Origin of the sequence: Variovorax humicola, from assembly GCF_037889915.1 — a bacterium.
GTDB lineage: Bacteria > Pseudomonadota > Gammaproteobacteria > Burkholderiales > Burkholderiaceae_C > Variovorax > Variovorax humicola.
Map to the genome: position 1 here is coordinate 114308 of NZ_JBBKZV010000010.1, position 57671 is coordinate 171978.

Here is a 57671-nt window from a genome sequence, read left to right on the forward strand (position 1 = left end):
GCGCGTGCGCCGGTGTCGGCCGTAGCGCGTCGGGCCTGCCATCGCCCGATACGAGCCCTTCGTGGGCCTTCCAGCGTTGCAGGGTGCGCACGTCGATGCCGGCAACCTCGCAGGCCAGGCAAAGCCGTGCGCCGGCCTGGTGAGCCGCTTCGATCTCTCGGGCCAGGTTCTGGCGATCTTCGAGGCCGATCATTCGTCCTCGCCCTTGTCCTTGTTGAAGATCGCCCCGAGTTTTTTTGACAGTACGAGCAGCGCTGCTGTCTCGGCCAGGGCCTTGTCCTTGCGCCGCAGCTCACGCTCGAGCTCCTTGATGCGCCTACGGTCGTGCTTGGTCTGCTGTGGGCTGGCGCGCGCCTCCTCGGGCTCGGCCAGCGCCTGCGTCGCGCTCTGGCGCCATTGCTGCAGTTGCTGCGGGTACACGCCGTGCTCACGGCACCACGCGCTGCGGGCGACCTCATCCATGGCCGCCATGGTGATCACGGCCTCCAGGCGAGCTGCCGCCGTCCAGTTCCGCTCGCGAGCGGGATTGGCCAGCGCCTCACCGCGCCAGCGCTCCAGCGTATCCGCGCTCACTCCGATCTCGCGCGCCACCACTTCCAGTGGTGCACTCTCAGGTGGCAGCAACCTTGCCACCGCTTTGTTCTTGAATGCTTGTCCGTATCGAGCCAACTTGTTCTCTCACCATCGCCCCCTTGCTTTGAAGTTGACGGCAGGGGGGCCGGCGCCTTCGGCGCCGGCCCAGGCTGTGCATTTGTGGACGATGCGCTTCGCGCACCGGCCGGCTTGCCGTGGACAACGCTCGCGTTGCCCACCGCGCCGGCCTTCGCCCACAACTACACAGCCTCCCACCACCATTTATGAGCTTGATCCTCTCAAAGATTCAAGCTCTATCGGGGCGACAACTATTCTGCCGCGGGGGGCCTGGTCGAGGCCGCTGGCAATGCGCTCGCAACGTTTATCAGCCCCCCAGCCGTACTGCCATATTGACCTGGCCGTCTCCCAGCCTTACGAGCACAATGGCAGCAGAGGCCGTTGCGGCTCGAGCGTCGAAACGGTCGAAACGGTCGAAACGGTCGAAACGGTCGAAACGGTTGAAACGGTTGAAACGGTTGAAACGGTTGAAACGGTGGACGCGGCCAGCTTCGGCGCGACCAGGGCGACGGTGTCTCGACATCCTCCGGGAGAGGCGCCCAGCGTGCCGAGCCAACCGTCGGCCAATGCGTGCATCGCCGCGGCTTGCTGCGACCCATGTAGCGGCTTTGGTCGATCTCTCGCGCGGAAGCCCGCCGGCGCATGGGCTTAGGGACGATTCGGTACCGGAGCATTTCGATTCTCCTCGGCTCATCACTGCCTCGTGGGACTTCATCAAGTCACCCCTTCAGCACGCAACAAGCCTAAAATCGAGGGCCCTTGCACTCAAGTGGCTCCAATATGCCGAAAGCGCCGTGCCTCCATTGCGGCGGAATTCCACTGGCTCCATTACGCCGAAAAGATGAACCGGGCTCCCTTCTATGCGCCGTAGGGTGACGGCACTATCGCGTCTATCGCGAAGGCCCGATGGGGTGCGCGAGCTCCGATTTGGATCGGTGAGGACATACACAGGCGCAGAAAGGTTGCGAAAATGACGCAATGGATGCACTGGATAAGCTGGATCGCCTGATATTGCGCACGCTGCAAGCAGACGGGCGGGCGACGTACGAGCAGCTTGCCGAACAGGTCGGCCTCTCGCCCAGCGCCGTCCTCCGCCGGGTCAAGCGTCTCGAAGAAGGCCGCGTCATTGACCGATACGTTGCTCTTGTCAAGCCCGAATCTGTGGGGTTGGGCCTCACTGCCTACATAAACGTCAGGCTCGAGAAACACACGGAGATCCACAAGCGCAATCCCATGGACGTCTTCCGCGCGAGCGTCCAGACTTGGCCGGAAGTCGTCGAATGCGCGGCGTTAACCGGTGATATGGACTACTTGATGCGCGTTGTTGTTGCCGATATGGCGCATTACAGCCGTTTCATCATGGAAACGCTGCTCAAGCACCCGAGTGTGGAAGACTGCAAGACAAGCTTTGTGCTCGACAGGGTCAAGACCACAACGGCAGTTCCCGTATAAAAACTGTTGGAACGGCGCGATTTTCTTGCCATCACCTCGAAAAACGTCACCGGGCCGGCACTTATCGGCATTGTCTGACTTGCTTGCTAGGTGAAAACCCTTATATTGGGAGCATGCTCAGTGCAAGTTCCCTTCTCACGGCGTCGCTCGGCGCTGGCCCTTTCTTCAAAGTGCCAGCGGCTGAACCGCGCTTGCCGGACGATCCAGGTCAGCCGGCGGTCCTCGTGCCGATACGTTCCATTGGTCCGGGCGAGCGCGAGCGAATCGCGCGCCACCTGCTCGATCTCGATCTTCACGACCGCTTCCTGCGTTTTGGCTATGCCGCTTCGGATGAGCAAGTGCGCCATTACGTCGACTCGCTCGATTTCGAACGTGACGAGATATTCGGCATTTACAACCGGCGTCTCGAAATCATCGCAATGGCCCACTTGGCGTTTCCGCCGGCAGATCAGCCAATCGATTGCGCGGAGTTCGGTGGGTCCGTGTCGAAGCAAGTCCGTGGTCGTGGCTATGGCGCGCGACTATTCGACCGCGTCATCGTCACCGCGCGAAATGAGGGCATCGGCATGCTTTTTATCCACGCACTCAGCGAAAACGCCGCAATGCTCAAGATCGCGCGCAAAGCTGGCGCCACGGTCGCCCGCACCGGCTCCGAAGCCGAGGCGCATCTGCAGCTGCCGAAGGCCGACTTCGACAGTCGCATGGCCGAAATTGCGCTCGATAACTTCGGCGAAATCGACTTCCAGCTGAAGGCCCGGGCCATGCAGTTCTGGGGCTTTCTTCACCGAATGCAGGCAATCCGCCGCGGCGCGCGGTCGACGACCGAACACACCGAGTCATAGGTAGCGGCAGGGGGTCGCGGTCGGGTTGGCAGGCGCCAACTTGCCGGGGAGGCGTTCACCTTTCCGGTATCCTTGCGCTTCCCCAACTACGCCCTCCAGCAGTGGCCGACCCTCACCCTGAGCGCACCCCCGTCGAACGGGAAGACAAACGAAGCTTTCTGCAGAAGCTGGCCGAATTCATCCACCCGGGACCGGATTCGCGCGATGAGCTGATCGAAACGCTGGCCGACGCGGAGGACAACGACGTGATCGGCGCCGAGTCGCGCGTGATGCTCGAAGGGGTGCTGCGCATGGCCGACATGACGGCGGGCGACGTGATGGTGGCGGCGCCGCGCATGGATCTGCTGGACATCGACGCTTCCCTTGATTCGCTCATTCATGTCGTGATCGATACGGCGCATTCGCGCTTTCCAGTCTACGAGGGCGAACGGGAAAACATCATCGGCATCCTGCTTGCGAAGGACTTGCTCAAGCTGCAGCGTGCGCCGGGGTTGAACGTGCGTGCCTTGTTGCGGCCGGCGACTTTTGTGCCGGAGAGCAAGGGACTTAATGACCTGCTGCGGGAGTTCCGCGGCAATCGCAACCACCTTGCGATCACGATCGATGAGTTCGGCCGCGTTGCCGGCCTCATCACCATCGAGGATGTGCTCGAGCAGATCGTCGGTGAGATCGAGGATGAGTTCGACATCGGCGAGGAAGAGGGCGACATCTTTGGCCTGGCCGATCACACCTACCGCGTCTCTGGCGATACGCCGATCGAGCGCGTGGCCGAGGCCTTCGGCATCTTGTTCGATGAAGACGCGCTGAGCGAAGACTTCGACACCATCGGCGGCTTGATTGCGCACGAGATGGGTCATGTGCCCAAGCGGGGCGAGCACCACGCGCTGGGCGGCTTCGACTTCGTGGTGCTTCACACCAAGGGCGGCGCTGTGCGCTGGTTCAAGGTCTCGCCCGCGCGCGGCGACGACGCTGCAGATTGAACACGACGCTGCTTCGCGCGTTCGGTTTCGCGCTAGCCGGCGGGGCGCAAGCGGCGTCGATTGCCTGGCCGTGGGGCGGTCGCCCGCTCTGGTGGCTTCAACTGCTGTCTTTGGCTGCATTGGTCCGGCTGCTTGACGGCTTGCGCCTCCATGCCGCGTCGAAGTCGTGGCGCAGGAGCTTCGGTCTTGGCTGGGCCTTTTCGATCGCGTGGCTTTGCGGCAACTTCTGGTGGCTCTTCATCTCGATGCACACCTACGGAGGCATGGCCTCCCCGCTGGCGGCGCTGGCAGTCTTTGCGCTGGCGGCGGCGCTGGGGCTTTACTATGCCGCCGCTTGCGCCGTGTATGTCGCGTGGAGGCCGGTCCGACCGCTTTGGCGCCCGATATTCTTCGCGGCGCTCTGGACATTGGCCGAATTGATTCGCGGCTATTGGTTCACGGGTTTCCCGTGGGGTGCCGGCGGCTATGCGCACGTCGACGGACCGCTCGCAATGTTCGCGCCCTTGATCGGCGTGTATGGCATCGGAGCGCTCGCTGCACTCGTCGCTGCGGCGATGGCCCAATGCATGCATCTCGACTATCGCCTCAAGCGATCGTGGCTGGCACCGACGGGTGTGCTGGTCGCGCTCGGCGGGCTGGCTTCATTGGGCGCGGCGGACGTTACTGCAATCGCAACGAAACCGCCGCCCCAGCTGCAAGTCGCGCTGCTCCAGGGCAATATTCCGCAGGACCAGAAGTTCATTCCCGGAGGGGGTATTGCCACGGCACTCGAATGGTACGGCGTGCAATTGCGAGATGCGACTGCTTCGCTCGTCGTCACGCCCGAAACCGCGCTGCCATTGCTGCCGAGCCAGTTGCCGCCGGGTTATCTCGATGCCGTGGCGGCGCGTTATGCAGGCGACGCCCAAGCGGCAATCGTTGGCTTGCCAATGGGCGACCGGGGGGGCTACACGAACACGGTGCTTGGATTCAAGTCGGGTCAGGCCACGACGTATCGCTACGACAAGCATCATCTTGTGCCGTTCGGCGAGTTCGTGCCGGGCATGTTCCGCTGGTTCACCGAGATGCTGAGCATCCCGCTGGGCGACTTCGGTCGTGGCGGGCTGCCGCAGCCGCCCTTTGAGTGGCGCGGCCAGCGCATCGCGCCGAACATCTGCTACGAGGACTTGTTTGGCGAGGAGATCGGCGCGAATTTTCGCGACGAGGCGACTGCGCCGACCATCCTGCTCAACGTCAGCAACATCGCGTGGTTCGGCGACTCGGTCGCGATCGACCAGCACCTGGCCATCTCGCGCATGCGCGCGCTCGAGTTCCAGCGGCCGATGGTGCGCGCCACCAACACCGGCGCCACGGTGGTGATCGACCACCATGGCGTCGTGACGCAGTCGTTACCGCGACTCACGCGCGCTGTGCTGGTGGCGATGGTGGAGGGGCGCAACGGACTCACGCCGTATGCGGGCTGGGTCTCGCGATTCGGGCTGGTGCCGATATGGATTGCGGCGATGCTCGTGATTGCAATCACGATCCTGTCCGGGGTGCTTCGGCGCCGCAGATAGGGCGGCCAGACCGTTCGGCGACGAACGGCGCCATAGCGGTGCTGCCCTCGAGGCGTGCAGATCTCTCGCCGAGGATGCTGGCCTTGCCTGATGAGCTCGCTCATCGCGCCCGTTCGGCCAGCGCCAGGTGTGCGATTTCCTTGCAGCCCGGAGAGCCAATGAATGAATGGATGGAAGCCAGCATCGAATCGGTGACCCCGGGGCCGGCGATGAGTTATGCGCCTTTCGCATCGACTGCCTTGGGCGCAGTGCGGGCCAGATTGCCGGGCGTGTGGCTGAAGGCGACGATGATGCCGCCGGGCATCGCGATGTCGGCCGTGTAGGGCCCAATGGCGGCGCCCCCGTAAAATCACCGGCTTTCGCGGACTCCGTCCGCGCTTGTGTGCTCTTTGTCCGGTCTACGCCGGCCAGTCTCATGTTGACCTTCCAGCAAATCATTCTCAAATTGCAGTCGTACTGGGCCGAGCAGGGCTGCGCATTGCTGCAGCCCTACGACATGGAAGTGGGTGCAGGCACCTCGCACACCGCGACATTTCTGCGTGCGCTGGGGCCGGAGCCGTGGAAGGCGGCCTATGTTCAACCGAGCCGCCGTCCCAAGGACGGTCGCTATGGCGAGAATCCGAACCGCATGCAGCATTACTACCAATACCAGGTCGTGCTGAAGCCCGCGCCGTCGAACATCCTCGAGTTGTACGTGGGCAGCCTCGAAGCACTCGGCTTCGATCTGAAGAAGAACGACATCCGCTTCGTCGAAGATGATTGGGAGAACCCGACTCTCGGTGCGTGGGGACTGGGTTGGGAGGTTTGGCTCAACGGCATGGAAGTCACGCAGTTCACTTACTTTCAGCAGGTCGGCGGCATCGACTGCAAGCCGATCACGGGTGAGATCACCTACGGTCTCGAACGCCTCGCGATGTATTTGCAAGGTGTGGACAACGTCTATAACCTGACGTGGACGGATGGCCTGACGTATGGCGATGTCTACAAGCAGAACGAAGTCGAACAGTCGACCTACAACTTCGAGCACAGCGACGCCGAGTTCCTGTTCACGGCCTTTTCCGCCCACGAGAAGCAGGCGAAGCACCTGATGGAACAACAGCTTGCATTGCCTGCGTACGAGCAGGTTCTGAAGGCCGCACACAGCTTCAACCTGCTGGATGCGCGCGGCGCCATCAGCGTGACCGAACGTGCTGCCTACATCGGCCGCATCCGCAACCTCGCGCGCAGCGTTGCGCAAAGCTATTACGAGAGCCGCGAGCGGCTCGGCTTCCCGCTCGCACCTCGCGAGTGGGTTGCGCAAATTCCGAAGAAGGCCGCCTGAGCGATGAGCATGAATCACAACAAGAACCTGCTGGTCGAACTGTTCGTTGAAGAATTGCCGCCGAAGGCATTGCGCAAGCTCGGCGACGCGTTTGCGGGTGTGCTGCGAGATCAACTCGTCGCGCAAGGCCTGGCTGGTGGCGGCTCGGTGCTGACGGCATTTGCATCGCCGCGCAGGCTGGCGGCGCACTTGACGGACGTCGCGCCGCACGCGGCAGACAAGGCTGTTTCGCAAAAGCTGATGCCGGTCTCCGTCGGGCTCGATGCCTCGGGCGGCGCGACGCCGGCTTTGCTGAAGAAATTGACTGCGCTCGGTGCCGATGCATCGGCAGTGGCCGGGCTCAAGCGCGCGCAGGATGGCAAGGCCGAGGCGCTGTTCTACGAGAGCACGGTGAAGGGCGCGACGCTTGCGGAAGGGTTGCAGAAGGCGCTGGCCGAAGCCATTGCGAAGCTACCGATTCCCAAGGTCATGAGCTATCAGCTCGAGGCCAATTGCGAGTTGCCGGGCTGGAGCAGCGTGAGCTTCGTGCGACCCGCGCATGGCCTCGTGGCGCTGCACGGCAGCGATGTGTTGCCGGTCGAAGCGCTTGGCCTCCAGTCGGGCCGAGACACGCACGGCCACCGCTTCGAAGCGAAGGTCGATCCGGTCGTGCTGCGCGATGCCGACAGCTATGCGCAGCAACTTGCCGACGAAGGCGCGGTGATCGCAAGCTTCGACGCGCGCCGCAGCGACATCGCGCGGCAGCTTGCCGCTGCGGCGGCGAAGGTGGGCGGCGGCGCAAAGCCGATCGAAGACGATGCGCTGCTCGACGAAGTGACGGCGCTGGTCGAGCGCCCCAACGTGCTCACTTGCGCGTTCGAAAAAGAGTTCCTTGCCGTGCCGCAAGAGTGCCTGATCCTCACCATGAAGGCCAACCAGAAGTACTTTCCGCTGGTCGATGCGCACGACAAGCTCACCAACAGGTTCCTCGTCGTCAGCAACATCAGCCCGGACGACGCGAGTGCAGTGATCCAGGGCAATGAACGTGTCGTGCGCCCGCGCCTGGCAGATGCGAAGTTCTTCTTCGACCAGGACCGCAAGAAGACGCTGGCTTCGCGCGTCGAGTCGCTGGGCAAGGTGGTCTATCACAACAAGCTGGGTACGCAGGGCGAGCGCGTTGAGCGCGTGACGCGCATTGCAGGTCGGATCGCTGAGAAATTGAAAGAGACGACTGGAGCGGATGACACGCTTTCGGCGCTGGCAATGATGGCTGCCCAACTGGCGAAAGCCGATCTCGTCACTGACATGGTCGGCGAGTTCCCCGAGCTGCAAGGCACGATGGGCCGCTACTACGCACTGCACGACGGGCTTCCAGGCGAAGTGGCCGACGCAATCGAGGACCACTACAAACCGCGCTTTGCGGGCGACACGTTGCCGCGCGGCGATGTCGGCGTGGTCGTCGCGCTGGCCGACAAGCTCGAAACGCTGGTGGGCATGTTCGGTATCGGCAACTTGCCGACCGGCGACCGCGATCCTTTTGCGTTGCGCCGGCATGCGTTGGGCATCGTGCGCATGCTGGTCGAACGAGCATTGCCCCTGCACTTCCACGAACTGACGCGGCTCGCGTACGAGGCGTTCGGCCCGCTGCTGGCCAAGGACCCGTCGGTGGAGCTCGACGAGTTCCTCATCGAGCGGCTCAAGGGCTACCTCAAGGACACCGGCTATTCGGCTCCGGAGGTCGATGCCGCCGTGTATGCGCGCAAGCTCACCGAATGGTCGAGCCTGCCGAAACGACTTGCCGCCGTTCGCTCGTTCGCCGTGCTGCCCGAGGCACCCGCACTGGCCGCTGCCAACAAGCGCATCGGCAATATCCTGAAGAAGTCGTCCGAATCGGCGGACGCCCAGGTGACCGATGCGCTGCTGCAAGAGCCCGCCGAGAAGGCGCTGCGTGCCGCGATGCAACAGGTCGTCCCCACCGCCGACGCGCAATTCGACGCCGGCGACTACACCGCATCGCTGCAATCCCTGGCCGCGTTGCGCGCGCCGGTCGATGCCTTCTTCGACGGCGTGATGGTCAATGCCGAACAGGCAGACTTGCGGCTGAACCGCCTGGGCCTGCTCAAGTCGCTGCACGAGTCGATGAACCGCGTGGCGCAACTGGAGCGGCTCGCAACCTGAGGCCATTGTCATGAAGCTCGTCATCCTCGACCGTAACGGCTCCATCAACGTGCACCGCGAAGACTTCGTCAAGAGCGAGATCGAGTGGACGCCGTTGCCCAGCGCGCTGGAAGCGATTGCGCGGCTCAACCATGCGGGTTGGCATGTGGTAATCGCGTCCAACCAGTCGGGGCTGGGTCGCGGGTTGTTCGACGTGGCGTCGCTCAACCAGATGCACGCGAAGATGCACAAGATGCTCGCGGCCGTGGGTGGCAAGGTCGATGCGGTGTTCTATTGTCCGCACAGCCCCGATGAGAACTGCGAATGCCGCAAGCCGAAGCCGGGTTTGTTCCTGCAGATCGGCGAGCGCTTCGGCGTCGATCTTTCCGGCGTGCCGACGGCGGGCGACAGCCTGCGCGATGTGCAGGCGGGCGCGGCGGCCGGGTGCGAGCCGCACCTGCTGCTGACCGGCATGGGCGAGGCGTGCCGCGGCATCATGCCATTGCCGCCCGAGTACCCGCCCGGAACGCAGGTGCATGACAACCTGGCGGCTTTCGTCGATTTCCTGCTGGCGCGCGAAGAGCGCGAAGACAAGGCGGCGCTGGCGGCGCCGCAAGACTGACATTGTTTCCATTGCACAAGAAGACCGACTCCATGGCATTGCTTCGTTCCATTCTTCACATGCTGTGGATGCTCGTCACCGTGATCCCGTGGGGCCTCATCATGGTGGTCGCCTCGATCTGGCGCCGGGGCGAGCCGCTGTGGTGGATGGCAGTGCGCTGGCTCAGCTGGGCGATTGGCGGCGCGCGCGTGATCCTCGGCATCGAGACGCGCGTGACCGGCATGGAGAACCTGCCGCAGGACAAGCGTGCCGGCGCAGTGCTGTTGGTCAAGCACCAGTCGACCTTCGAGACCTTCCTGATGCCGACGCTGATGTCGCATCCGCTGGCCTATGTGTTCAAGAAGGAGCTGATCTATGTGCCTTTCTTCGGCTGGGCGATGGCGCGGCTCGACATGATCCACATCGATCGCAGCCAACGTGCGCAGGCGTTCAACAAGGTGGTCAGCCAGGGCCGAGCGCTGCTGGCGCAAGGCATCTGGATCATCATGTTTCCCGAGGGCACCCGCATTCCGCGCGGGCAGAAGGGCACCTACAAGTCGGGCGGCACACGGCTTGCCTGCGAGACCGGCGCGCCGGTGGTGCCCATTGCCGTGACCTCGGCGAAGGTCTGGCCGCGCAAGGCCTTCATCAAGCGGCCGGGCATCGTGGATGTGTCGATCGGGCCCGCGATTCCGAGCGTTGGCCGCAAGCCCGACGAGTTGATGCGCGAAGTCGAAGCATGGATCGAAGCAGAGATGCGTCGGCTCGACCCCGAGGCGTATCCATGACGCACACTTCAAGGCCAAGGGGCTGACGCCATGCGCGGGCTGCTGCAATACACGCTGGACCTGTTCGACAGTCTGTCGGCGGACGCGCACGAGTTGGCGGTGCCGTCGACGAAGAAGCCCCCGCGCGCAGATCATGCTGCGCCGATGACCCCGGCCGCCCAGGCCGCTCCGGCCACCGCGGCCGTTCCCGGAGCTGATCCTGTCAAGAGCACATCGAAGCCCGAAATATCGCTGGCCGATTCGCTGACCCCCGCGCGTTTCGTGCATCCGCGCGCCACGCGCGAGGCCACGCTCGGCAATGCGCGGGTGGCCTACGAATTCACGCGCGGCCAGCGGCGGACGATCGGTTTCGTGGTCGGTGCAGAAGGGCTGTCGGTCAGGGCGCCGCGCTGGGTGGCGTTGCGCGATGTCGATGCGGCACTGCAGGAGAAGTCGGCGTGGATCCTTCGCAAGCTGGCCGAGGTCGACCAGCGCTATGCAAAGCTGGAAGCAACGCGCATCGAGTGGCGCGACGGCGTGAGCTTTCCGTTTCTCGGCGAACCCGTGGTGGTCCGGCTCGACCCGAAGCACGGGTTCAAGGGCGTTGGCGCGGTGCTCGAAGCCAGCGACCCGACGATGCCGAAGACATTGCGCATGGCGCTCGCGCACAACGCGACGCCTGAGCAGATTCGCGATGCTGCGCAAGCGTGGCTCTCGCGGCAGGCGCGGCGCATCTTCATCGAGCGGCTCGACCATTTCGCGCCGCGGCTCGGCGTGCAATGGACCAAGCTGTCGCTCTCGAATGCGTCCACGCGCTGGGGCAGTGCGAGCATCGACGGCGCGATTCGCCTGCACTGGCGACTCATTCACTTCCGGATGCCGGTGATCGACTACGTGGTCGCGCACGAACTGAGCCATCTGCGCGTGATGGACCATAGCCCGCGCTTCTGGGAAACGGTGGAGAGCGTGGTGCCGGACTACGGTGTGCTGCGCAAGCAACTCAAGGACGAGACGATCCCGCGCTGGTACTGATTGAACACCCCCGAAGCGCCTGCGGCGCCTCCCCCTCCAGGGGGCGCACCCAGCGGCCCGGCAAAGCCGGTTCCGCGGGTGCCCACGAACAGACTTCGCCGTGCTCGTCCTGGTTTCATGCGTCGCGAGTCACGCGATAGCGGGGTGGAAATAAAACACCCCCGAAGCGCCTGCGGCGCCTCCCCCTCCAGGGGGCGCACCCGGCGGCCCGGCAAAGCCGGTTCCGCGGGTGCCCACGAACAGACTACGGCGTGCTCGTGCGTCGCCGGTCCCGCGATAGCGTGGTGGCTGAAGTGAGGCGAAGCTCTCTGGAAAAAGCGCGTGCCTTATGGTCCATCCGGACTGGCAACTGGCAACTGGCAACTGGCAACTGGCGACTGGCGACTAGTGCTGGCAGACGCCATGATCGCGCCTCACGGGAGCCAGCCGGGAGGCTGGGATGTTCATGGCGGTGAACGCCGGTTGATCCGGACCAGCGCGAGTCAGCGCGCCCAGGCCATGCCGCCATCGACGACGAGCGTCGCGCCCATCACATAGTCGCCCGCGCGCGATGCCAGGTAGATCGCCGCGCCGGCCATGTCCTCCGGCGTGCCGATGCGGCCGGCAGGGATTTGTCCCCTGACCTCATCGGCATGGTCGCGCGCCTCCTTGTTCATGCTGGATGCGAACGCACCTGGCGCGATCGCGCTGACGGCGATGCGTTCCTGCGCCAGGCGCAGCGCCATGCGCTTGGTGAGGTGGATCAGGCCGGCCTTGCTGGCGGCGTACGAGTACGTCTCCTGCGGGTTGATCGACACGCCGTCTATCGATGCGATGTTGATCACCTTGGACAGGTGGTCGGTGGCGGCGGCCTTGAGCATCGGTGTGAGCGCCTTCGTCAGGAAGAAAGGCGTCTTGAGGTTCAGGTCGACCACCTTGTCCCAGCCGCTTTCGGGGAAGTCGCCGTACGGCGCACCCCATGCGGCACCAGCGTTGTTGACGAGGATGTCGAGCGTCTTTTCATGTCTCGAATAAGCCTCGACCAGGGCCTGTGCGCCTTCGAGGGTCGACACGTCGGCCGGCAGCGAAACGCATTGGCCGAAGGCCGACAGTTCCTTGGCGGTCTGGTCGCAGGCATCCGCCTTGCGCGCGGAGATATAGACGCGGGCGCCTTGTGCCAGATAGCCCTCGGCGATCATGCGGCCGATGCCGCGCGAGCCGCCGGTGATGAGGGCGGTGCGGCCATTGAGGGAGAAGAGTTGTGTGGTGTCCATGCGTTGCTCCTGAAGGAGCGCGCAGCTTAGTGCCGGTCGTTGCCTCTTTCGGTCGCCAATGCGCCAACCTGGCGCGCGCTCGACGCGGGCTTGGCCATTGCGGGGGCATTGCGGGGGGCGGGCGCAGTCGTCGAGATGACCCGGGGAGTTGGGATGGAGGTGCTGATCGCGCTGCGGTGCCCGGCCGCCACTTCTCGCGAGCATGTTTTGGTCGTGCTGTCAACGCCCCCAGTGATGGGGAAATGGCAGTGCCTCACTCGTATGCTTGGGCATGAATGCCAGTTCCGACAGGCCGATGACCACACCAAACTTTCAGACAGGGGAGGAGTTCGTCGACTCCTACCTGATCAGCCATTACCCGACCAGCCTGATCGACGTGCGCCAGTTCAAAGGCGATCGTCGCCTTACGCTGCGGCCCGTGATGCCACAGGACAACCAGTTGCTGGCGGACTTGATCAATCGCTTGTCGGAGCGCTCGCGCTCGCGTCGATTTCCCAACGCTCAATTGCCGGCGTCGGCTGACGAGTTGGCGAGCCTGGCCTGCGTCGACTACCGCCGTCACCTTGCCTTGGTCGTGGCAGTTCACGAATCTGGCCGGGAGCGGCTGGTGGCGGAAGCGCGCTACCTGATCGACCCCGACGGCCAAAGCGCGGAATTCATGCTGATGGTGGACGATCGCTGGCAACGCCAGGGCATTGCGACATGGGCTTTGCGTGCATTGAGCAACGCAGCCCATGCGGCCGGCGTCAGCTGGTTGCGTTGCGATGTGCTGGCCGACAACGAGCCGATGCTGGCACTGATGCGGCACGCCGGCTTTTGCTGCACGGTCGACCGCAGCGATGGCGACATCGTGCATGCGGAGACGCGGTCGCGTGCGTTAATTGCGCGCGCCTCGGCGCCGCGGGCCAAGCCGTTTGCGTCGGTATTGCGATGGCTGGAATGCCTCCTTGCCACGGACGCGCCGTTCAGCCGGTCGACGACGACAACGCAGCGTTGATTTCCGCAAAGCCGGGGCGGAGGGCAACAGGGTCCTCCAGGCACCGTAGCTGAAGCTCGCGCCAACGTGCGAGCGCCGTATCGTCGGCGTCGTGGCTGCGATCGAGCAACTCTTCCAGCAGGCAGCCGAAGGCGCGCACCTCGATGCGCTCGAGCGCCGGGGCCTGCGCACCGGTGCCGACGAACGATGCCGCGCCGAAGTCGCCGAGCATCGCCCGGCCTGCGCCATCATGGAGGATGTTGTGGCCGTAGAGATCGCCATGCAGGATGCCGCGCTCGTGCAGTTGCTGGGCGGCACAGGCTACCTGCCGCGCAACGGCAAGCGCCGTGGCCAGCGGCCAGCTTGCGTGCTCGTCATAGATGTCTCGCGTACACGAGTGGAAGCCGGGGGGACCGGCCAGGTTGCGAAAGTGAGGCGGCACCAGTTCGAGCACCAGCGCCTCGACGTCTTCGGGGTGGTTGGCGATGCGGCCGTGTACCGCGATCAGCCCGTCGTTCTCGCCGGCCGCCATGCAGGCTGCCATCTCGCTGTGCGGCCAGCCGTCGCTGGTTACGGCACCCTTGAACAGTTTCACCGCCACCGCTTCGCCCGCATCGGCCGTGCGCTGCCACGTGCCCCGGTGAATGAGGCCGGATGCACCTTCGCCGAGCCGTTGCTCGAGCGTGAGCTGTGACCAGTCGATGACGGGTACGGCTTGCCGCGACAACGCGGCAGCTTCATTGGCATCGCTGAAAGGATTGCCGGCGCAGGCCAGCCAGGCCAGCCGTGGCAGTTGCAGCAACCATTCCGGCAAGGTGTTGAAACGGTTGGCCGAGATGCGCAGCAGTTCGAGGCGGAGGCAACTCGCCATGTCCTCGGGCAGCGAACGCAGGCGATTGCCGGCCAGCATGAGCTTCTGCAATCGCGGAAAGCGATCCCAGCCCGCGGGCAATGATTCGATGGCGTTGTCGGTCAGGATCAGCCAGCGCAGTCGCTCGGGCAGGGCGCTCGCGGGCACGTCGCGGATCTGGCAGGACTTGAAGCCGATCATCTCCAGCGAGTGGCAGGCGCCGAGCGACGCGGGCAACGCAGTGAAGCGGTTTTCGGAACAGAAGAGGATGCGCAGGCGATGCAGCCGCGCCATGTCGTCGGGCAGGCTTTGCAGCGCATTGCGCGTGAGGTTCAGTACCTCGAGCGTGTCGGCAAGGTCGAATATTTCGCGTGGAAATTCGGTCAGTCCGCAGGAGAGGTCGAGCCAGTGGTGGCCAGCCAGTTCGCCGCTGCGAAGCTGCGCGAGCGTGTGCCCCTTCAACACGGGTCAGGGCGCGCCGAAGCGGTAGACACCCTGCGCATCGACGGTGCGCTTGAGTTGGCCCGCGAATCGCAGCAGATGCAGGTGCGCCACTGTTTCACCCATGGCAAAGGTCATCTGGTGCAGGTCGAGCGGGCGCTTGAACATGATCGGCAATGCTTCGGCCGCGGTGTGCGGCTGCTCCGTGCAGGCCGCGAGCATTTCAGCAAGCCGGTCGCGGTGGTGTTCCTGCAGTTGCCCGACGCGGCGATGAACGCCGGTGAAGGGCTTGCCGTGCGAGGGCAGGCCGAGCGTGTCTTCAGGCAGTTCGAGAAAGCGTTCGATGCTGTCGAGGAACAGGCGCAGCGGGTTTGCGTCCGGCTCGCCGGCATGCACGCTCACGTTGGTCGAGATGCGCGGCAGCATCATGTCGCCGCCGACGAGGGCATGCAGCTCATCGCAATACAGCGCGATGTGCTCGGGTGCGTGGCCGTAGCCGCTGATGCATTTCCAATCGCGACCGCCGATCTGTACCGTGTCGCCGTCGAGCATGCGTACGAAGGTGTCGGGCACGCCGGGCACCAGGTTGCGGTAGTAGTTGCTGCGTCCGCGGATCGTGGCGACGGCTCCAGGGTCCGTCAGGCCGTGTGCAGCGAAGAAGTCGGCTGCGGCGTCGCCGCCGGCCAGGGTGTCGCTGGCATCGGGACTGGTGAGCGTGCGGGCCACGTGGTAGTCGGTGGAACTGATCCACAGCGGCACTTTCCAGCGCGCGCACAGCCAGCCGGCCAGGCCGATGTGATCGGGGTGCATGTGCGTGACGATCACGCGCAGGATCGGCATGCCTTCGAGTTGTGTCGCGAAGATGTCTTCCCATTGCTTGCGCGACGCATCGTGCGCGATGCAGCAATCGATTACCGTCCAGCCTTCGACGCCGTCGATGGTGTCGCGCAGCAGCCAGAGGTTGATGTGGTCCAGCGCAAAGGGCAGCGCCATGCGAATCCAGCGCACGCCGGGCAGGACCTCGTGGGCAATGCCCGGAGTTGGCAAGAAGTCGCCCAGGGGGTAATGGAGTTCGCGTTCGAGCAAGTTCATGTACTATTGACGTTTACGTAAACGTCATGGGTGAATCGCCCATTGTAGGTACAGCGGCCCGATCGTGCTGTCGCACCCGCAACGGCCCTCACCCTCATCCGGATGGAATCGCAGACTTTTACCATCAGCGAGCTCGCCAGGGAATTCGACCTGACCACGCGCGCGATCCGTTTTTACGAGGACAGGGGCCTGCTCACGCCCATGCGCAGCGGCCCGGGCGGCCGGCAGCGCGTGTACACGGCGCGCGATCGCGCGCGGCTCTTGCTGACCCTGCGTGCCAAGCGGCTCGGCCTGAGCCTGACCGAGGCGAAGGAAATCCTCGACATGTACGACAGCCCGCGCGACACGGTGCCGCAATTGCAGCGCTTCCTGGGCGTCCTGGGTGCGCACCGGGCGCAGTTGGAGGGTCGGCAGGCCGAATTGCAAGCCAACCTGGACGAGGTGCGCGAGCAAGAGAAAAAGACGCGCATCACGCTGGCAAGGGCGCTCAAGGCCAAGGCCGGTTGAAATGAAACACCCTCGATGCGCCCGCGGCGCCTCCCCCTCAAGTCCCCTCGAGGGGGCGCACCCGGCGATCCGGCAAAGCCGGTTCCGCGGGCGCCCACGAACAGACGTCGCAGTGCTCGTCCCTGGTTCTTGTGTTCGCAGCTCACGCGATCGCGACGTTGAACTGAAATGATCAACCCAGTCTATTAACGCTCATTGGACAATACCTTTCATGTCAGACAATCTCCCGGACCTTTTCGCGCACAACCGTCACTGGGCCTCGCAGATGGAGCGAGATCGCCCCGGCTTCTTCACCGGCCTGGTGAAGCAGCAGACGCCCAAGTACATGTGGATCGGCTGCTCCGACAGCCGCGTGCCCGCCAACCAGATCACCGGCCTGGAGCCGGGCGAGGTGTTCGTGCACCGGAACGTGGCCAACATCGTGGTGCACTCCGACCTGAACGCTCTGTCGGCGATCCAGTTCGCGGTGGAGCGCCTGAAGGTGCAGCACATCATGGTGGTCGGCCACTACGGCTGCTCCGGCGTGCAGGCGGCCATGGAAGGCGCGCGCATCGGCATCGCCGACAACTGGATCCGTCACATCCAGGACGTGCGCGACCGGCATCGCGTGCTGCTCGAGACCGTTGCGCCGGAGTCGCGCGCCGATGCGCTGTGTGAACTCAACGTGACGGAGCAGGTGGTCAACGTGGCGGTCAGCACCGTGATGGTCGATGCCTGGAGCCGCGGCCAGAACGTGAGCATCCATGGCTGGGCCTTCGGCGTGCATGACGGCCTGCTGCAAGATCTTGGCCTGACGGCCGACAACAGCAAGCCGCTGGACAGCCTCTACAAGGCGGCCGTCCAGCGCATCCGCTACAAGTGGAGCGGGAACGGCAACGGGATGCACCACAATTCGGAGGTCGTCAAGGAGGCTTGAAAGAGCATGTTCCCGCAACGACTCGACTCCCCGCTCGCGTACGACATTGCCAAGGCGCTGATCGACGGTTTCAATCGCCATTACCGGCTGTTTCGTGCGGAATCCTCGCGTGCCAAGCATCGGTTCGAAACGGCCGACTGGCATGGTCAGCAGCGCGCCCAGCGCGAGCGCATCGAGTTCTATGACCTGCGCGTGAACGAGGCCGTGGCCCGGCTTGAGAAGGAGTTCAGGGCGGGCGAACAGCCGATGGACGTCTGGCACCAGACCAAGCTGCACTTCATCGGGCTGCTGGTGAACCACCACCAGCCCGAACTCGCCGAGACTTTCTTCAACTCGGTCACCACGAAGATCCTGCACCGCGCGTATTTCCAGAACGACTTCATCTTCGTGCGGCCGGCTATCAGCACCGAGTACATCGAGCCGCGCGGCGCACCGCATTTCCGCGCCTACTACCCCACGCACGACGGACTGGCCGACACCGTCGAGCGGGTGATCGACGACTACGCGCTGCTTGGCACCTTTGCCAACCGACGGCGCGATGCCGAGCGCGTGGCGGCTGCGATCCTCGGGCGCTTTCACCAGGTCAAGCTGCGGGCCAATTTCCAGTTGCAGGTGCTGTCGGGCCTGTTCTATCGGAACAAGGGCGCCTACCTGGTCGGCAAGATCATCAACGGTTTTGTCGAACTGCCGTTTGCGCTGCCCATCCTGCATGACAGCAAGGGTCACTTCTACGTCGATGCGACGTTGTTCGGCGAGGACGACCTGCAGATGCTGTTCAGCTTTGCGCGTGCCTACTTCATGGTCGACATGGAGGTGCCCTCGGCCTATGTGCAGTTCCTGCGGTCGCTGATGCCGCGCAAGCCGCGCGCCGAGATCTACAACGCGCTGGGGTTGGCGAAGCAGGGCAAGACCCTGTTCTACCGTGACTTCCTGTCGCACCTGAATTATTCGAGCGACAAGTTCCGCATTGCGCCCGGCATCAAGGGCATGGTGATGCTGGTCTTCGACCTGCCGTCGTTCCCGTACGTGTTCAAAGTCATCAAGGACTTCTACCCGCCGCAGAAAGAGACGACGCGCGAGCAGATCAAGGGCAAGTACATGCTGGTGAAGCATCACGACCGCGTGGGCCGCATGGCCGACACGCTGGAGTACAGCGACGTCGGCTTTCCACTGGATCGCTTCGAGCCCGACCTCATCGCCGAGATCGAGAAGTTCGCGCCGAGCCAACTGGAGATCGGGGATACCGACGGCAACGGCGAGATGGAAGTGGTGCTCAAGCACGTCTACATCGAGCGGCGCATGATCCCGCTCAACATCTACCTGCAGGAAGCGTTCGACCAGCTCGCCTCGCCTGACGGACCGGCCACGGCCAAGCGCGCCCGCGACCAGTTGGAGCATGCGGTGACCGAGTACGGCAATGCCATCAAGGACATGGTGGCGGCCAACATTTTTCCAGGTGACATGCTGTGGAAAAACTTCGGTGTCACGCTCAACGGCAAGGTCGTGTTCTACGACTACGACGAGATCGAATACATCACCGACTGCAATTTCCGCAAGGTGCCGGAGCCGCGCAACGAGGAAGACGAAATGAGCGGGGAGATCTGGTACAAGGTCGGCCCGAAGGACGTGTTTCCCGAGACTTTCGGCCCGTTCCTGCTGGGCAACGATTCAGTGCGCAAGGCTTTCATGGCGCACCATGCCGACTTGCTCGACGCGGCCTTCTGGCAAAGCCACAAGGAGCGCATCCAGGCCGGGCAGATGCTGGATGTATTCCCCTATGACGAGGCGCAGCGCTTTCAGCATGATGGGCACGCGCCGTATTTCTAGGCTCGCCCCCAGGCTGCGCGCACTTCGTGCGCTTCTCCCTCCCACTGCCGGGGGTAACACCGACGGCCCGGCAAGGCCGGCGGTGTTTCTTGAATGAAGATATTGCGGCCTTTTATTGTTGTGTTGTTGTTGAATTGAAGGAGTAGTTTTCATGGCTGAATCCATTGTTATCGTCGGCGCGGCGCGCACGCCCATGGGCGGTTTCCAGGGCGACTTTTCTTCTTTGGCAGCGCACGACCTTGGCGGCGCTGCGATCAAGGCTGCCGTGGAGCGAGCAGGTGTCGCGCCCGAGTCGGTGGGCGAGGTGCTGTTCGGCAATTGCCTGATGGCGGGCCAGGGTCAGGCGCCTGCGCGGCAGGCGGCCTACAAGGGCGGGTTGCCGGACAGCGCGGGCGCGGTCACGCTCAGCAAGATGTGCGGCTCGGCCATGAAGGCCGCGATGCTGGCGCACGACATGCTGCTGGCGGGCACGAATGACGTGATCGTCGCGGGCGGGATGGAGAGCATGACGAACGCGCCCTACCTCATGCTCAAGGGCCGCGGCGGCTACCGCATGGGCCATGACCGCATCTTCGACCACATGATGCTCGACGGCCTGGAGGACGCCTACCAGCCGGGCCGCTCGATGGGCACGTTCGGCGAAGACTGCGCGGCCAAGTACAGCTTCACGCGCGAGCAGCAGGATGCCTTTGCCATCGCCAGCGTCGAACGGGCCAAGAAGGCGACCGATACCGGCTTGTTCAAGGACGAGATCGCGCCCGTCACCGTCAAGGGCCGCGGCGGGGACACCGTCATCTCGATCGACGAAGGTCCGGGCAAGGTCAAGCTCGACAAGATCAAGACGCTCAAGCCGGCCTTCAAGAAGGACGGTGGCACCATCACGGCCGCATCGAGCTCGTCCATCAACGACGGCGCCGCGGCACTGGTCATGATGACCGAGTCGCATGCCAGGAAGATCGGTGCCAAGCCGCTCGCACGCCTGGTGGGCCACGCCACGCACGCGCAGCAACCCGAGTGGTTCTCGACCGCGCCGGTGGGGGCCGTCGGCAAGCTGTTCAAGAAGACCGGCTGGAGCGTGAAGGACGTCGACCTGTGGGAAGTCAATGAGGCCTTTGCGGTGGTGCCGATGGCGCTGATGCACGAGCTGAGCGTCTCGCACGACATCGTCAACGTGCACGGCGGCGCCTGCGCGCTGGGCCACCCGATCGGCGCCAGCGGCGCGCGCATCATGGTCACGCTGATCCATGCGCTGAAGTCGCGCGGGCTGAAGCGGGGCGTGGCCACGCTGTGCATCGGCGGCGGCGAGGGCACGGCGGTGGCGCTCGAACTGCTCTGAATTTCGATTTCCGACGGCCTGCGCGCGGCCCGGCTGGCAGCGCATTCCCAGCTTCGAAAAACAACCACCGAATCGAAGGATCTTCCGTGCACTCGCGCCTATCCCGTACCGTGCTGGCAACCCTGCTGGCATCGGCATTCCTGACGCCTGGCGTGCTGGCGCAACCCAAGCGCGACAACGCGCTGTTCGATGCCGCTACCGCCGAGCAACCGGCCGTGCTCAAGACGCTCGAAAAGCTGGTCAGCATCGAAACCGGCACCGGCGACGTGCAAGGCATCGCCAACGCGGGCAAGTTTCTCGAGGACGAGTTGAAGGCGCTGGGTTTCACCGTCATGCGCATCAAGGCCGCTGGCGGTGTGGTCGGCGACAACATCGTCGGCAAGCTCAAGGGCAAGGGCGGCAAGCACCTGCTGCTGATGTCTCACATGGACACCGTCTATCCCAAGGGAACCCTGGCCAAGGCGCCGTTCCGCGTCGAAGGCAACAAGGCCTACGGCCCCGGCATTGCCGACGACAAGGGTGGCAACGCGGTCATCCTGCACACGCTCAGGTTGCTGAAGGCCTACGGCGTGCGCGACTACGGCAGCATCACCGTGCTGTTCAACACCGATGAAGAAAAGGGTTCGTTCGGGTCGCGCGACCTGATCCAGGAAGAGGCGAAGCAGGCCGACTACGTGCTGTCGTTCGAACCCAGCCCGGCAGACGTCGAGCAGTTCCCGGTGGGCACTTCGGGCATTGCGTACGTGCAGGCCAACATCACGGGCAAGGCCTCGCATGCAGGCGCAGCGCCAGAGCTTGGCGTCAACGCGGTGGTCGAGGCAGCCGACCTGGTGTTGCGCACCATGGACATCGACGACAGGTCCAAGGGGCTGCGCTTCAACTGGACCATCATCAAGGGCGGTGGCCCGTCCAACAACATCATTCCCGACAGCGCCACGGTGAATGCGGACGTGCGCTACACGCGCAACGAGGAATTCGAAGCCGCGATGAAGACGCTGGAAGAGCGCGCGCAGAAGAAGAAGGTGCCTGGCGCCGAGGTCGCCATCGTCATCACGCGCGGACGCCCCGCCTTCTCCGGCGGCGAGGGCGGACGCAGGCTCATCGACAAGGCCGTGGGTTTCTACAAGGAAGCCGGCGGCGTCGTCGAGGTAGAGGAGCGGGTGGGTGGCGGCGGCACCGACGCGGCCTATGCGTCGCTCTCGGGCAAGCCCGTGATCGAAGGCATGGGCCTGCCGGGCTTCGGCTATCACACCGACAAGGCCGAATACGTGGTGGTCGACGCGATTCCGCGCCGGCTCTACATGGCCGCGCGCATGATCATGGACCTCGGACAAGGAAAGTAGACATGACCCCCTGGCTTTTCACTCGCTTCACTCGTGCAACTCCACCCCCCGAGAGGGCGGCGCGCCTCGCTTTGGGGCGGTCCGGCGGCGGGCGCTGATCATGTTGCTGACCGCCGACCAGGAAGCCATCCGCGACGCCGTTCGAGACTTTGCGCAAGCCGAACTGTGGCCGCACGCGCCGACGTGGGACCGGGAGCACAGCTTCCCGAAGGAAGTGCACCAAGGCCTTGCCGCGCTTGGCGCGTACGGCATCTGCGTGCCGGAGGAAGACGGCGGTGCCGGGCTCGACTACCTCACGCTTGCGCTGGTGCTCGAGGAGATCGCGGCCGGCGATGGCGGCACCAGCACGGCGATCAGCGTCACCAACTGCCCGGTCAACGCGATCCTCATGCGCTACGGCAACGCGCAGCAGAAGAAGAAGTGGCTGCATCCGCTGGCGCAGGGGCAGATGCTCGGCGCCTTCTGCCTGACCGAACCGCAGGCGGGCAGTGATGCGTCGTCCTTGCGCACCACGGCCAGGCGCGATGGCGACGGCTATGTGATCGACGGCGTCAAGCAGTTCATCACCAGCGGCAAGAACGGGCAGGTGGCCATCGTCATTGCCATGACCGACAAGGCCGCCGGCAAGAAGGGCATGAGCGCGTTCGTGGTGCCGACCGACGCGCCGGGCTACAACGTGGCGCGTCTGGAAGACAAGCTTGGCCAGCACAGCAGCGATACCGCGCAGATCAACTTCGACGGTTGCCGAATCGCGGCAGAAAACCTGATCGGCCAGGAGGGCGAGGGCTACAAGATTGCGCTGGGCGCGCTCGAAGGGGGGCGCATCGGTATTGCCGCGCAAAGCGTGGGCATGGCTCGCAGTGCGTTCGAGGTGGCGCTGGCCTACGCCAAGGAGCGGCAAGCCTTCGGCAGCGCCATCTTCGATCAGCAGGCCGTGGGCTTTCGGCTGGCCGAGTGCGCGACGCAACTCGAGGCCGCACGTCAATTGATCTGGCACGCCGCCAGCCTGCGCGACGCCGGTCGGCCCTGCCTGAAGGAAGCCGCCATGGCCAAGCTCTTCGCCAGCGAGATGGCCGAGAAAGTCTGCAGCGCCGCGATCCAGACGCTGGGCGGCTACGGCTACGTGAACGACTTTCCGCTGGAGCGCATCTACCGCGACGTGCGCGTGTGCCAGATCTACGAGGGCACTTCGGATATCCAGAAGTTGTTGATTCAGCGCTCGCTGGCCTGAGTCCGTTCTCATGGCCGAACTCCAGTGCCCCTGCGGCCGTAGCGACCAGCGTGCGCGGCCGTTGCCGTATGCGCAGTGCTGTGGCCGCTACGTCGACGACTTCGATGCCACGCCGGCGCCGGATGCCGAATCGCTGATGCGCTCGCGCTACACGGCTTTCGTGCGCGAGCGGGCCGACTATCTGCTGGCCACCTGGCATGCCAGCAAGCGGCCGTCGCGGGTGAGCTTCGACTCGGGCGTGCGGTGGCTCGGGCTGGAGGTGCGCGCGCGAAGCATGGTCGATGGCGAGCACGCCGAGGTCGAATTCGTGGCGCGCCAGCGCGATGCCACGGGCCGCGCCAGCCGGCTGGTCGAGCGCAGCCGCTTCGTGCGCGAAGGCGGGCGCTGGTATTACGTCGACGGCGGCCTGCGGTGACGTGCCTTGCGCCCGGGCGATAAAAGAACGAAAACGCGGGTGAGGCCCGCCCGGCTTGCGTAAGACGCTATCAATTCAGTAGCGGATCGGGCGATTGTGTCCATATTGGCGACAGACCGATTCCACTTGAAGTATTTATCTGGCGCGCGACAAGCGGCACACTGCAAGGCCATGTTGCGGGCGTACTGTGCGCCTGCGTGGGCCACCTTGCAGCAAGACTCGAAAGGCACATCCGATGTCCACAAGAGAAAAATACGCGCGTCCCGGAGTGCAGCAGCAGCGGCCGCCATGGCCGGCCCTTGCAGCGGCGTTGTGCCTCGCAGTGCCGGTGGCGCAGGCGCAGACTGAAGAATCGATCCGCGCGTTTTCGAGCGCGACAGGCGACCAGCCGCCCGCGCCCTGGCACTTCAGCGGGTTGCCGAACAAGGTGCCAACGAAATTCGAGGTCGTGCAGCAGGGTAACCAGCGTGTGCTCAGGGTGGAATCCGACAAGTCCTACGGAACGCTGGTCCACCGCACGCATATGCCCTTGCAGCGTGAGCCCACGCTGACCTGGCGCTGGCGTGTGGAGCAGTTCGTGCAGGGCGCCGACCTGCATGTAAAGGCCGGCGACGACGGCGCGGCCAAGCTCTGCGTGTTCTTCAACCTGCCGGCCAGCCAGCTCTCGGTCACGGAGCGCGCCCAGCTGAAATTGGCGCGCGCAGTGAGCGGTGAGGATGTGCCGACTGAAATCCTCTGCTACGTCTGGGATATCAAGGAGCCGAAGGGCAGCCAGTTCGTGAATGCGTTCACCAACCGCATGCAAATGCTGGTGCTCGAGTCCGGCCCCACATCCGCGGCTGGCGGCTGGGTGTCGGAAAAGCGCAATGTGCTCGAGGACTTCCGGCGCGCCTTCGGTCGCGAGGCGGGTACCACGGTGCCGGATGTGGCGGCAGTCGCGGTCGCGGCCGATTCGGACAACACGCAGAGTCGCGGGCTGTCCTTCTTCTCGGACATCGACCTGAAGGGCACCACGCCCGTGGAGATTGCCGGCACGAAGCCGGCGGAATAGCCTCGAACAACTTTCCATCCGCTCATGAACGATCTCGTCTCGCTCCTCGCCAGTCAGGGCCCCCTCGTAGTGTTTGTTGCCACGCTCGCGGCACGGCTGGGCGCGCCGGTGCCGGCGGTGCCGTTTCTCATCGTGGCGGGCGGGCTGTCGGTAGGCGGACAGATCTCGTTCACGGCGGTGGTGGCCGCGTCCGTGGTCGGCAACATCCTCGGCGATGGCGCATGGTTCCTGGCCGGGCGGCGCTGGGGCTATCGGGTGATGCGGCTGCTGTGCCGGATCTCCCTGTCGGCCGATTCGTGCGTGCAGCGCAGCGAATCGATTCTCGGCCGCTGGGGCGGTCTCTCGCTGATCGCGGCCAAGTTCGTGCCGGGTGTGTCGGTGGTGGCGCCGCCCATGGCCGGCGCACTGGGTATGTCGAACCTGCGCTTCCTGGCGTACGAAACGGCGGGTGCGTTGATCTGGGGGCTGGGCTTCCTGCTGGTCGGCTGCGTCTTTCATTCGGCCATCAAGGACGTGCTCGCCGTGCTGTCGCAGATCGGCATCACCGCTGCAGTGATCTGCGCCGCGCTGCTGCTGGTGTTCATCGGATGGCGCTACCGGGTGCGCCGGGCTGCGCAGGTGGCGAATGACATCGAGCACATTGCGGTCGACGTCCTGCGCGCGGCGCTGGCGAGCGGCAGCGCACCCACGGTGATCGATGTGCGCGGCGCAGCGGCGCGCGCGCTGGACACACGGGTCATTCCGGGCGCGGTCGGCATTGAACTCAAGCACTTGCCGAAGGGGCTGGGGCCGCTCGCGGATGGGCGCGAACTGGTGGTGTTCTGCGATTGTCCTGATGACGCGTCGGCGCTTGCCGGTGCGCGCCTGTTGATCGCCGCCGGCCTGCCGAGGGTGCGCGTGCTGCGAGGTGGCCTGGACGCGTGGGTCGCCGCCGAGGCGGCCGCGGCGTTGCCGCAAGCGGACGCGGTGCCGGCCTGAATCCGTGCTGCAGGGCGGGCGCCGTTGATAGGATCGGCGCATGCCCCAATTCCCATTTGACGCCGTGCTTTTCGACTGCGATGGCGTGCTGGTCGACTCCGAACCGATCACCAACGGCGTGCTGCGCGACATGCTCGAGGAACTGGGCTGGGCGCTCACGCTCGACGAATGCATGCGCACCTTCGTGGGCAAGGCGGTGAAGGACGAAGCCGCGCTCATTCAGCAGAAGACCGGCGTGGCAATCACGCCCGAATGGCTCAAGGGTTTCCAGGCGCGTCGCAACGAGGCGCTCGATCGCGACCTGCTCGAAGTGCCGGGTGCCCTTGCGGCGGTGCGCGCGCTGCATGCCACGCTGCAGGGCCGTATCGCCTGCGCGTCGGGGGCGGACCGTGGCAAGGTGCGGTTGCAACTCGACAAGGTTGGCCTGCTCGACGCATTCGACGGGCGTATCTTCAGCGGGCACGAGACGCCGCGCAGCAAGCCTTATCCCGACGTCTACCTTGCGGCTGCCGCGGCGCTCGGCGTTGTCCCGTCCCGCTGCGCGGTGATCGAGGACACCGTGACGGGCGCCGCCGCCGGTGTTGCCGCTGGCGCCACGGTGTTCGGCTATAGCCCCGGTGGCCTCAGCCACAGCAGCGCCGACGCGCTGCGCGCCACCGGTGCGTGCCAGGTGTTCGTCGACATGGCGCATTTGCCGGCACTGCTTGCAGGCTGGCGCTCCGGGCCGCAGCCGGGTTGAGCGGCCTGTCGCAGTTTTTCAGGCCAGCGCGCAGTACTGGGTGAGCTGTTCGACCAGGTGCGCGAAGGTGGCGCGAATGCGCCGCACCCGGCGCAAGTCTTCGTGCATGGTGACCCAGGTGTCGAGTCCCGCGGCGAGCGCGCCCGGCAGCACCTGCCTCAGCGCCGGGTTGCGCGCCGCCAGTGCCTTCTGGCAGATGCCGATGCCCAGGCCTGCGTGAATGGCGCCGAGCTGCGCCAGGTGGTTGTCGGTGCGGCAGACGGACATGCCGCGGCGCCAGTCGATCCCGCTACCGCGCAATGCGCGCAGGTCGTTCGTATTGCGGTCGGGGCCGATCATGGCGAAGCGGCTCAGGTCCTGAAGGCATTGCGGCGTTCCGTGCCGCTCGAGGAATTCGGCCGTCGCGAACATCCCGAGCTCGACCCGGCCGACGCGCGTGGCCACGATCGCCGCCTGCGTCGGCTGCACCATGCGGATCGCGATGTCGGCCTCGTGCCGCAGCAGGTCCTCCGTCTTGTCCGTCAGGCTCAGTTCGAACACCACGCCGGGATGTGCGTCGCGCAAGCCCGCCAGCATCTGGGGCAACACGAGCGCGCCGATCACGACGCTGGCGCTGATGCGCACCACGCCCGACATCGTATCGGCGCCCCCCGACGCAGCGCGCGAAAAGGCATCGGCGGCAGCCGCCATGGTTTCGGCATGCGCGGCCAGTTCGTGCGCTGCGTCGGTGGGCGAGAGGCCACCAGGCGAGCGCGTGAACAACGCCACGCCGACCGAGCGCTCCAGCGCGTCGAGACGGCGCCGCACGGTCGGCTGTGCAACACCGAGCGCGCGCGCGGCGGCGGAGAGGCTGCCTTCGCGCAGCACGGCAAGAAAGGCGCGCTGGTTCTCCCAGCCGGTGGTGTCGAGGCTCATACATTTCATACTAGCCGATCGACTGCTTTGGCCAATTGTGTCGATCCCCGCTTGCCACAAGAATCGAGCCTTCACACACAGGAGTTGGTCATGGCGAACAAGGGATTTGCATTGGTGCTCGGCGCAACCGGCGGTGTCGGCGGGGAGGTCGCGGCGACGCTGCTGCGGCGCGGCTGGCAGGTTCGCGGCCTGGCCCGCGATCCGGCGAAGGGGGCGGCGCAGTGGCGCGCGGACGGCGTGCCGCAACCGGAATGGCTGCGTGGAGACGCGATGGACGCGGGCAGCGTCGTCGCGGCGGCGCGTGGCGCGGCGCTGATCGTTCACGCGGTCAATCCGCCGGGCTATCGCAACTGGGAAACGCTGGTCCTGCCGATGCTCGAGAGCACCATCGCCGCGGCCCGCGCCTCGGGCGCCCGCATTCTCTTGCCGGGCACGGTCTACAACTACGGACCGGACGTGCTCTGTGCAGGGCACGATGTGGTCGAAAGCGCGCCGCAGCGGCCGACCACCCGCAAGGGCAAGATCCGCGTGCAGATGGAAGCACGGCTGCGCGAAGTCGCGCAGGAGGGCATCCGCTCGCTGGTGGTGCGGGCCGGCGATTTCTTCGGGCCGAACGCCGGCAACAACTGGTTTGCGCAAGGCCTGGTCAAGCCCGGGCAGGTTCCAGCCGCGATCAGCTATCCCGGCGACGCGGGCATCGGCCACCAGTGGGCCTATCTGCCCGATGTCGCGGAGACCATGGTGCGATTGGTCGAGCGATCGGAAGCACTGGGCGCCTTCGAGACCTTCCATATGGACGGCCATTGGGATGCCGACGGCACGAAGATGATCGACGCCATCCGGCGTGCGTTGGGCGACCGCGCGCCGGAGTCAAGGCGCTTCCCCTGGTGGCTCATTCGCTTGGCGCAGCCCTTCGTGCCGATGTTTCGCGAACTCATGGAGATGCGCTACCTGTGGCGCATGCCGTTGCGCCTGTCGAACGCGCGCCTCGTGGCGGTGCTGGGCAGCGAGCCGCACACGCCGCTCGACCGGGCGGTTGAGACGACGCTGGCCGGCCAGGGCTGCATGCCCGGCGACCGCTCGCGCGCCGCCGGCGTGGGCGCGGATGGTGTTCGGCGCGTGCTCACCTCCTGACACAAATCGGCGCAACGATTCTTTGCGCAGTCGACGCTGGTCGCGCCTAGAATCCGCCTCGCTCCGGGGTACACGCATGAGCGTGCTGAGATGGTTGTCAGGCAACCGAACCCGCGAACTTGAACCGGTTAGTACCGGCGGAAGAAGAGCTGCAGTTTGATTCGATCCAGAGGTCCGCCGCGGCCTCGGGTCTGTCGGGCGATTGCGGAGCACCCTCATCAACCCAGGAGTGCCCCCATGAATGCAGTCGACAAGTTTGCCTCGTTGCTCACACTGACGCGCGAGCCCTTCCCCGCTTCCACCAAGTCCGCCATCACCGGCAGCCGGCCCGACCTGCGCGTGCCCGTGCGTGACGTGGCCCTGACCAATGGCGAGGTGGTGTCGCTCTACGACACCTCGGGGCCGTACACCGATGCCACGGTCGACATCGATGTGCGGCATGGATTGCCCAGCGTGCGCGCCGCATGGGTTGCCGAGCGCGGCGATACCGAAAGCTACGACGGCCGCCTGCGCGCGGCGCTGGACGACGGCGTGAAGCATGAAGAACGCATGTCCGACAAGGAAGGCGAGCGCATAGCGCAACTGCGCGCGGAAGCCTCGGCATTGCAACGCACGCCGCGCCGTGCCAGGAGCGGCGCGAACATCACCCAGATGCACTACGCGCGCCGCGGCATCGTCACGCCCGAGATGGAATACGTGGCGCTGCGCGAGAACGGAAAACGCGAGTGGATGGCCGAGTACCTCGACAACGACGAGCGCGCGCGACGCGTCGCCGGCAACCCGATGGGCGCACGCATTCCGCAGATCATCACGCCCGAGTTCGTGCGCGACGAGGTGGCGCGCGGCCGCGCGATCATCCCGGCCAACATCAATCATCCCGAGGTCGAGCCGATGGCGATCGGGCGCAACTTCAGGGTGAAGATCAACGCCAACATCGGCAACTCGGCGGTCACCTCGAGCATCGAGGAAGAAGTCGAGAAGCTCGTGTGGGCGATCCGCTGGGGCGCGGACAACGTGATGGACCTTTCCACCGGCAAGAACATCCACACGACGCGCGACTGGATCGTGCGCAACTCGCCGGTGCCGATCGGCACGGTGCCGATCTACCAGGCACTGGAGAAAGTGGGCGGCGTGGCGGAAGACCTCACCTGGGAGATCTATCGCGACACGCTGATCGAGCAGGCGGAGCAGGGGGTCGACTACTTCACCATCCATGCGGGGCTGCGCCTGCCCTTCATCCATCTCACCGCGAACCGCATGACCGGCATCGTCTCGCGGGGCGGCTCGATCATGGCCAAGTGGTGCATCGCGCATCACAAGGAGAGCTTCCTCTACACGCACTTCGAGGACATCTGCGACATCATGAAGGCGTACGACGTGAGCTTCTCGCTCGGCGACGGCCTGCGCCCGGGCTCGGGTGCCGATGCCAACGACGAGGCGCAGTTTGCCGAGTTGCGCACGCTCGGCGAACTCACGCAGGTCGCGTGGAAGCATGACGTGCAGACCATGATCGAAGGACCGGGCCACGTGCCGATGCACTTGATCCAGGCCAACATGGATGAGCAGTTGAAGACCTGCCACGAGGCGCCGTTCTACACGCTCGGCCCGCTGACCATCGACATCGCACCGGGCTACGACCACATCGCCAGCGCGATCGGCGCCGCGATGATCGGCTGGGCCGGCACCGCGATGCTCTGCTACGTCACGCCCAAGGAACACCTCGGCCTGCCGGACCGCGATGACGTGAAGCAGGGGATCATCGCGTACAAGATCGCGGCGCACGCGGCCGACGTTGCCAAGGGCCATCCGGGTGCGCGCTCGCGCGATGACGCATTGAGCAAGGCGCGCTTCGAGTTTCGCTGGCAGGACCAGTTCAACCTCGGCCTCGACCCCGACACGGCGCGCGACTTCCACGACGAGACGCTGCCCAAGGACGCGAGCAAGACGGCGCACTTCTGCTCGATGTGCGGGCCGAAGTTCTGCTCGATGAAGATCACGCAGGAGGTGCGCGAGTACGCCGCGGCGAAGGGGCTGGCCGAAGACGCCGCGCTGGCCGCGGGCATGGTCGACAAGTCGGCGGCATTCAAGGCCGGCGGCGGCGAGATCTACATCCCGATCCGCAGCGGCGCCTGACAGCGTCGGCCATGGCGTCGGGCGCACCACCTGGCCGCGCCTTCGGCCACGGCCCGCCGGCCTCGGTGGAGGCGCGCGCAACCACCCGTGCTTGCCCGGGGTTACGTGCAGGCCACCGGTGCGCCTAGACTGCGGCGATGATCGTTCTTCACCACTGCACGAGCGCCCGCTCGTTCCGTCCGCTGTGGACGCTCGAGGAACTGGGCGCGGAGTACGAGCTGCGCATGCTTCCCTTTCCGCCGCGCGTGCTGGCGAAGCCCTACCTGGAGATCAATCCGCTGGGCACCGTGCCATTGCTCGTCGACGGCGACACGCGGATGACCGAATCGGCCGCGATGTGCCAATACCTCTCGGCGCGCTGCGATCCGGGCAACCGCACGGGCCTGCAGGTGCGCGCCGACGATCCGGCTTTCGGTGCCTGGCTGAACTGGCTGCATCACGGCGAGGCGACGCTGACCTTTCCCCTGACCATCGTGCTGCGCTACGGCTACTTCGAGCGGCCGGAGCGCCGCCTGGCGCAGGCGGCAGACGACTATGCCAAGTGGTTCCTCTCGCGGCTGCGCGGCATCGACGCCGTGCTCGCGAACAACGAATGGCTGTGCGCCGGCCGTTTCACGGCTGCCGACGTGTCGGTCGGCTATGCACTGATGCTGGCCAACGACATCGGCCTGTGCCCACGTTTTCCGCCGGGCGTGGCGAGGTACTGGCAGCGGCTGCAGCAACGGCCGGGCTACCTGCGCGCGATGGCGGCGCAGCACGCGGCCGCGGTGGCGCAAGGCGTGTCGCCGGATTCCTCCGCGGTGTTGAAACCGACCTGACGCAGGTATGCCGCGCACTGACGAACTGCCGCCGCTTGCCGACCTCGCCGCGCGCGTGGGCGCGATATTGCGGGAGCGTGGCCAGCGGGTGGCCGTGGCGGAGTCTTCCGCGGGCGGCCTCGTGTCGGCGGCGTTGCTGGCCATACCCGGCGCGTCGGCGTTCTTCCTTGGCGGGGCGGTCGTCTACTCGCGTCGGGCCGGCAGGAACCTGCTTGGCGTGACACAGGACGACATGGCCCACATGCGCGCGGAGACGGAGCCGTATGCCACGTTCATCGCCGGCCGCATGCGCGACACGCTTCACGCGACATGGGGGATTGCCGAAAGCGGCGCAGCCGGCCCCCTCGGCAGTCCGTACGGCGACGCGCCGGGCCACGTGTGCGTGGCGGTGGTCGGCGCGACGACCAGGGCCCGGACCATCGAAACCGGTGACACGGATCGCGCCGCCAACATGGATGTGTTCGCGCGGCAATTGCTCTTGCTGTTCGACGAAGTGCTGCAGGGTTCGGCGTCGACCTGAAGCAGGGAAATTGCGTTTGGGGAGCGTTGTTGACGGCACGTTCTCCGCACCGCGAGTCGGAATGTTTTCGGCGTGCTCGACGGACCGGTCTGGTCAGCTTCCCTCAAGGCTTGCGCTGTATGGTCCGCGAGCTAAATGCCAGGGCCGACCTCTCGGCCCGTTCCACTGATTGCATGACATCCACTGCCGCTGCTTCCTCGCACGTCGAACCGACGACATCTCAAAAAATAGCCTTGCTGGCCTGCGGTGTTCTGATCGTCGCAGGCCTTCTCTACGGCAGCACGCTGCCACCCTTCCTGCCGGGTGCCTTCCTGTCGGCGCTGGCATGGAAGTACTCGGCGCTGCTGTCCATCCCGCTCGCCTACCTGCTGCTGGAGGGCAACAAGGGCAAGCATGTGCCGCCCGGGCCGTACCTCGTCATCCTTCCGTTCGTCGTGTACTTTGCCTTTGCGCAACTGGTGCTCTTCATCCCCGACCTCATCGTGAACTTCAGCGGCTATCCGCGCGCCAGCGAGATCGTGTCGGTGTCGCAGGTGGAGGAAAACAGCCCGACCTGCGGCAGGCAGGCGCACGTGGAGTTGGCGGATTACTCGCCGGTCTCGTTCGAACTCTGCGTGCCGCAGTCGCTCGCCCAGACGCTGATCGCAGGCGACAAGCTTCGCCTGGAAGGCAAGGCCGGTCTTGGCGGACTGCTCGTGCTGCGGCAGGTGAAGCTCTGAACACCGGTGCCAGGCTGGCCGTCACGGCATTGCTGGCGGTCGTACTGGCTGTCACCGTCTACGTCAGCAGGATTGCGCCATTCCTGGCTGGCGACTTCCTCTCGGACCTGGCCTGGAAGTACTCAGCCTTGCTGTCCCTGCCGCTGGCCTGGCTGGTGCTGAAGCTCGGGCAACGCGACAGGTTGATCAAGGGGCCACGCATCGTCGTGGTGCCCCTCGCGCTGTATTTCATAGTGGCCAGGTTGGTGCTGGGAATCCCCAATGTTTGCGTCGACCTCGGGGACTATCCGCATGCCAGCGAAGTGGTGACCGTAGACAGCGTTCGTGCAAGCAACGTGACATGCCAGAAGGACGCCGGCGTGGATCTGGCTGGCTACTCGGAGTTCTCGTTCGACCTGTGCGTGCCGCAGGCCCTGGCCGCGACACTGCAGCCGGGCGACAAGCTCCGGGTGGAAGGCAAGGCCGGGCTCGGTGGCTTGCTGGCGACGGATCAGGTCAAGCTGTGAGCGATTCCGCGTACCACTCGCCGACGTCCGCGCCCGGGTCGGAGATCGGGTGCAGCTTGTCGCTGCGGCAGAAGTAGGTCCAGCCTTCGAAGGCGACGTCGTAGTAGGTGCCCGGCAGGTAGCTCAGGTCCGGTGCCTCGTAGGGGGCAGACACCACTTCGACGATTCGCCCGACCGCGCCGCGTGTGGCGGGGCTGGCCTCGCAGCTGCTGTCGACGTAGCAGAGGGTGCCGATCTGGATGGTCATCGCGAGTCCTCCTTCGGAGAAAAGACGGTGAAGATGGCCATTTTGCGGCGGGAGGCGTCTGCATGAGAGCGGCCGGGCTATTCACCCTTCGCCAACCGAGCGGCGCCGCAGCGCCCCCGGCGACTCGCCTGTCCACTCCCGGAATGCCCGCGAAAAGCTCTTTTCGTTGCGAAAGCCTACGGCCAGCGCGACCTGCTTGATAGGCCGCGTGGTGCGGCGCAGCTGGTCGATGGCCTGGTCCTTGCGCACCTCGTCTTTCAGCGCCTGCAGCGACACGCCTTCCTCATTGAGTTGCCGATGCAGCGTGCGCGTGGAGATGTTGAGCAGGGCGGCGAGCGCCTCGGCATGGATGGCTTCGGCGGGCCGCGCGCGCATCAGCTCGCGCACCCGTTGGCCCAGGAGGCGATCGCGTCGGTACTGCAGCACGGTCAGCGGCAGCGCGCGCTTGAGCATGGTGCGCAAGGCGCGCTCGTCGCGCTGCAGCGGCAAGGCCAGGTAGCGCGCGTCGAAGCTGTAGCCGGCACGGGCCGCGCCAAAGCGCAACTCGCCGCCGAACATCAGCGGGTAGGCGTCGCGATGCAGCGGCGCGTCGAACGGAAAACTGGCCTCGCGCAGCGGGATGCGCGAGTCGATGGCCCAGCAGGCGTAGCCATGGAGGAAGCGCAGGTTCGAGACCAGGCAGAACTCGCGGAACGCTCCCAGCTCGCGCTGCTCGGTGATGGCCAGCGTCGCCACGCCGCCGGTCACCTGCAGATCGAGCAGGATGTCTTCGGTGAGCAGCCGGTAATGCCGGCACCAGCGCTTGACGGCCACGCCGAGGTCGGGCGAGCCCAGGGAGGCACGGCACAGCATGCCGTAGGTGCCCCATGGCAATTTCCGCGAGAACCAGCCGAGCGCCTCGTCGTCGAGTTCCTGCATCGCATGGGCATTGAGCGCTTCGAACTGGGCGGCGGTGACGCGAGCTTGTGGCTTGTTCACATCGCGCGGCGCAATGTGTGCCGCGCGGAGTGCGGCGGCGGGGTCGACGCCATGACGTTGATAACCCAGCGTGATCGCTTTGACGAAGGCCATCGGCGTGGCCGCACGGCCGGCAGGAAGAAGGTGTGTCGATGACATGGTGCGTTGCGAATCAGGTGGCGCAATTTGCAACCATTGTGGCGCCATTTGCGCCGGCTCTGGGCGTAAGCTGCGGATCTGCGCGCGCCGACCCGCGGCGCTCTGGACACCCTTGAGGAGACAAAATCCCATGCACGATCCCGGCCTGAACTTCGACCTGGGCGACACCATCGATTCGCTGCGCGATGCCATCCAGGACTTCGCCGCCCACGAGATCGCGCCGCGCGCGGCAGACATCGACCGCGACAACCTGTTCCCGCGCGACCTGTGGAAGAAGCTCGGTGACCTCGGCCTGCACGGCATGACGGTGAAGGAGGAGTACGGCGGCACGCAGCTCGGCTATCTCGCGCACATCGTGGCGATGGAAGAAGTCTCGCGCGCCTCGGCGTCGGTGGGCCTGTCGTACGGCGCGCACTCCAACCTGTGCGTGAACCAGATCCACCGCAACGGCACCGATGCGCAGAAGAAGAAATACCTGCCCAAGCTGGTCAGCGGCGAGCATGTGGGCGCGCTGGCTATGAGCGAACCCAACGCGGGTTCCGACGTGGTGAGCATGAAGCTCAAGGCCGAGAAGAAAAGCGGCTACTTCGTGCTCAACGGCGGCAAGATGTGGATCACCAACGGCGGCGATGCCGACACGCTGGTCATCTATGCCAAGACCGAGCCCGAGATGGGCGCTCGCGGCATGACCGCCTTCATCGTCGAGAAGAACTTCAAGGGCTTCTCGGCTGGCACCAAGCTCGACAAGCTCGGCATGCGCGGCTCCAACACCTATCCGCTGTTCTTCGACAACTGCGAAGTGCCGGAAGAAAACGTGCTCGGCGGCGAGGGCATGGGCGCCAAGGTGCTGATGAGCGGCCTCGACTACGAGCGCGCCGTGCTGTCGGGCGGGCCGCTCGGCATCATGGCCGCGTGCATGGACGCGGTGCTGCCGTACATCCACGAGCGCAAGCAGTTCGGCCAGAGCATCGGCGAGTTCCAGCTGATGCAGGGCAAGCTGGCCGACATGTACTCGACCTGGCAGGCGACACGGGCGTACGTGTACGCGGTGGGCAAAGCCTGCGATCGCAACGACCATGCGCGCACCTTCCGCAAGGACGCGGCCGGCGCGATTCTCTATTCGGCCGAGAAGGCGACGTGGATGGCCGGCGAGGCGATCCAGACGCTGGGCGGCGTCGGCTACACCAAGGACTTCCCGGTGGAGCGCCTGTGGCGTGACGCGAAGCTGTACGAGATCGGCGCGGGCACCAGCGAAGTCCGTCGCATGCTGATCGGGCGCGAGCTCTTCGCCGAGACTGCATGACGCTATTGGCTCCCTCTCCCGCCCGGAGAGGGTTGGGGTAAGGGAATCGCGCGTTCAACCGGCCCTTGTGGCGAAAGACCAGGAGAGACAACAGATGAGTGAACCGAGCATCGCACACGGCGCCACCGACGTGCCGTTGATCGAACAGACCATCGGCGCCTTCTTCGACGGCATGGTCGCGAAGCAGCCGGACCGTGAGGCGCTTGTGAGCCGCCACGAAGGCCTGCGCTTCACCTACCGCGAACTGCAGACCGAATCGAACCGCCTCGCCAGTGCACTGCTGAACCTGGGCTTGAACCCGGGCGACCGCGTCGGCATCTGGTCGCACAACAACGCGCCCTGGGTACTGATGCAACTCGCGACCGCGAAGATCGGCCTGATCCTCGTCAACATCAACCCGGCCTATCGCACGTCGGAAGTCGAATACGCGCTCAACAAGGTCGGCTGCAAGGCGTTGGTGACGATGGCGCAGTTCAAGACCAGCGACTACCTCGGCATGCTGCGCGAACTCGGCCCGAAGAAGCTGCCGCTGCTGCAGCACACCGCATGGATCGACAAGCCCGGCGAAGGCGATCGGGACGGCATGCAGCGCTTCTCGCAACTGCTGGCGAACGGCGATCCGGCCGACGCGCGCATCGCCCGGATCGACAAGACGCTGAAGGCCACGGATCCGATCAACATCCAGTTCACCAGCGGCACCACCGGCTTCCCCAAGGGCGCGACGCTGACGCACCGAAACATCCTGAACAACGGCTTCTTCATCGGCGAGTGCATGAAGCTCACGCCGGCGGACCGGCTCTGCATTCCCGTGCCGCTTTATCACTGCTTCGGCATGGTGCTGGGCAACCTGGCGTGCATCACGCACGGATCGACCATCGTGTACCCCAACGACGGCTTCGACCCGCTCACCGTGCTTGAAACGGTGCAGGCCGAGAAGTGCACCGGGCTGCACGGCGTGCCCACCATGTTCATCGCCGAGCTCGACCATCCGCGCTTCAAGGAGTTCGACTTGTCGAGCCTGCGCACCGGCATCATGGCCGGCTCGCCGTGCCCGACCGAGGTGATGAAGCACGTGGTCGAGCAGATGCACCTGCGCGAGATCACCATTGCCTACGGCATGACCGAGACCAGTCCGGTGAGCTGCCAGAGCAGCACGGACACGCCGCTGGCCAAGCGTGTCTCCACGGTCGGCACGGTTCAGCCGCACCTCGACATCAAGATAGTCGACCCCGCGACCGGCGCCATCGTGCCTCGCGGCCAGTCGGGCGAGTTCTGCACGCGCGGCTACTCGGTGATGCACGGCTACTGGGAAGACGAGCCGAAGACCCGCGAGGCCATCGACGACGAGCATTGGATGCACACCGGCGACCTGGCCACGATGGACGACCAGGGCTACGTCAACATCGTCGGCCGCATCAAGGACCTGGTGATTCGCGGCGGCGAGAACATCTACCCGCGCGAGATCGAGGAATTCCTGTACCGCCATCCGAAGGTGCAGGACGTGCAGGTCGTCGGCCTGCCCGACAAGAAGTACGGCGAGGAGCTTTGCGCATGGATCGTGTCCAAGCCCGGCCAGACCGTGAGCGAAGAAGAGGTGCGCGAATTCTGCAAGGGCCAGATCGCGCACTACAAGGTGCCGAAATACATACGCTTCGTCCCGGAGTTCCCCATGACGGTGACCGGCAAGATCCAGAAGTTCAAGATTCGCGATGCGATGAAGGATGAGCTCGGGCTGAACGAGGAGAAGACGGCATGAAGCCGGACACGGACAGCCTGACGAAGAAGAATCGTTCCGTCCCCGGCACTCGCATTGACACAAACACATGACCAAACTCGAATCCAAACTCAACCCCCGCTCCGCCGACTTCCAGGCCAATGCCGCTGCGATGCGGGCGCTGGTCGATGACCTGCACAAGCAGTTCGCCAAGGTCGAGGCCGGTGGTGGAGAGGCGGCGCGGGCCAAGCACACTGCGCGCGGCAAGCTGCTGCCGCGGGACCGCGTCGCGGAGCTGCTCGACCCCGGCACGCCGTTCCTCGAGGTCGCACCGTTGGCCGCGCATGCGATGTACCTCGACGGCAAGGGTGTCGAGTCGGCCCCCGGCGCGGGCATCATCGCGGGCATCGGCCGCGTGAGCGGTGTCGACTGCATGATCGTCTGCAACGACGCGACGGTGAAGGGCGGCACCTACTACCCGATGACGGTCAAGAAGCACCTGCGCGCGCAAGAGATTGCCGAGCAGAACCGCCTGCCCTGCATCTACCTCGTCGACTCGGGCGGCGCCAACCTGCCGAACCAGGACGAGGTCTTTCCGGACCGCGAGCACTTCGGCCGCATCTTCTACAACCAGGCGCAGATGAGCGCGCAGGGCATCCCGCAGATCGCGGTGGTCATGGGCTCCTGCACCGCGGGCGGCGCCTATGTGCCGGCGATGAGCGACGAATCGATCATCGTGAAGGACCAGGGCACCATCTTCCTGGGCGGCCCGCCGCTGGTGAAGGCTGCCACGGGCGAGGTCGTGACGGCCGAGGACCTGGGCGGCGGCGACGTGCACACGCGCCTGTCGGGCGTGGTCGATCATCTGGCGCAGAACGATTTGCATGCGCTGGCGCTCGCGCGATCGGCGATCGCCAACATCAACCGCAAGGACGCGACCGATGCGCCACATCCGGGCGTGGCCGCGCCGGACTTCCCGCGCGATGAACTGTATGGCGTGATCCCCACCGACACGCGCAAGCCTTTCGACGTGCGCGAGATCATCGCGCGCATCGTCGACGCCAGCGAGTTCCACGAGTTCAAGGCCCGTTTCGGCGCCACGCTGGTCTGCGGCTTTGCCGAGATCGAAGGCATGCCGGTCGGCATCATCGCCAACAACGGCATCCTGTTCTCGGAGTCGGCGCAGAAGGGCGCGCACTTCATCGAGCTGTGCTGCCAGCGCAAGATCCCGCTGGTGTTCCTGCAGAACATCACCGGGTTCATGGTCGGGCGCAAGTACGAGAACGAAGGCATTGCGCGCCACGGCGCCAAGATGGTGACGGCGGTGGCCACAGCCAACGTGCCGAAGTTCACCATCATCATCGGCGGCAGCTTCGGCGCCGGCAACTACGGCATGTGCGGCCGCGCCTATTCGCCGCGCTTCCTGTGGATGTGGCCGAACGCGCGCATCAGCGTCATGGGCGGCGAGCAGGCCGCGAGCGTGCTGGCCACCGTCAAGCGCGACGGCATCGAGCTGAAAGGCGGTAGCTGGAGCGCCGAACAGGAAGAAGCCTTCAAGGCGCCGATCCGCCAGCAGTACGAAGACCAGGGCCACCCTTACTACGCCACCGCGCGGCTGTGGGACGACGGCATCATCGATCCGGCCGACACGCGCCGCGTGCTTGCGCTGGGCCTGTCCGCCGCGCGCAATGCGCCGATCCCCGAGCCGAAGTTCGGCGTGTTCCGCATGTGAATGCAAAAACGGGAGATCGCCATGCAGCTCCAGAAATACTTTGCCTCGCTCGCGCGCTATCACGCGTGGGCCACGGCGCGGCTGCTCGATTCGAACCTGGCGTCGATCAGCGACGACGAGTGGCATCGCAACAGCGGCCTGTATTTCGGCTCGGTGCATCGCACGATCAACCACCTGCTGGTGACCGACAACATCTGGTACGCGCGCTTTGCCGAGAACCATTCGCTGCGCCTGGCGCTGGACACCGAACTGCATCGCGAACGTGCGTCGGTGGTCGCCGGGCTGTCGGCGGCCGTCCAGCGCTGGTCGCCCTGGCTCGCCACGCTCGACGCGGCCCGCTTCGAAGGCGATCTGGTCTACACCCGCAACAACGGCGAGTCGGTGCGCATTCCCTTTGCGCCCGCGCTCGGCCATGCTTTCAACCACGCGACCCATCATCGCGGCCAGCTTTCGGCCGCGCTCACTGCCATGGGCCGTCCCGGGCCCGAGCTCGACTGGGTCTATCTGCTGCAGCAAAGGGCACGCACCTGATGACGACCGGAACACCTCCATTCACCACGCTCGAAGTCGAGGCCGAAGGGCCGGTGGCGCGCATCTGGCTCAATCGGCCTGATCTGCGCAATGCCTTCGACGAAGTCGTCATCGCGGAACTGAGCGCGGCGTTTGCATCGCTCGCCACGGCGCCTTCGGTGCGCGTGATCGTGCTCGGCGCGCGCGGCCCTGCTTTTTGCGCCGGCGCCAACCTGAACTGGATGCGGCGTGCCGCGGACTTCACGCGCGAGCAGAACATGGCCGATGCGGGCGGGCTGGCCGCCATGCTGCGTGCGATCCACGAATGCCCCAAGCCTGTGGTTGCGCGCGTGCAGGGCGACGTGTACGCCGGCGGCATGGGACTGGTCGCGGCCTGCGACATGGCAGTGAGCGTCGACACGGCGTGGTACTGCCTCAGCGAAGTCAAGATCGGCCTGATCCCCGCGACCATCAGCCCGTACGTGCTGCGCGCGATGGGCACGCGAGCGGCGCAACGCTACTTCCTGACGGCCGAGCGTTTCACCGCGGCCGAGGCGCATCGCATCGGGCTCGTGCATGAAGTGGCCGCGGCCGACGCGCTCGACGCCAAGGTCGACGAGCTCGTCAAGGCGCTGTGCAATGCCAGCCCGGCGGCCGTGCGCGCCTGCAAGACGCTGATTGCCGACGTGGCTGGCCGCGAGATCGACGATGCGCTGGTTGCGCAGACCGTGAGCGGCATTGCCGACATACGTGCCAGCGAAGAGGGCCGCGAAGGCGTGCAGTCGTTCTTGCAGAAGCGCAAGCCAAGCTGGCTGCAGCCAACCTGAATCACTGGCAGCCGAACGCAGAAGACCCGAAGCCACCTCGATGAACACCCTCGACATGCCCCAACTGCTCGCCCTCGCCGGTGCCATCGGCTGGGCCAGCGGAGTGCGCCTGTACCTCGTGGTGCTTCTCGTGGGCCTGGCGGGCTACTTCGGCTGGATGCCCCTGCCCGGCGGGCTGCAGTTGCTGGCCCATCCGGCGGTGCTGCTGGCGAGCGGCTTCATGGTGTTCGTCGAGTTCTTCGCCGACAAGATCCCGGGCCTCGATTCGCTCTGGGACATGGTGCACACGGTGATCCGCGTGCCGGCGGGCGCGGCGCTCGCGGCCGGCGTGTTCGGTGCCGACCATGCCGCGATGGCGCTGGTGGCTGCGCTCATCGGCGGCGGCCTGGCCGCGACCGCGCACACCGCCAAGGCGACGACGCGCGCCGCCATCAATACCTCGCCCGAGCCCTTCAGCAATGTCGGCGCCTCGCTGGTCGAGGACAGCATGGTGCCCGCCAGCCTGTGGCTCGCGGTGGCGCACCCGCTGGTGTTCTTCGTCGTGTTCGTGCTCGTGCTGGTGCTGAGCGTCTGGCTCATTCGCAAGAGCTGGCGCTTCCTGCGCGGGCTCATCGCCCGTGTAACGCGCATCTTCAGCGGCAAGCCCGATCCGGGCGTCGTGCCGGCGTTCCAACTCAAGAAAACCTCCCCGGAAGACAACCCCCATGTTTAAGAAGATCCTGATCGCCAACCGCGGAGAGATTGCTTGCCGTGTCGCTGCAACGGCGCGCCGCATGGCGATCCGCACCGTGGCCGTGTATTCCGATGCCGACGCGCATGCCAACCATGTGCGGGCCTGCGACGAGTCGGTGTACCTCGGCGGCAGCGCGCCGAAGGACAGCTACCTGCGCTGGGAGAAGATTCTCGAGGCCGCGAAGGCGACCGGCGCCGAAGCAATCCACCCCGGCTACGGCTTCCTCAGCGAGAACGAGGAGTTCGCGCAAGCCTGCGCCGACGCCGGCCTGGTCTTCATCGGCCCGCCGCCCTCGGCGATCAAGGACATGGGCCTGAAGGCCGAGTCCAAGCAACTCATGGAAAAGGCCGGCGTGCCGCTGGTGCCCGGCTACCACGGCAGCGAGCAAGACCCGGCGCTGCTGCAGCGCGAGGCCGACCGCATCGGCTACCCGGTGCTCATCAAGGCCAGCGCGGGCGGCGGCGGCAAGGGTATGCGTGCGGTCGACAAGGCCGAAGACTTCGCGGCAGCGCTGGCCTCCTGCAAGCGCGAGGCGATCAACAGCTTCGGCGACGACGCGGTGCTGATCGAGAAGTACGTGCAGCGCCCGCGCCACATCGAGATCCAGGTGTTCGGCGACACGCACGGCAACTGCGTCTATCTGTTCGAGCGCGATTGCTCGGTGCAGCGGCGCCACCAGAAGGTGCTGGAGGAAGCGCCCGCGCCCGGCATGACCGAGTCGATGCGCGCGGAAATGGGTGCGGCCGCGGTCGCCGCGGCCAAGGCCGTCAACTACGTGGGCGCCGGCACGGTCGAATTCATCGTCGAGCAGCGTGATGGCGGCGCGATGAATTTCTTCTTCATGGAGATGAACACGCGCCTGCAGGTCGAGCATCCGGTGACCGAAGCCATTACCGGCCTCGACCTCGTCGAATGGCAACTGCGTGTCGCCTCCGGCGAGACGCTGCCCCTGAAGCAGGAGCAACTGCAGATTCACGGCCACGCGATCGAGGCGCGCATCTGCGCCGAGAACCCCGACAACAACTTCCTGCCCGCCACCGGCACGCTGCACGTCTACCGCAAGCCGCAGGCCACCGCGTTCCAGCGCAGCCGCGTGCGCATCGACGACGGCGTGCGCGAGGGCGGCGAGATCTCGCCGTTCTACGACTCGATGATCGCCAAGCTCATCGTGCATGGCAGCACGCGCGCCGAGGCGCTGGCGCGGCTCGACGCGGCGCTGGCGCAGGTGCACATCGTCGGCGTGGCGACCAACGTGCAGTTCCTGCGCGGCATCCTCGCCACCGACTCGTTTGCCAATGCCAACCTCGACACCGCACTGATCGAGCGCGAGCGCGCCGTGCTGTTCGACCGTGAGCCGCTCGGCCTGCCGCTTGCAGCCGCGGCGGCCATCACGCGCCAGTGCATCACAGAATGGCCGGCGGCAATGCCCGAGCCCTTCGCACGGCGCGATGGCTTCCGTGCGCTCGGCGAGTATGTGCGCCGATTCGATTTCGAGTTCCGCGGCGAGGCGGTATCGGCGTCGCTGACCTACAAGCGCGACGGCAGCTTCCACCTTGCGGCCGGCGGCGTGGCTGGGCCGCTCGTGGTCGGGCAGTTCCCATCCGGCGATTTCGAAGTCGAGTTCGACGGCGCACGCCACACGCTGAACGTCTACGAACGCGACGGAACGTCCCACGTCTTCGCGGCGCAAGGTGCCACGAAGATCCTTTCGGTCGACCGCCTCGCGCATGCCGGCGACACCCATGCCGAAGGCGGCCGACTTACCGCGCCCATGCCCGGCAAGGTCGTCTCCTTCGCCGTCAAGGCGGGCGACAAGGTCCTCAAGGGCCAGCCGCTCGCAGTGATGGAGGCCATGAAGATGGAGCACACCATCGCCGCCCCCGCGGATGGCACGGTCGAGGAACTGATGTTCGCGCCGGGCGACCAGGTGGCGGAAGGCAACGAGTTGCTGCGCCTGGCGGCGTGACTGGGTCGCTTGGGTAAGCTGCGCCCATGCGCATCACCGTCTACCTCACCGACAACCGCCCCGAGCCCTGGGTCGAAAGCCTTCGTGCCGAGTTGCCCGATGCCGACATCACGGCATGGACGCCCGGCGCGCCGATGGCCGACCATGCGGTGGTGTGGGCGCCGCCGCAGTCGTTCCTCGACGAGCAACGGCAACTGCGCGGCATGTTCAACATCGGCGCCGGCGTCGATGCGTTGTTCAAGCTGCGCCTGCCGCCGCAAACGCGCATCGTGCGGCTCGACGATGCGGGCATGTCGGTGCAAATGGCCGAGTATGTTTGCCATGCGCTGATCCGCCACTTCCGCGAATTCGATGTCTACGAGGCCGATGCGCGCGAAGGCCGCTGGAGCTATCGCCGGCCGCGTTTGCGCAGCGACTTCCCGGTCGGCGTGATGGGCCTCGGCGTGCTCGGCGAGCGCGTGGGCAAGGCCATTGCGCAGTTCGAGTTCCCGGTGATGGGCTGGAGCCGGACGCCGAAGCGCATCGATGGCATCCAATGCTTCGCCGGCGACGAGGGATTCGACGACTTCCTGGCCGCCAGCCGCATGCTGGTCTGCCTGCTGCCGCTCACGGTCGAGACACGCGGCATCCTGCGGCGCGAACACCTGTTGAAGCTGAACGGCGGCAAGCCGGGCGGCTACATCGTCAATGTGGCGCGCGGCGCGCACCTGGTCGACGGCGACCTGATCCCGCTGCTGGACGCGGACCAACTCGCGGGAGCGACGCTCGACGTGTTCACCGACGAACCGCTGGCGCCGGAGCACCCGTTCTGGCGCCATCCGAAGATCACCGTCACACCGCATGCCTCGGCGCGCACGCTGCGCGAAGAGTCAGTGGCGCAGATCGCCGCGAAGATCCGCGCGCTCGAGGCCGGCGCGAGCTTCGACACCTTGCCTGGCGTGGTCGATGCCGGCCGCGGCTACTAGGCGAATCGCGGGAAGGGCGGCTATCGTGCGCACGGTCGTCAGCAGCTTGGCCAGTACCTTGTCATCGCATGCGGGCAACACGTTGCGGGTATGGTTGCCCGAGCGTACGCCCTCCGAACCATTCAGAGACTTCGCACCATGAAACTACCCACACGCGTCAAGATCGTCGACGTCGGCCCGCGCGACGGCCTGCAGAACGAAAAACAACCCGTGCCGGCCGACGTCAAGATCGGCCTGGTGCATCGCCTGCAGGATGCGGGCCTGAAAGAGATCGAGGTCACCAGCTTCGTCAGCCCCAAGTGGGTGCCGCAGATGGCCGACAACGCCGAGGTGATGCACGGCATCCAGCGCAAGGCCGGCGTACGCTATTCGGTGCTCACGCCCAACATGAAGGGCTTCGAAGCCGCCATCGCCGCGCCGCGCGAGGAGTGGCCCGATGAAATCGTGGTGTTCGGTGCGGCCAGCGAGGCCTTCAGCCAGAAGAACATCAACTGCTCGATCGCCGAGAGCATCGAGCGGTTTGCGCCGGTGGTCGCGGCCGCGCGCGACAAAGGCATCTACGTGCGCGGGGCGATGTCGTGCACCGTCGGCTGCCCTTATGAAGGCGAGATTGCACCCGAGGCCGTGGGCCGGCTTGCAAGGCTCATGAAGGACATCGGCGTGCAGCACGTCGGCGTGGCCGACACCATCGGCGTCGGCACGCCGGTGAAGGTGCAGCGTGCCATCGAGGCCACGCTCGCGCACTACGGGATCGACGATGTCTCCGGCCACTACCACGACACGTACGGCCAGGCGCTGGGCAACACGCTGGCCAGCCTGGAGATGGGCGTGTGGCAGTTCGACACCTCGTCGGCGGGCCTCGGCGGCTGCCCGTATGCCAAGGGCGCGACCGGCAACGTCGCGACCGAGGACGTGGTCTACATGCTGCAGGGCATGGGCATCGAGACGGGCATCGACCTCGACAAGCTCATCGACGCCGGCGTGTACATCAGCCAGGCGCTCGGGCGCGAGCCGAACTCGCGCGCGTCGAAGGCGATCCGCACGAAGCGGACAGCATGAGCGCAGTGCCGGGCCGCCCCAACCAAGCTCGCGCCGCAGTTCGAAGCACGGAGGTCATGCAATGAGAAGCGCGGCACACGAAGCGGAAAGCATGGGCGTACGCATGGGCGTACCCATGGGCGTACACCTGGGCCTACATGATGTGCGGCGCTGAGCTTCATTCGCTGCCCGAGGGCGTGCAGCGCGTCGCCCTCGCGTTGCAACAAGCTGGCCATCCGCACGCGCCGCAGATGCTCGACGATGCCGCGCGCACCGCGCAGCAGGCAGCCGACGCGCTCGGCATCGCGCTGGGCCAGATCGCCAAGAGCATCATCTTTCGCCGCAAGAGCGACGAATCCGCCGTGCTGGTCATCACATCGGGCGACCGCCGCGTCAGCGAGAAAAAGGTCGATGCCATCGTCGGCAAGACCGGCCGTGCCGACGCCGATTTCGTAAAGGCGAAGACGGGCTTCTCGATCGGCGGCGTGTCGCCGTTCGCGCATGCCACGCCGGCCGTCACGCTGATCGATCGCGAGTTGTTCCGCTTCGATGAAATCTGGGCCGCCGCGGGCCATCCGCATGCGGTGGTTCGCCTCGCGCCACAAGACCTCGAACGCCTCACCGGCGCACCGGTTGCGGACGTGGTGTGAGCGAAGGGGACGCGATCGACGCGGCCGCGGCGCATGCGCTGGCGCAGCGCGCCGCGAATCTGGGTGATGCCGAGCCCGTGCCTTCGCCGTGCATCTCGGTCTGCCGCATGAACGCCGCCAGCGGCCTCTGCGAAGGCTGCTTTCGAACGCTCGCCGAGATCGCGGCGTGGAGCCGCATGGACGACCCCGGCAAGCGAGACGTCTGGGCGTGCATCGCACAAAGAATTGAGGAGACAACGCCACCATGAAGCACGTCGACTTCTACCTGGACTTCATCTCGCCGTATTCGTACCTGGCGTTCGAGCAGCTGCCGAAGGCGCTGGAGGGACTGAGCTATAGCGTGGCCTACAAGCCGATTCTGTTCGGCGCCGTGCTCAAGCATCACGGACAGCTCGGGCCGGCCGAGATTCCTTCGAAGCGCGAATGGACCTACCGGCAAGTGCTGTGGCTCGGCCACGTCAACGGCATCCCGATCGAGATGCCCGCCTCGCACCCCTACAACCCGTTGGCGCATCTTCGGCTGGCGCTTGCCACGACGTCGGACGGCAGCATCAGCCGGTACGTCGCCGAGACGATCTTTCGCGAGGTGTGGCGCGGCGGCGAAGAGGCGGCCGATGCCGGTCGGCTGGCGGCACTCGCGGCGCGGCTCGAACCGAGGCGGGAGCCCGGCAGCGAGGCCGTCAAGGCACAGCTCAAGGCCAACACCGACGAGGCCATCGCGCAGAACGTTTTCGGCGTGCCGGCCTATGCGGTCGACGGCCGTCTGATCTGGGGATTCGACAGCCTGGCGATGCTGCGCGCGGCATTGCAGGGCGACCCGTGGTTCGACGGGCCGCAGTGGCAGGGCGCTGCCGAGCGGCCTTCGCTGCAGCGCACCAATCGCTGAATTTCCGCATGCTGAAATGCGCGCGTTGGGTTTCACCCTAGTTTGTAAGCATCTGTCAGTTTCGAGAAAGTCTCGGGTCAGTCCTGGGTCGAAGAATGCGTGTCACGGTCCCGGCTGGGGTCGCATCTTTTTCTTCAGGAGACGACGCAATGGCAGCAACACTGGATTCCAGGGGGGTGCCGCAATCGGCGCCCCGACCGATGTCCGCAGAGGAAAAGAAGGTCATCTTCGCGTCCTCGCTCGGCACGGTGTTCGAGTGGTACGACTTCTACGTGTATCTGGCGCTCGCCACGATCATTTCGAAGCAATTCTTCTCCGGTCTCGATCCGACGGCAGGCTTCATCTTCACGTTGCTGGGCGCCGCGGCCGGCTTCGTGGTTCGTCCGTTCGGCGCGCTGGTGTTCGGCCGACTCGGCGACATGATCGGACGCAAGTACACGTTCCTGGTCACCATCATGATCATGGGTCTGTCGACCTTCGTCCTCGGCTTGCTCCCCAGCTACCAGACCATTGGCGTGGCAGCGCCCGTGATCCTGATTGCCCTGCGCCTGCTGCAGGGCCTCGCGCTCGGCGGCGAGTACGGCGGTGCGGCCACCTACGTGGCGGAGCACGCGCCCAAGGGCAAGCGCGGCGCGTACACGGCGTGGATCCAGACCACTGCCACGCTGGGCTTCTTCCTCTCGCTGATCGTGGTGCTGGCCATCCGCACCTCGATGGGCGCGGATGCTTTCGGTGACTGGGGCTGGCGGCTGCCGTTCCTTCTGTCGATCCTCCTGCTGGCCATCAGCATCTGGATTCGGCTGTCGCTCAATGAGTCGCCGGCATTCCAGAAGATGAAGGCCGAAGGCAAGACTTCGAAGAAGCCGCTTCTCGAATCGTTCGGCGAATGGCGCAACCTCAAGATCGTGATCATCGCGCTGCTCGGCCTCACGGCCGGCCAGGCGGTGGTCTGGTACACGGGCCAGTTCTATGCGCAGCTGTTCCTGATCCAGTCGCTCAAGGTCGACCTGGACACGGCGTACATCCTGCTGGGCGTCGCGCTGCTCATCGGCACGCCGTTCTTCGTGCTGTTCGGTTCGCTGTCCGACAAGATCGGCCGCAAGCCGATCATCATGGCCGGCTGCCTGATTGCCGCGTTGGCCTACATGCCGCTGTTCCAGATGCTCACCAAGTACGCCAACCCCGACCTGGCCAAGGCCCAGGAAGTGAACAAGGTGGTGGTGCACTCGAACCCCAAGGAGTGCTCGTTCCAGGGCAACCCGGTGGCACGCGACATCGACTTCACGACTTCCTGCGACATCGCCAAGCGCTTCCTGGCGCAGAGTTCGGTGAGCTATGACAACGCGGAAGTCCCGGCTGGAACGCTCGCGACCGTCAATATCGGCGACAAGGTCATCACCGTGCCCTCGGCCATCGTGACGAACTCGCGCTTCGATGCCGACAGCGCCAAGAAGATCGCCGAATTCAAGAAGGAAATGGGCGAATCGCTGAAGGTGGCCGGCTATCCGACCAAGGCCGACCCGGCGAAGATCAACAAGCCCATGGTGGTCTTCGTCCTGGTCTTGCTGGTAATCCTGGTGACGATGGTCTACGGCCCGATTGCGGCGATGCTCGTGGAACTCTTTCCGACCCGCATCCGCTACACCTCGATGAGCTTGCCGTACCACATCGGCAATGGCTGGTTCGGTGGCTTGCTGCCCAGTACCGGCTTCGCGATCGTGGCGCAGACCGGCAACATGTACAACGCGCTGTGGTATCCGATCGGCATTGCCGCGATGACTTTTGTGATCGGCATGCTGTTCGTCAAGGAGACGAAGGACGTGGATATCTACGCCAACGACTAGCGTGAAACACCCCCGATGCACCTGCGGCGTTTCCCCTCAAGACCCCTCGAGGGGGCGCACCCGGCGGCCCGGCAAAGCCGGTTCCGCGGGTGCCCACGAACAAACTTCGCAGTGCTCGTCCTGGTTTTCATGGGTTGGGGTCATGCGATAGCGTGCTGGAAAACCGATACGTACCCAGGATTGGCGTACTTCGTGTAGCCGATCGGCATCCCGGATGGCCTCGGCCCGTTGCAAGCGGGCCGGGGCCTTTTTTCGTTCCGGCGCCGCGGCCGTCCGGTGGCGCGAAAGCGCAAGACCCCGCCACGGCGCGGCGATGGCCCCCTCCCTAGAATGCTTGCCCCACACCCAAGGCACGCATGACACAGGGCTCCATCCGGATTCGCGGCGCACGCCAGCACAACCTCCAGAACCTCGACATCGATATCCGCACAGGCGAGATGACAGTGGTCACCGGGCCGAGCGGCTCCGGCAAGTCGAGCCTGGTGTTCGACACGCTGTATGCGGAAGGGCAGCGCCGCTATGTCGAGACTTTCTCGGCCTATGCGCGCCAGTTCCTCGACCGCATGGACAAGCCGGCGGTCGACAAGGTGGAAGGCGTGCCGCCCGCGATCGCGATCGACCAGACCAACCCGGTGCGTTCGTCGCGCTCCACCGTCGGCACGATGACGGAGCTGAACGACCATTTGAAGTTGCTGTTCGCGCGTGCTGCCGAGTTGTTCGACCGCGAGACCGCGTTGCAAGTGCGACATGACTCGCCGGATTCGATCTATGCGGCGCTGGTCGAGCGGGCTGGCGCGGGCATCGGCGCCGGGCCGCCCCAAGCCGATTCGGCCCCCTCGGGGGGCAGCGAAGCACGCGAAGCGGGGAGCGTGGGGGCTCAAGTCAATCCGCGCGTGGTGCTCACGTTTCCCGTGGAGCTGCCTGCGAGCACCAGCGCGGAAGAAGTGACGCAATGGCTGTCGGCCAGCGGCTTCACGCGCGTGCAGGCCGAGCGCGAAGTGGCCACGTCGACGGGCCCGCGCAAGGTGCTGGACGTCGTGGCGGATCGCTTTCGCATCGTGGGCACCGAGCGCGCCCGCGTGATCGAGGCCATCGAGGTCGCATTGAAGCGCGGCAGCGGGAGGCTGACCGTCTATGCGTTGTCGGCCGACGAAGGTGCGCGCCCCGCCGCCGGGCCGCCCCAAGGCGGGGCAGCCCCCTCGGGGGGCAGCGAACCACGCGAAACGGGGAGCGTGGGGGCCTTGCCACCGGACGTATGGAAGTTCTCCACCGGCCTGCATTGCCCCGAGAGCGACATCCGCTACGGCGACCCGATCCCGTCGATGTTCTCCTTCAACTCGGCCGTCGGCGCCTGTGAGACCTGCCGCGGCTTCGGTCGCGTGATCGGCGTGGACCTTGGCCTGGTGATCCCGAACGACAAGCTCACGCTGCGCGCCGGCGCCATCAAGACGATCCAGACGCCCGCATGGAAGGAAGCGCAGGACGACCTCATGCGCCATGCCGAGGCCGCCGGCATCCCGCGCGACACACCCTGGGCCAAGCTCACGCAAGAGCAGAAGGATTGGGTCATCGAAGGCTCGCCCAACTGGAAGGGCAAGTGGAACCAGCAGTGGTACGGCATCAAGCGCTTCTTCGCCTATCTCGAAAGCAAGGCCTACAAGATGCACATCCGCGTGCTCTTGTCGAAGTACCGCAGCTACACGCCATGTCCGGCGTGTGCCGGCGCACGCCTCAAGCTGGAGAGCCTCCTGTGGCGCATCGGCAGCAAGGAAGATGCCGATGCAGTGCTGCCGCCCGAAAAGCGCTTCATGCCGGTCGGCGTGAAGTGGTCGCGTGCGCAACTCGAAGCCCTGCCGGGCCTGTGCCTGCATGACCTGATGCTGCTGCCGATCGAGCGCCTGCGCCGCCTGTTCGACGGCATCGAAAGCCACGGCAACAGCGCCAATGCGAGCGAAGGCGACGTGCAGGCGCTCAAGCTCCTGTTCGACGAAATCACGACCCGACTGCGCTACCTGCATGACGTCGGCATCGGCTACCTCACGCTCGACCGCCAGAGCCGCACGCTGAGCGGCGGCGAGGTGCAGCGCATCAACCTGACGACGGCGCTGGGCACGTCGCTCGTCAACACTTTGTTCGTGCTGGACGAGCCCAGCATCGGGCTGCACCCGCGCGACATGAGCCGCATCACCGAGGCCATGCTGCGCCTGCGCGACGCGGGCAATACGCTGGTGGTGGTCGAGCACGACCCGGCCGTCATGCTCGCCGCCGACCGCGTCGTCGACATGGGCCCCGGCCCCGGCGTGCGCGGCGGGCAGGTGGTGTTCGACGGCACCGTCGATGCGTTGCGCAATGCCGATACGCTCACCGGCGCCTATCTCGGCGGGCGCAAGCAGATCGGCATGGGCTTCAAGCGGCTCGTGAGCGAGAACACCTTTCGCCTCATCCTCGAAGGCGTGCGCGAGCACAACCTGCAGGACGTGACGGTCGAGATCCCGCTCCATCGCCTGGTCGTGGTCACGGGCGTCAGTGGCTCCGGCAAGTCCACGCTGATCCAGGACGTGCTGGCGCCCGCGCTGATGCGCCACTTCGGCAAGGCCACCGAGTCGCCGGGCGCACACGACCGGATGCTCGGCGCGGACTACCTGAGCGACGTGGTCTTCGTCGACCAGTCGCCGATCGGCAAGACCGCGCGCTCCAATCCCGCGAGCTATGTGGGCGCGTGGGATGCCGTGCGCGAGATCTTCGCCACCGCCGCGCTCTCGCGGCAACGCGGCTACACGGCCAGCAAGTTCAGCTTCAACAGCGGCGACGGACGCTGCGCCACCTGCGGCGGCTCCGGCTTCGAACATGTCGAGATGCAGTTTCTCAGCGACGTGTACCTGCGCTGCCCGGACTGCGACGGCAAGCGCTACCGGCCCGAGATTCTCGAAGTCACGATCGAGCGCGGTGGCAAGGCGCTCAACGTTGCCGCTGTGCTCGAACTCACGGTGGCAGAAGCGGCGCAGGTGTTTGCCGAAGACCGCGACGTGCTGCGCATGCTGCAGCCGATCGTCGACGTGGGCCTCGACTACGTGAAGCTCGGTCAGCCGGTGCCGACGCTGTCGGGCGGCGAGGCGCAGCGCCTCAAGCTCGCGGGCTTCCTCGCGGAGGCGGCGAAGAACGGCAGCGCCACCAAGCAGGGCCTGGCGCGCAAGGGCACGCTGTTCCTGTTCGACGAGCCGACCACCGGCCTGCACTTCGACGACATCGCGCGCCTGATGCGCGCCTTGCGCAAGCTGCTCGATGCGGGGCACTCGTTGGTCGTGATCGAGCACAACCTCGACGTGATCCGCGCGAGCGACTGGCTCATCGACCTCGGGCCGGAAGGCGGCGAGGGCGGCGGCCGCGTGGTGGCGGAAGGCACGCCGGAGCTTGTGCGGGGGATGAAGGGCACCTTCACCGGCGAGGCGCTGCGCGACTACGAACTGGCGCTCGGCCCGTCGCGCTTCGCCGTCGCCGAACCGCGCGCACGCTTTGGCGCACCCGCGCCCGCCAAGGGAGAGGGCGCGATCCAGATCGTCAACGCCCGCGAACACAACCTCAAGAACCTGAGCGTCGACATCCCGCGCGGCAAATTCAGCGTCGTCACTGGCGTCAGCGGCTCGGGCAAGTCGACGCTGGCCTTCGACATCCTCTTCAACGAAGGCCAGCGCCGCTACCTCGAATCGCTCAACGCCTATGCGCGCAGCATCGTGCAGCCGGCGGGCCGGCCCGAGGTCGATGCGGTCTACGGCATTCCGCCGACGGTGGCCATCGAACAGCGCCTGTCGCGCGGCGGCCGCAAGAGCACGGTCGGCACTACCACCGAGGTCTGGCACTTCCTGCGCCTGCTGTACGTCAAGCTGGGCATCCAGCACTGCATCCACGACGGCGCGGCCGTGCAGCCGCAAACGCCCGACAGCATCGCCGCGCAGGTGATGAAGAAATATCGGGGCCAGCACATCGGCCTGCTTGCGCCGCTGGTGAGCAACCGCAAGGGCGTCTACACCGAGCTGGCCGACTGGGCGCGGCCGCGTGGCTACACGCACCTGCGCGTCGACGGCGGCTTCCTGCCGACGCTGAACTTCCCGCGCATCGACCGCTTCAAGGAGCACAGCATCGAGCTGCCGGTGGCCAGCCTCGACGTGCTGCCGGAAAACGAGGCGCTGCTGCGCGAATCGCTCACGCGTGCGCTCGAGCACGGCAAGGGCGTGGTCCACGTGCTCAGCGAACTCACCGGCCTCAAGGCCGCGATGATGGCCGGCGCGCCCACCTCCGGCATCGGCCGCGTGCAGGTGTTCTCGACCTTGCGCGCCTGCCCGGTCTGCAGCACCAGCTATGCCGAACTCGACCCGCGCCTGTTCAGCTACAACAGCAAGCACGGCTGGTGCCCCGATTGCGTCGGCACCGGCGTCAAGCTCACCAAGGACCAGCGCAAGGTCTACGACGACTCGGTGCTGGGCGATGACCAGAAGGGGCGCGAGCAGACCTTTGCAGAGCCGGAAGCGGAGGACGTGGGCGACGTGGCGTGCCCGACCTGCGAAGGTACGCGGCTGAATGCGACGGCGCGAGCGGTGTTGTTCGATGGAGGCGTCGCAGCCCCTCGCCCCCTCCCGCTCCCCGAAGGGGCGAGGGAGCAGGACAGCGAATCCGACTTCCTCCCTCTCCCGCAAGCGGAAGAGGGTCGGGGTAAGAGCGTCATCGGCATCACGGAACTCGCCCGCATGAGCGTCACAGACATCCGCCAATGGTTCGAAGGACTCGAACTTGCGGGCCGCGATGCCGAGATCGCCCGCGACCTGGTCCCGGAAATCCGCAGCCGCCTCGAATTCCTCGAAGAGGTCGGCCTCGGCTATCTCACGCTCGACCGCGGCGCCCCCACCCTGAGCGGCGGCGAAGCCCAGCGCATCCGCCTGGCGGCGCAGCTCGGCAGCAACCTGCAGGGCGTTTGCTATGTGCTCGACGAGCCGACCATCGGCCTGCACGCGCGCGACAACCAGATCCTGCTCAACGCACTGCACAAGCTCGGCGAGAAGGGCAACACGCTGGTGGTGGTGGAGCACGACGAGGACACCATCCGCCGCGCCGATCACATCATCGACATCGGCCCCAGTGCCGGCAAGCGCGGCGGCAGGCTTGTGGCAGAAGGAACCGTGGCCGACATCCAGGCCGCAGGCAATTCGCAGACCGGCCGCTACCTGCGCGATGCGATCAAGCATCCGCTGCAAGCGCGCAGGCCGGTCGCTGGCGAGGATGGCGCGCCTGCGTGGCTCACCGTGCACGGTGCCAACCTGCACAACCTGCAGGACATCACCGCCGCGCTGCCCCTGCACCGTCTCGTGGCCATCAGCGGCGTCAGCGGTTCCGGCAAGTCCACGCTGGCGCGCGACGTGCTGCTGGCCAACGTGCATGCCATCGTCGTGCAGCGCATGACCAAGGCGGGCCGCGATGCCGACGCCGCCGGCAAGCGGCCGGCCTGGACCGGCAGCCGATCCGTCACCGGCTACGAAACCATCGACCGCGTTCTCGAAGTCGACCAGACGCCGATCGGCAAGACCCCGCGCAGTTGCCCCGCCACCTACATCGGCTTCTGGGACACCATCCGCAAGCTCTTCGCCGACACGCTGGAGGCCAAGGCGCGCGGCTATGGCCCGGCGCGCTTCAGCTTCAACACCGGCGAGGGTCGTTGCCCCGGCTGCGATGGCGCCGGCGTGCGCACCATCGAGATGAGCTTCCTGCCCGACGTGAAGGTGCCCTGCGAGGTTTGCCACGGCGCGCGCTTCAACCCCGAGACGCTGGCCGTGAGCTGGCGCGGCAAGAGCATCGGCGAGGTGCTGCAGATGGAAGTGGACGAGGCGGTCGAGTTCTTCGCGGCGATGCCCAACATCAGCCATCCGCTGCAACTGCTCAAGGACGTGGGACTGGGCTACCTCACGCTCGGCCAGCCGTCACCGACGTTGAGCGGCGGCGAGGCGCAGCGCATCAAGCTGGTCACCGAGCTGAGCAAGGTCCGCGACGACATCACGCGCCGCGGCAACAAGGCGCCGCACACGCTATATGTGCTGGACGAGCCAACGGTAGGCCTGCACATGGCCGACGTCGAGAAGCTGATCCACGTGCTGCACCGGCTGGTCAACGGCGGCCACAGCGTGGTGGTGATCGAGCACGACCTCGACGTGATCGCCGAGGCCGACTGGATCATCGACCTCGGCCCCGAAGGCGGCAACGCCGGCGGCCGCATCGTCGCCGCGGCGCCGCCCGAGGAAGTGGTGCAGCTCGGCACCCACACCGGCCAGGCACTGGCCCCCGTGCTGGCACGTTGACCATGATCACGCTCTACAACGACCAGCATACCTTGCATCACGGCAAGCTCGAGATGTTCCGCGGCGAACTGTCCCGTGCTTCGAGGTGCCGGCGCGCGCCGACTTCGTGCTGCAGGAGGTGCTGCGCCGCAACCTCGGCCCGATCGAATCGCCGCGCGCCTTCGACGACGCCGTCGTCGCGCGCGTCCATGCACCGCGCTACGTCGACTTCCTGCGCGGCGCGTGGGACGAGTGGGTGGCGATGGACCCCGCCAACGCGGAACGCGACGCCTTCCCCTCGTACTGGCCGATCCGCACCTTTCGCAGCGATGTGCTGCCCGCGAGCTTCCCCGCACGCATGGGCCTGTTCTCGTATGACGCGGGCACGCCGTTGACCTCGGGCACCTGGGCGGCGGCCCATGCCGGCGCGGGCTGCGCCATCGCCGCCGCGCAGCGCGTGGCCCATGGCGAGCGTGCCGCCTTCGCCCTCACGCGCCCGCCCGGCCACCATGCCGGCGCCGATTTCTTCGGCGGCTACTGCTTCCTCAACAACGCCGCCATTGCCGCGCAGACCTTGCGCGACGCCGGCCTGGCGCGCGTCGCGGTGCTCGACATCGACTACCACCACGGCAACGGCACCCAGGCGATCTTCTACGACCGCGCCGACGTGCAGTTCACCAGCATCCATGGCGACCCGCATACCGAGTACCCGTATTACCTGGGCTATGCCGACGAACGCGGCGCGGGGGCGGGCCTGGGCTACAACCACAACCTGCCACTGCCGCGCGGCACGGATTTCGCGGCCTGGCGCGACGCGCTGCACACCTCGCTGAAGGGCATCGTTGCCTTCAGGCCCGACGCCCTCGTGGTCTCGCTCGGCCTCGACACATTCGAAGGCGACCCGATCGCCGGGTTCACGCTGCAGGGCGCCGACTACCTGCGCATCGGTGACGACCTGGCGCGCGCCGGGTTGCCGGCGGTGTTCGTGTTCGAAGGCGGCTATGCGGTGGCCGAGGTGGGTGTCAATGCCGTGAACGTGCTCGAAGGCTTCGCGTCCCGGGCCTGACGCGCACGCGACCCGCCCCGCGGGACTTCACCGATTGCTGACCGGAGCCTGACTCGGCCCAATGGCCAGTCAATCAATCGACGTCCACCAAGGAGGCATCCACATGTTCAAACGTAGCCTGCTGCGCGCCACGGCGCTCCTCGCGCTGACTGCGGCCACGCCGTTCGCCACCTGGGCGCAAGCCTTTCCCGCCAAGCCGATCAAGCTGGTGATCGCCTTTCCCGCAGGCGGCCCCACCGATATCACGATGCGCCAGCTGGCCGAAAACGCCTCGAAGATCCTCGGCCAGCCGGTCATCATCGACAACAAGCCGGGCGCTGGCGGCACGCTGCCTGCACAGGCATTGCAGACCGCGCAGCCCGACGGCTACACCATCGCGCAGATCCCGCTCGGCGTGTTCAGGCTCGGCTACACCACCAAGATCAACTGGGATCCGCTCAAGGACATCAACTACGTCATCAACGTCACAGGCTATGCCTTCGGCATCGTCGTGCCGGCCGACAGCCCGTTCAAGAACTGGGCCGATTTCGTCGCCTACGCCAAGGCCAATCCGGGCAAGCTCACCTACGGCTCCACCGGCAACCTCACCAGCCCGCACCTGACCACCGAGCTGGTCGCCCAGAAGGCCGGCATCCAGCTCCAGCACGTGCCGTACAAGGGCAGTGCCGACCTGATGCTGGCGGTGGTCAGCGGGCAGTTGATGGCCGCCGCCGACAGCACCGGCTTCGCGCCGCAGGTCGAGGCGGGCAAGCTGCGCGTGCTCAACACATGGGGCGAGAAGCGCCTGGCCAAGTTCCCTGATGCGCCCACGCTCAAGGAACTGGGCTACGACATCGTGCAGAACTCGCCCTTCGGCATCGGCGCGCCAAAGAACACGTCCCCCGAGGTGGTGAAGAAGCTGCACGACGCCTTCAAGCAGGCGATGGAAGAACCCAGCTACGTCGCCGCGCTGGGCCGCTACGACATGCTGCCCGACTACAAGAGTTCGGCCCAGTACGCCAAGTTCGCGCAGGACACGGTGGCGCGGGAGAAGGTGGTGATCGAGAAGCTGGGGTTGGCGAAGCCGCAGTGAGCCGGGGCAGTCGGCCGTAGACCGCACTGCGTCCCCGGGCGCGCCGTACCGGCCCTCGCGGTGCAGAGTTGGCCGAGGCAGTGGATGATTTGCGCGAGCACCCAGTGACGCACGACCGAACTCGCCGCGTCCGAGGCCTCAGAGCGCGGTAGTACTGTCCTTCACGGCCTTCACGGCCTTCACGGCCTTCACGGCCTTTGCGCCTTGCGCGCTGGCCGGACCTTTACGGCGCGCTGAGCGGCGCACGGGCGTCGAGGATGGCTGCCGCGACTTCGGCAAAGCCGGCGCCGCGCTCGCTCGGCGCGACGTAGCGCGGCAGGTGCGGCAGCGCACTCTCGAAGCGGCGCACGTTGGCCACGCCGATGCTGTGTTCGAAGTGCTCGAACATCAGCGCGTCGTTCGTCGAATCGCCGACGTAGGCCCAGCGATCCATCTCGTCCGCGAGCGTGCGGCACCACAGCTCGCGTACGATCCAACGCGCGCCCTCGAGCTTGTTGTGCTCGCCATACCAGCCGTTGACGTGGATACTGCTCATGGTGGCGTGCATGCCTTCGCCCCGCATGAGCGCGACCACGGCGGCGATGCGTGCATCGTCAAGCTGAACAAACTCGCCGTGGTCGATCGCGATGTCGCATTCGCGCCCG

Annotated in this window: 49 protein-coding genes, 2 pseudogenes and 1 riboswitch (2 of these 52 running past the window's edge); of the genes and pseudogenes, 43 read left to right on the forward strand and 8 right to left on the reverse strand. The window is 65.9% G+C overall.

What is annotated here, in order from left to right:
* Positions 1-669 (reverse strand): annotated as a pseudogene (locus tag WKW80_RS17865) (IS3 family transposase) (it extends 898 nt beyond the left edge of the window).
* A 960-nt stretch (positions 670-1629) separates the two neighbouring features.
* Between WKW80_RS17865 and WKW80_RS17870 the strand changes: the two are divergent.
* The 10 genes from WKW80_RS17870 (at position 1630) to WKW80_RS17915 (ending at position 11338) form a co-directional block, all read left to right on the forward strand.
* Positions 1630-2103, forward strand: coding sequence for an Lrp/AsnC family transcriptional regulator (locus WKW80_RS17870; protein WP_340364906.1), 474 nt, complete (start codon positions 1630-1632; stop codon positions 2101-2103).
* Positions 2104-2216: 113 nt separating this feature from the next.
* A complete protein-coding gene (locus tag WKW80_RS17875) occupies positions 2217-2945 on the forward strand; it encodes a GNAT family N-acetyltransferase (protein ID WP_340364907.1) in 729 nt (242 codons plus the stop codon).
* Positions 2946-3046: 101 nt separating this feature from the next.
* Positions 3047-3925 (forward strand): HlyC/CorC family transporter, encoded by an 879-nt coding sequence (locus tag WKW80_RS17880; protein WP_340364908.1) that lies wholly within the window; start codon positions 3047-3049, stop codon positions 3923-3925.
* Complete coding sequence (gene lnt, locus WKW80_RS17885; RefSeq protein ID WP_340364909.1) at positions 3922-5481, forward strand: apolipoprotein N-acyltransferase; 1560 nt, start codon at positions 3922-3924, stop codon at positions 5479-5481. The genes WKW80_RS17880 and lnt overlap by 4 nt, the downstream gene beginning before the upstream one ends.
* A 158-nt stretch (positions 5482-5639) precedes the next feature.
* Positions 5640-5804, forward strand: coding sequence for a hypothetical protein (locus WKW80_RS17890; RefSeq protein ID WP_340364910.1), 165 nt, complete (start codon positions 5640-5642; stop codon positions 5802-5804).
* Positions 5805-5896: 92 nt separating this feature from the next.
* Positions 5897-6802, forward strand: a complete 906-nt coding sequence (glyQ, locus tag WKW80_RS17895; protein WP_340364911.1) for a glycine--tRNA ligase subunit alpha — start codon at positions 5897-5899, stop codon at positions 6800-6802.
* Positions 6803-6811: 9 nt separating this feature from the next.
* A complete protein-coding gene (gene glyS / locus WKW80_RS17900) occupies positions 6812-8959 on the forward strand; it encodes a glycine--tRNA ligase subunit beta (RefSeq protein WP_340364985.1) in 2148 nt (715 codons plus the stop codon).
* Positions 8960-8969: 10 nt separating this feature from the next.
* Positions 8970-9560, forward strand: coding sequence for a D-glycero-beta-D-manno-heptose 1,7-bisphosphate 7-phosphatase (gmhB, locus tag WKW80_RS17905; RefSeq protein WP_340364912.1), 591 nt, complete (start codon positions 8970-8972; stop codon positions 9558-9560).
* Positions 9561-9592: 32 nt separating this feature from the next.
* Entirely contained in the window at positions 9593-10327 is a 735-nt protein-coding gene (locus WKW80_RS17910) for a lysophospholipid acyltransferase family protein (protein WP_340364913.1), read from the forward strand.
* A gap of 30 nt (positions 10328-10357) precedes the next feature.
* A complete protein-coding gene (locus WKW80_RS17915) occupies positions 10358-11338 on the forward strand; it encodes a M48 family metallopeptidase (protein ID WP_340364914.1) in 981 nt (326 codons plus the stop codon).
* 482 nt (positions 11339-11820) lie between these two features.
* Here WKW80_RS17915 and WKW80_RS17920 read toward each other — a convergent pair whose 3' ends face one another.
* Complete coding sequence (locus WKW80_RS17920; protein ID WP_340364915.1) at positions 11821-12591, reverse strand: SDR family oxidoreductase; 771 nt, start codon at positions 12589-12591, stop codon at positions 11821-11823.
* A gap of 295 nt (positions 12592-12886) precedes the next feature.
* Here WKW80_RS17920 and WKW80_RS17925 point away from each other — a divergent pair, with 295 nt between their 5' ends.
* Positions 12887-13588, forward strand: coding sequence for a GNAT family N-acetyltransferase (locus WKW80_RS17925; RefSeq protein WP_340364916.1), 702 nt, complete (start codon positions 12887-12889; stop codon positions 13586-13588).
* Here the strand turns inward: WKW80_RS17925 and WKW80_RS17930 are convergent.
* Together WKW80_RS17930 and WKW80_RS17935 are read right to left on the reverse strand one after the other, a co-directional pair.
* Positions 13557-14879, reverse strand: a complete 1323-nt coding sequence (locus WKW80_RS17930; RefSeq protein ID WP_340364917.1) for a leucine-rich repeat-containing protein kinase family protein — start codon at positions 14877-14879, stop codon at positions 13557-13559. The genes WKW80_RS17925 and WKW80_RS17930 overlap by 32 nt on opposite strands.
* Before the next feature lie 6 nt (positions 14880-14885).
* Positions 14886-15950, reverse strand: coding sequence for an MBL fold metallo-hydrolase (locus WKW80_RS17935; protein ID WP_340364918.1), 1065 nt, complete (start codon positions 15948-15950; stop codon positions 14886-14888).
* 102 nt (positions 15951-16052) lie between these two features.
* On the opposite strand from WKW80_RS17935, the gene WKW80_RS17940 reads away from it, so the two are divergent.
* The 10 genes from WKW80_RS17940 to WKW80_RS17985 all read left to right on the forward strand — a co-directional run bounded on the left by WKW80_RS17940 (position 16053) and on the right by WKW80_RS17985 (position 26293).
* A complete protein-coding gene (locus WKW80_RS17940) occupies positions 16053-16457 on the forward strand; it encodes a MerR family transcriptional regulator (protein ID WP_340364919.1) in 405 nt (134 codons plus the stop codon).
* 211 nt (positions 16458-16668) lie between these two features.
* On the forward strand, positions 16669-17373 hold the full coding sequence (gene can, locus WKW80_RS17945) for a carbonate dehydratase (RefSeq protein ID WP_340364920.1): 705 nt from the start codon (positions 16669-16671) through the stop codon (positions 17371-17373).
* 6 nt (positions 17374-17379) lie between these two features.
* Positions 17380-19200, forward strand: a complete 1821-nt coding sequence (gene aceK / locus WKW80_RS17950) for a bifunctional isocitrate dehydrogenase kinase/phosphatase (RefSeq protein ID WP_340364921.1) — start codon at positions 17380-17382, stop codon at positions 19198-19200.
* 151 nt (positions 19201-19351) lie between these two features.
* Positions 19352-20536: an acetyl-CoA C-acyltransferase gene (locus tag WKW80_RS17955; RefSeq protein ID WP_340364922.1), complete on the forward strand. Its 1185-nt coding sequence runs from the start codon at positions 19352-19354 to the stop codon at positions 20534-20536.
* 86 nt (positions 20537-20622) lie between these two features.
* Positions 20623-21879, forward strand: coding sequence for a glutamate carboxypeptidase (locus WKW80_RS17960; RefSeq protein ID WP_340364923.1), 1257 nt, complete (start codon positions 20623-20625; stop codon positions 21877-21879).
* 100 nt (positions 21880-21979) lie between these two features.
* Positions 21980-23110, forward strand: a complete 1131-nt coding sequence (locus tag WKW80_RS17965; protein WP_340364924.1) for an acyl-CoA dehydrogenase family protein — start codon at positions 21980-21982, stop codon at positions 23108-23110.
* 10 nt (positions 23111-23120) lie between these two features.
* Complete coding sequence (locus tag WKW80_RS17970) at positions 23121-23525, forward strand: YchJ family protein (RefSeq protein ID WP_340364925.1); 405 nt, start codon at positions 23121-23123, stop codon at positions 23523-23525.
* 235 nt (positions 23526-23760) lie between these two features.
* Positions 23761-24576, forward strand: a complete 816-nt coding sequence (locus WKW80_RS17975) for a DUF3047 domain-containing protein (protein ID WP_340364926.1) — start codon at positions 23761-23763, stop codon at positions 24574-24576.
* 24 nt (positions 24577-24600) lie between these two features.
* Complete coding sequence (locus WKW80_RS17980) at positions 24601-25554, forward strand: rhodanese-like domain-containing protein (RefSeq protein WP_340364927.1); 954 nt, start codon at positions 24601-24603, stop codon at positions 25552-25554.
* 40 nt (positions 25555-25594) lie between these two features.
* Entirely contained in the window at positions 25595-26293 is a 699-nt protein-coding gene (locus tag WKW80_RS17985) for an HAD family hydrolase (protein ID WP_340364928.1), read from the forward strand.
* An 18-nt stretch (positions 26294-26311) separates the two neighbouring features.
* Here the strand turns inward: WKW80_RS17985 and WKW80_RS17990 are convergent, their stop codons facing one another.
* On the reverse strand, positions 26312-27208 hold the full coding sequence (locus tag WKW80_RS17990; RefSeq protein WP_340364929.1) for a LysR family transcriptional regulator: 897 nt from the start codon (positions 27206-27208) through the stop codon (positions 26312-26314).
* Positions 27209-27298: 90 nt separating this feature from the next.
* Here WKW80_RS17990 and WKW80_RS17995 point away from each other — a divergent pair, with 90 nt between their 5' ends.
* The 6 genes from WKW80_RS17995 to WKW80_RS18020 all read left to right on the forward strand — a co-directional run bounded on the left by WKW80_RS17995 (position 27299) and on the right by WKW80_RS18020 (position 33038).
* A complete protein-coding gene (locus tag WKW80_RS17995; RefSeq protein WP_340364930.1) occupies positions 27299-28342 on the forward strand; it encodes an NAD-dependent epimerase/dehydratase family protein in 1044 nt (347 codons plus the stop codon).
* Positions 28343-28396: 54 nt separating this feature from the next.
* Positions 28397-28505, forward strand: a riboswitch (TPP riboswitch).
* A gap of 74 nt (positions 28506-28579) precedes the next feature.
* Positions 28580-30475, forward strand: a complete 1896-nt coding sequence (gene thiC, locus WKW80_RS18000; protein WP_340364931.1) for a phosphomethylpyrimidine synthase ThiC — start codon at positions 28580-28582, stop codon at positions 30473-30475.
* A gap of 137 nt (positions 30476-30612) precedes the next feature.
* On the forward strand, positions 30613-31293 hold the full coding sequence (locus WKW80_RS18005) for a glutathione S-transferase family protein (RefSeq protein ID WP_340364932.1): 681 nt from the start codon (positions 30613-30615) through the stop codon (positions 31291-31293).
* Between the two features lie 7 nt (positions 31294-31300).
* Positions 31301-31813 (forward strand): CinA family protein, encoded by a 513-nt coding sequence (locus WKW80_RS18010; RefSeq protein ID WP_340364933.1) that lies wholly within the window; start codon positions 31301-31303, stop codon positions 31811-31813.
* 173 nt (positions 31814-31986) lie between these two features.
* Positions 31987-32532: a hypothetical protein gene (locus WKW80_RS18015; RefSeq protein WP_340364934.1), complete on the forward strand. Its 546-nt coding sequence runs from the start codon at positions 31987-31989 to the stop codon at positions 32530-32532.
* A 29-nt stretch (positions 32533-32561) separates the two neighbouring features.
* On the forward strand, positions 32562-33038 hold the full coding sequence (locus tag WKW80_RS18020; protein WP_340364935.1) for a hypothetical protein: 477 nt from the start codon (positions 32562-32564) through the stop codon (positions 33036-33038).
* Here the strand turns inward: WKW80_RS18020 and WKW80_RS18025 are convergent.
* Together WKW80_RS18025 and WKW80_RS18030 are read right to left on the reverse strand one after the other, a co-directional pair.
* Positions 33028-33285, reverse strand: a complete 258-nt coding sequence (locus WKW80_RS18025; RefSeq protein ID WP_340364936.1) for a hypothetical protein — start codon at positions 33283-33285, stop codon at positions 33028-33030. The genes WKW80_RS18020 and WKW80_RS18025 overlap by 11 nt on opposite strands.
* A gap of 81 nt (positions 33286-33366) precedes the next feature.
* Entirely contained in the window at positions 33367-34401 is a 1035-nt protein-coding gene (locus WKW80_RS18030) for an AraC family transcriptional regulator (protein WP_340364937.1), read from the reverse strand.
* 130 nt (positions 34402-34531) lie between these two features.
* Here WKW80_RS18030 and WKW80_RS18035 point away from each other — a divergent pair, with 130 nt between their 5' ends.
* The 16 genes and pseudogenes from WKW80_RS18035 (at position 34532) to WKW80_RS18110 (ending at position 57027) form a co-directional block, all read left to right on the forward strand.
* Positions 34532-35704, forward strand: a complete 1173-nt coding sequence (locus WKW80_RS18035; protein ID WP_340364938.1) for an isovaleryl-CoA dehydrogenase — start codon at positions 34532-34534, stop codon at positions 35702-35704.
* A 94-nt stretch (positions 35705-35798) separates the two neighbouring features.
* Positions 35799-37460, forward strand: coding sequence for an AMP-binding protein (locus WKW80_RS18040; protein ID WP_340364939.1), 1662 nt, complete (start codon positions 35799-35801; stop codon positions 37458-37460).
* Between the two features lie 67 nt (positions 37461-37527).
* Positions 37528-39150, forward strand: coding sequence for a carboxyl transferase domain-containing protein (locus WKW80_RS18045; RefSeq protein WP_340364940.1), 1623 nt, complete (start codon positions 37528-37530; stop codon positions 39148-39150).
* A gap of 21 nt (positions 39151-39171) precedes the next feature.
* Positions 39172-39681, forward strand: a complete 510-nt coding sequence (locus tag WKW80_RS18050; RefSeq protein WP_340364941.1) for a DinB family protein — start codon at positions 39172-39174, stop codon at positions 39679-39681.
* Positions 39681-40487 carry an enoyl-CoA hydratase/isomerase family protein gene (locus tag WKW80_RS18055; protein WP_340364942.1) on the forward strand — a complete coding sequence of 269 codons (807 nt, stop codon included), beginning with the start codon at positions 39681-39683 and terminating at the stop codon, positions 40485-40487. Before WKW80_RS18050 ends, WKW80_RS18055 begins: the two co-directional genes overlap by 1 nt.
* Before the next feature lie 40 nt (positions 40488-40527).
* Positions 40528-41199, forward strand: coding sequence for a DUF4126 domain-containing protein (locus WKW80_RS18060; protein ID WP_340364943.1), 672 nt, complete (start codon positions 40528-40530; stop codon positions 41197-41199).
* Positions 41192-43186, forward strand: coding sequence for an acetyl/propionyl/methylcrotonyl-CoA carboxylase subunit alpha (locus tag WKW80_RS18065; RefSeq protein WP_340364944.1), 1995 nt, complete (start codon positions 41192-41194; stop codon positions 43184-43186). The genes WKW80_RS18060 and WKW80_RS18065 overlap by 8 nt, the downstream gene beginning before the upstream one ends.
* A 26-nt stretch (positions 43187-43212) precedes the next feature.
* The gene (locus WKW80_RS18070) at positions 43213-44151 is read left to right on the forward strand and encodes a 2-hydroxyacid dehydrogenase (RefSeq protein ID WP_340364945.1); all 939 of its coding nucleotides are present in this window, start codon (positions 43213-43215) and stop codon (positions 44149-44151) included.
* Positions 44152-44289: 138 nt separating this feature from the next.
* Positions 44290-45210 carry a hydroxymethylglutaryl-CoA lyase gene (locus WKW80_RS18075; RefSeq protein WP_340364946.1) on the forward strand — a complete coding sequence of 307 codons (921 nt, stop codon included), beginning with the start codon at positions 44290-44292 and terminating at the stop codon, positions 45208-45210.
* Between the two features lie 140 nt (positions 45211-45350).
* Complete coding sequence (locus WKW80_RS18080) at positions 45351-45839, forward strand: YbaK/EbsC family protein (protein WP_340364986.1); 489 nt, start codon at positions 45351-45353, stop codon at positions 45837-45839.
* A 14-nt stretch (positions 45840-45853) separates the two neighbouring features.
* The gene (locus WKW80_RS18085) at positions 45854-46087 is read left to right on the forward strand and encodes a DUF1289 domain-containing protein (protein WP_340364987.1); all 234 of its coding nucleotides are present in this window, start codon (positions 45854-45856) and stop codon (positions 46085-46087) included.
* Positions 46084-46725 carry a 2-hydroxychromene-2-carboxylate isomerase gene (locus WKW80_RS18090; protein WP_340364947.1) on the forward strand — a complete coding sequence of 214 codons (642 nt, stop codon included), beginning with the start codon at positions 46084-46086 and terminating at the stop codon, positions 46723-46725. The genes WKW80_RS18085 and WKW80_RS18090 overlap by 4 nt, the downstream gene beginning before the upstream one ends.
* 149 nt (positions 46726-46874) lie before the next feature.
* A complete protein-coding gene (locus tag WKW80_RS18095) occupies positions 46875-48569 on the forward strand; it encodes an MFS transporter (protein WP_340364948.1) in 1695 nt (564 codons plus the stop codon).
* Between the two features lie 356 nt (positions 48570-48925).
* Positions 48926-54910 carry an excinuclease ABC subunit UvrA gene (locus WKW80_RS18100; protein WP_340364949.1) on the forward strand — a complete coding sequence of 1995 codons (5985 nt, stop codon included), beginning with the start codon at positions 48926-48928 and terminating at the stop codon, positions 54908-54910.
* 2 nt (positions 54911-54912) lie between these two features.
* Positions 54913-55955, forward strand: a pseudogene (locus WKW80_RS18105) (histone deacetylase family protein).
* A 103-nt stretch (positions 55956-56058) separates the two neighbouring features.
* Positions 56059-57027, forward strand: a complete 969-nt coding sequence (locus WKW80_RS18110; protein WP_340364950.1) for a tripartite tricarboxylate transporter substrate binding protein — start codon at positions 56059-56061, stop codon at positions 57025-57027.
* Positions 57028-57250: 223 nt separating this feature from the next.
* On the opposite strand, the gene WKW80_RS18115 is transcribed toward WKW80_RS18110, so the two are convergent.
* Positions 57251-57671, reverse strand: partial view of an HAD-IIB family hydrolase gene (locus WKW80_RS18115; RefSeq protein ID WP_340364951.1) — the 3' portion only. 386 nt of this gene lie beyond the right edge of the window; 421 of the gene's 807 nt are visible here — the last part of the coding sequence; its start codon lies off the right edge, out of view; it ends in the stop codon at positions 57251-57253.

Coding starts and splice junctions, on each gene's coding strand:
- WKW80_RS18035 (WP_340364938.1), top strand. CDS start 34,532: ATGCACGATCCCGGCCTGAACTTCGACCTGGGCGACACCATCGATTCG.
- WKW80_RS18015 (WP_340364934.1), top strand. CDS start 31,987: ATGACATCCACTGCCGCTGCTTCCTCGCACGTCGAACCGACGACATCT.
- WKW80_RS17940 (WP_340364919.1), top strand. CDS start 16,053: ATGGAATCGCAGACTTTTACCATCAGCGAGCTCGCCAGGGAATTCGAC.
- WKW80_RS17955 (WP_340364922.1), top strand. CDS start 19,352: ATGGCTGAATCCATTGTTATCGTCGGCGCGGCGCGCACGCCCATGGGC.
- WKW80_RS18100 (WP_340364949.1), top strand. CDS start 48,926: ATGACACAGGGCTCCATCCGGATTCGCGGCGCACGCCAGCACAACCTC.
- can (WP_340364920.1), top strand. CDS start 16,669: ATGTCAGACAATCTCCCGGACCTTTTCGCGCACAACCGTCACTGGGCC.
- WKW80_RS17935 (WP_340364918.1), bottom strand. CDS start 15,950: ATGAACTTGCTCGAACGCGAACTCCATTACCCCCTGGGCGACTTCTTG.
- WKW80_RS17975 (WP_340364926.1), top strand. CDS start 23,761: ATGTCCACAAGAGAAAAATACGCGCGTCCCGGAGTGCAGCAGCAGCGG.
- WKW80_RS18045 (WP_340364940.1), top strand. CDS start 37,528: ATGACCAAACTCGAATCCAAACTCAACCCCCGCTCCGCCGACTTCCAG.
- WKW80_RS18080 (WP_340364986.1), top strand. CDS start 45,351: ATGTGCGGCGCTGAGCTTCATTCGCTGCCCGAGGGCGTGCAGCGCGTC.
- WKW80_RS18025 (WP_340364936.1), bottom strand. CDS start 33,285: ATGACCATCCAGATCGGCACCCTCTGCTACGTCGACAGCAGCTGCGAG.
- WKW80_RS17965 (WP_340364924.1), top strand. CDS start 21,980: ATGTTGCTGACCGCCGACCAGGAAGCCATCCGCGACGCCGTTCGAGAC.
- WKW80_RS18070 (WP_340364945.1), top strand. CDS start 43,213: ATGCGCATCACCGTCTACCTCACCGACAACCGCCCCGAGCCCTGGGTC.
- WKW80_RS17980 (WP_340364927.1), top strand. CDS start 24,601: ATGAACGATCTCGTCTCGCTCCTCGCCAGTCAGGGCCCCCTCGTAGTG.
- WKW80_RS17920 (WP_340364915.1), bottom strand. CDS start 12,591: ATGGACACCACACAACTCTTCTCCCTCAATGGCCGCACCGCCCTCATC.
- WKW80_RS18090 (WP_340364947.1), top strand. CDS start 46,084: ATGAAGCACGTCGACTTCTACCTGGACTTCATCTCGCCGTATTCGTAC.
- WKW80_RS17910 (WP_340364913.1), top strand. CDS start 9,593: ATGGCATTGCTTCGTTCCATTCTTCACATGCTGTGGATGCTCGTCACC.
- WKW80_RS18060 (WP_340364943.1), top strand. CDS start 40,528: ATGAACACCCTCGACATGCCCCAACTGCTCGCCCTCGCCGGTGCCATC.
- WKW80_RS17925 (WP_340364916.1), top strand. CDS start 12,887: ATGACCACACCAAACTTTCAGACAGGGGAGGAGTTCGTCGACTCCTAC.
- thiC (WP_340364931.1), top strand. CDS start 28,580: ATGAATGCAGTCGACAAGTTTGCCTCGTTGCTCACACTGACGCGCGAG.
- WKW80_RS17915 (WP_340364914.1), top strand. CDS start 10,358: ATGCGCGGGCTGCTGCAATACACGCTGGACCTGTTCGACAGTCTGTCG.
- WKW80_RS18050 (WP_340364941.1), top strand. CDS start 39,172: ATGCAGCTCCAGAAATACTTTGCCTCGCTCGCGCGCTATCACGCGTGG.
- glyS (WP_340364985.1), top strand. CDS start 6,812: ATGAATCACAACAAGAACCTGCTGGTCGAACTGTTCGTTGAAGAATTG.
- WKW80_RS18095 (WP_340364948.1), top strand. CDS start 46,875: ATGGCAGCAACACTGGATTCCAGGGGGGTGCCGCAATCGGCGCCCCGA.
- WKW80_RS18055 (WP_340364942.1), top strand. CDS start 39,681: ATGACGACCGGAACACCTCCATTCACCACGCTCGAAGTCGAGGCCGAA.
- WKW80_RS18040 (WP_340364939.1), top strand. CDS start 35,799: ATGAGTGAACCGAGCATCGCACACGGCGCCACCGACGTGCCGTTGATC.
- WKW80_RS18065 (WP_340364944.1), top strand. CDS start 41,192: ATGTTTAAGAAGATCCTGATCGCCAACCGCGGAGAGATTGCTTGCCGT.
- aceK (WP_340364921.1), top strand. CDS start 17,380: ATGTTCCCGCAACGACTCGACTCCCCGCTCGCGTACGACATTGCCAAG.
- WKW80_RS17875 (WP_340364907.1), top strand. CDS start 2,217: ATGCTCAGTGCAAGTTCCCTTCTCACGGCGTCGCTCGGCGCTGGCCCT.
- WKW80_RS18075 (WP_340364946.1), top strand. CDS start 44,290: ATGAAACTACCCACACGCGTCAAGATCGTCGACGTCGGCCCGCGCGAC.
- WKW80_RS17985 (WP_340364928.1), top strand. CDS start 25,595: ATGCCCCAATTCCCATTTGACGCCGTGCTTTTCGACTGCGATGGCGTG.
- WKW80_RS17995 (WP_340364930.1), top strand. CDS start 27,299: ATGGCGAACAAGGGATTTGCATTGGTGCTCGGCGCAACCGGCGGTGTC.
- gmhB (WP_340364912.1), top strand. CDS start 8,970: ATGAAGCTCGTCATCCTCGACCGTAACGGCTCCATCAACGTGCACCGC.
- WKW80_RS18005 (WP_340364932.1), top strand. CDS start 30,613: ATGATCGTTCTTCACCACTGCACGAGCGCCCGCTCGTTCCGTCCGCTG.
- WKW80_RS18030 (WP_340364937.1), bottom strand. CDS start 34,401: ATGTCATCGACACACCTTCTTCCTGCCGGCCGTGCGGCCACGCCGATG.
- WKW80_RS17890 (WP_340364910.1), top strand. CDS start 5,640: ATGAATGAATGGATGGAAGCCAGCATCGAATCGGTGACCCCGGGGCCG.
- WKW80_RS17970 (WP_340364925.1), top strand. CDS start 23,121: ATGGCCGAACTCCAGTGCCCCTGCGGCCGTAGCGACCAGCGTGCGCGG.
- WKW80_RS17990 (WP_340364929.1), bottom strand. CDS start 27,208: ATGAGCCTCGACACCACCGGCTGGGAGAACCAGCGCGCCTTTCTTGCC.
- glyQ (WP_340364911.1), top strand. CDS start 5,897: ATGTTGACCTTCCAGCAAATCATTCTCAAATTGCAGTCGTACTGGGCC.
- WKW80_RS17870 (WP_340364906.1), top strand. CDS start 1,630: ATGGATGCACTGGATAAGCTGGATCGCCTGATATTGCGCACGCTGCAA.
- WKW80_RS18010 (WP_340364933.1), top strand. CDS start 31,301: ATGCCGCGCACTGACGAACTGCCGCCGCTTGCCGACCTCGCCGCGCGC.
- WKW80_RS18110 (WP_340364950.1), top strand. CDS start 56,059: ATGTTCAAACGTAGCCTGCTGCGCGCCACGGCGCTCCTCGCGCTGACT.